The sequence below is a fragment of the Sediminibacterium sp. FW305-C-61 genome (genome assembly GCF_058231065.1).
Genome location: NZ_JBIQXR010000009.1, coordinates 1 through 42,185, shown reverse-complemented (window position 1 = coordinate 42,185; position 42,185 = coordinate 1). Strand labels below are relative to the sequence as shown.

The 42,185-nt window shown below is 40.2% G+C and carries 53 protein-coding genes; 50 read left to right on the top strand and 3 right to left on the bottom strand.

Annotation, left to right across the window (positions count from 1 at the left end; all coding sequences use genetic code 11):
• Positions 1-125: 125 nt before the first annotated feature.
• Complete coding sequence (locus ACH30E_RS16835) at positions 126-572, bottom strand: hypothetical protein (RefSeq protein ID WP_490825700.1); 447 nt, start codon at positions 570-572, stop codon at positions 126-128.
• 160 nt (positions 573-732) lie between these two features.
• Between ACH30E_RS16835 and ACH30E_RS16830 the strand changes: the two genes are divergently transcribed.
• The 33 genes from ACH30E_RS16830 to ACH30E_RS16670 all read left to right on the top strand — a co-directional run bounded on the left by ACH30E_RS16830 (position 733) and on the right by ACH30E_RS16670 (position 26,702).
• Positions 733-963 (top strand): hypothetical protein, encoded by a 231-nt coding sequence (locus ACH30E_RS16830; protein WP_490825701.1) that lies wholly within the window; start codon positions 733-735, stop codon positions 961-963.
• Between the two features lie 55 nt (positions 964-1,018).
• A complete protein-coding gene (locus ACH30E_RS16825; protein WP_490825702.1) occupies positions 1,019-1,189 on the top strand; it encodes a hypothetical protein in 171 nt (56 codons plus the stop codon).
• 19 nt (positions 1,190-1,208) lie between these two features.
• Complete coding sequence (locus ACH30E_RS16820) at positions 1,209-1,427, top strand: hypothetical protein (RefSeq protein WP_490825703.1); 219 nt, start codon at positions 1,209-1,211, stop codon at positions 1,425-1,427.
• A gap of 59 nt (positions 1,428-1,486) precedes the next feature.
• Positions 1,487-1,615: a hypothetical protein gene (locus ACH30E_RS16815; RefSeq protein WP_490825704.1), complete on the top strand. Its 129-nt coding sequence runs from the start codon at positions 1,487-1,489 to the stop codon at positions 1,613-1,615.
• A gap of 73 nt (positions 1,616-1,688) precedes the next feature.
• Positions 1,689-1,970 (top strand): hypothetical protein, encoded by a 282-nt coding sequence (locus tag ACH30E_RS16810; protein ID WP_490825705.1) that lies wholly within the window; start codon positions 1,689-1,691, stop codon positions 1,968-1,970.
• A 392-nt stretch (positions 1,971-2,362) separates the two neighbouring features.
• Positions 2,363-4,876 carry a DUF5906 domain-containing protein gene (locus ACH30E_RS16805; protein WP_490825706.1) on the top strand — a complete coding sequence of 838 codons (2,514 nt, stop codon included), beginning with the start codon at positions 2,363-2,365 and terminating at the stop codon, positions 4,874-4,876.
• Positions 4,877-5,092: 216 nt separating this feature from the next.
• Positions 5,093-5,575: a hypothetical protein gene (locus ACH30E_RS16800; protein ID WP_490825707.1), complete on the top strand. Its 483-nt coding sequence runs from the start codon at positions 5,093-5,095 to the stop codon at positions 5,573-5,575.
• 5 nt (positions 5,576-5,580) lie between these two features.
• A complete protein-coding gene (locus ACH30E_RS16795) occupies positions 5,581-5,982 on the top strand; it encodes a hypothetical protein (RefSeq protein WP_490825708.1) in 402 nt (133 codons plus the stop codon).
• 215 nt (positions 5,983-6,197) lie between these two features.
• A complete protein-coding gene (locus tag ACH30E_RS16790) occupies positions 6,198-7,181 on the top strand; it encodes a reverse transcriptase domain-containing protein (protein ID WP_490825709.1) in 984 nt (327 codons plus the stop codon).
• A complete protein-coding gene (locus ACH30E_RS16785) occupies positions 7,144-7,446 on the top strand; it encodes a DUF8468 domain-containing protein (protein WP_490825710.1) in 303 nt (100 codons plus the stop codon). The genes ACH30E_RS16790 and ACH30E_RS16785 overlap by 38 nt, the downstream gene beginning before the upstream one ends.
• Positions 7,447-7,467: 21 nt before the next feature.
• Positions 7,468-8,097 (top strand): hypothetical protein, encoded by a 630-nt coding sequence (locus tag ACH30E_RS16780; protein ID WP_490825711.1) that lies wholly within the window; start codon positions 7,468-7,470, stop codon positions 8,095-8,097.
• A complete protein-coding gene (locus ACH30E_RS16775; protein ID WP_490825712.1) occupies positions 8,094-9,695 on the top strand; it encodes a DNA cytosine methyltransferase in 1,602 nt (533 codons plus the stop codon). Before ACH30E_RS16780 ends, ACH30E_RS16775 begins: the two co-directional genes overlap by 4 nt.
• Positions 9,696-9,965 carry a hypothetical protein gene (locus tag ACH30E_RS16770; RefSeq protein ID WP_490825713.1) on the top strand — a complete coding sequence of 90 codons (270 nt, stop codon included), beginning with the start codon at positions 9,696-9,698 and terminating at the stop codon, positions 9,963-9,965.
• Positions 9,966-9,983: 18 nt separating this feature from the next.
• A complete protein-coding gene (locus tag ACH30E_RS16765) occupies positions 9,984-10,223 on the top strand; it encodes a hypothetical protein (protein WP_490825714.1) in 240 nt (79 codons plus the stop codon).
• A complete protein-coding gene (locus ACH30E_RS16760) occupies positions 10,192-10,800 on the top strand; it encodes a hypothetical protein (RefSeq protein WP_490825715.1) in 609 nt (202 codons plus the stop codon). The genes ACH30E_RS16765 and ACH30E_RS16760 overlap by 32 nt, the downstream gene beginning before the upstream one ends.
• 402 nt (positions 10,801-11,202) lie before the next feature.
• Positions 11,203-11,526: a hypothetical protein gene (locus tag ACH30E_RS16755; RefSeq protein WP_490825716.1), complete on the top strand. Its 324-nt coding sequence runs from the start codon at positions 11,203-11,205 to the stop codon at positions 11,524-11,526.
• Positions 11,527-11,674: 148 nt separating this feature from the next.
• Complete coding sequence (locus tag ACH30E_RS16750) at positions 11,675-12,100, top strand: hypothetical protein (RefSeq protein WP_490825717.1); 426 nt, start codon at positions 11,675-11,677, stop codon at positions 12,098-12,100.
• A 105-nt stretch (positions 12,101-12,205) separates the two neighbouring features.
• A complete protein-coding gene (locus ACH30E_RS16745) occupies positions 12,206-12,994 on the top strand; it encodes a hypothetical protein (RefSeq protein ID WP_490825718.1) in 789 nt (262 codons plus the stop codon).
• A gap of 1 nt (position 12,995) precedes the next feature.
• Entirely contained in the window at positions 12,996-15,725 is a 2,730-nt protein-coding gene (locus tag ACH30E_RS16740; protein WP_490847358.1) for a hypothetical protein, read from the top strand.
• 4 nt (positions 15,726-15,729) lie between these two features.
• Entirely contained in the window at positions 15,730-16,113 is a 384-nt protein-coding gene (locus ACH30E_RS16735; protein WP_490825721.1) for a hypothetical protein, read from the top strand.
• Between the two features lie 10 nt (positions 16,114-16,123).
• Entirely contained in the window at positions 16,124-16,537 is a 414-nt protein-coding gene (locus ACH30E_RS16730) for a hypothetical protein (protein ID WP_490825722.1), read from the top strand.
• 38 nt (positions 16,538-16,575) lie between these two features.
• Positions 16,576-17,382 carry a DNA adenine methylase gene (locus ACH30E_RS16725; protein WP_490825723.1) on the top strand — a complete coding sequence of 269 codons (807 nt, stop codon included), beginning with the start codon at positions 16,576-16,578 and terminating at the stop codon, positions 17,380-17,382.
• Between the two features lie 206 nt (positions 17,383-17,588).
• Positions 17,589-17,999: a hypothetical protein gene (locus ACH30E_RS16720; protein WP_490825724.1), complete on the top strand. Its 411-nt coding sequence runs from the start codon at positions 17,589-17,591 to the stop codon at positions 17,997-17,999.
• A gap of 53 nt (positions 18,000-18,052) precedes the next feature.
• On the top strand, positions 18,053-19,354 hold the full coding sequence (locus tag ACH30E_RS16715) for a S49 family peptidase (protein WP_490825725.1): 1,302 nt from the start codon (positions 18,053-18,055) through the stop codon (positions 19,352-19,354).
• A 52-nt stretch (positions 19,355-19,406) separates the two neighbouring features.
• Entirely contained in the window at positions 19,407-20,399 is a 993-nt protein-coding gene (locus tag ACH30E_RS16710; RefSeq protein WP_490825726.1) for a hypothetical protein, read from the top strand.
• A gap of 57 nt (positions 20,400-20,456) precedes the next feature.
• A complete protein-coding gene (locus tag ACH30E_RS16705) occupies positions 20,457-20,972 on the top strand; it encodes a hypothetical protein (RefSeq protein ID WP_490825727.1) in 516 nt (171 codons plus the stop codon).
• Between the two features lie 25 nt (positions 20,973-20,997).
• The gene (locus ACH30E_RS16700) at positions 20,998-21,546 is read left to right on the top strand and encodes a hypothetical protein (protein ID WP_490825728.1); all 549 of its coding nucleotides are present in this window, start codon (positions 20,998-21,000) and stop codon (positions 21,544-21,546) included.
• Between the two features lie 3 nt (positions 21,547-21,549).
• Positions 21,550-21,774: a hypothetical protein gene (locus ACH30E_RS16695; RefSeq protein ID WP_490825729.1), complete on the top strand. Its 225-nt coding sequence runs from the start codon at positions 21,550-21,552 to the stop codon at positions 21,772-21,774.
• Between the two features lie 60 nt (positions 21,775-21,834).
• Positions 21,835-22,209, top strand: coding sequence for a hypothetical protein (locus tag ACH30E_RS16690; protein WP_490825730.1), 375 nt, complete (start codon positions 21,835-21,837; stop codon positions 22,207-22,209).
• A 5-nt stretch (positions 22,210-22,214) separates the two neighbouring features.
• Positions 22,215-25,211 carry a hypothetical protein gene (locus ACH30E_RS16685; RefSeq protein ID WP_490825731.1) on the top strand — a complete coding sequence of 999 codons (2,997 nt, stop codon included), beginning with the start codon at positions 22,215-22,217 and terminating at the stop codon, positions 25,209-25,211.
• A 39-nt stretch (positions 25,212-25,250) separates the two neighbouring features.
• Complete coding sequence (locus ACH30E_RS16680) at positions 25,251-25,856, top strand: DUF4468 domain-containing protein (protein WP_490825732.1); 606 nt, start codon at positions 25,251-25,253, stop codon at positions 25,854-25,856.
• Positions 25,857-26,151: 295 nt separating this feature from the next.
• Positions 26,152-26,499 (top strand): hypothetical protein, encoded by a 348-nt coding sequence (locus tag ACH30E_RS16675; RefSeq protein WP_490825733.1) that lies wholly within the window; start codon positions 26,152-26,154, stop codon positions 26,497-26,499.
• 44 nt (positions 26,500-26,543) lie between these two features.
• Entirely contained in the window at positions 26,544-26,702 is a 159-nt protein-coding gene (locus ACH30E_RS16670) for a hypothetical protein (protein ID WP_490825734.1), read from the top strand.
• On the opposite strand, the gene ACH30E_RS16665 is transcribed toward ACH30E_RS16670, so the two are convergent.
• The gene (locus tag ACH30E_RS16665) at positions 26,699-26,998 is read right to left on the bottom strand and encodes a hypothetical protein (RefSeq protein WP_490825735.1); all 300 of its coding nucleotides are present in this window, start codon (positions 26,996-26,998) and stop codon (positions 26,699-26,701) included. The two genes, ACH30E_RS16670 and ACH30E_RS16665, sit on opposite strands and share 4 nt — an antisense overlap.
• 204 nt (positions 26,999-27,202) lie before the next feature.
• Between ACH30E_RS16665 and ACH30E_RS16660 the strand changes: the two genes are divergently transcribed.
• The 17 genes from ACH30E_RS16660 (at position 27,203) to ACH30E_RS16580 (ending at position 40,641) form a co-directional block, all read left to right on the top strand.
• Positions 27,203-27,487 carry a hypothetical protein gene (locus ACH30E_RS16660; protein ID WP_490825736.1) on the top strand — a complete coding sequence of 95 codons (285 nt, stop codon included), beginning with the start codon at positions 27,203-27,205 and terminating at the stop codon, positions 27,485-27,487.
• A gap of 11 nt (positions 27,488-27,498) precedes the next feature.
• Positions 27,499-27,804: an SEC-C metal-binding domain-containing protein gene (locus ACH30E_RS16655; RefSeq protein WP_490825737.1), complete on the top strand. Its 306-nt coding sequence runs from the start codon at positions 27,499-27,501 to the stop codon at positions 27,802-27,804.
• An 80-nt stretch (positions 27,805-27,884) separates the two neighbouring features.
• Positions 27,885-28,196 (top strand): hypothetical protein, encoded by a 312-nt coding sequence (locus ACH30E_RS16650; protein ID WP_490825738.1) that lies wholly within the window; start codon positions 27,885-27,887, stop codon positions 28,194-28,196.
• Positions 28,196-29,647: a hypothetical protein gene (locus ACH30E_RS16645; RefSeq protein WP_490825739.1), complete on the top strand. Its 1,452-nt coding sequence runs from the start codon at positions 28,196-28,198 to the stop codon at positions 29,645-29,647. Before ACH30E_RS16650 ends, ACH30E_RS16645 begins: the two co-directional genes overlap by 1 nt.
• A gap of 1 nt (position 29,648) precedes the next feature.
• Positions 29,649-30,617 (top strand): DUF6712 family protein, encoded by a 969-nt coding sequence (locus ACH30E_RS16640; protein ID WP_490825740.1) that lies wholly within the window; start codon positions 29,649-29,651, stop codon positions 30,615-30,617.
• A gap of 16 nt (positions 30,618-30,633) precedes the next feature.
• On the top strand, positions 30,634-30,825 hold the full coding sequence (locus ACH30E_RS16635; RefSeq protein WP_490825741.1) for a hypothetical protein: 192 nt from the start codon (positions 30,634-30,636) through the stop codon (positions 30,823-30,825).
• A gap of 1 nt (position 30,826) precedes the next feature.
• Entirely contained in the window at positions 30,827-31,450 is a 624-nt protein-coding gene (locus ACH30E_RS16630; protein WP_490825742.1) for a hypothetical protein, read from the top strand.
• Between the two features lie 15 nt (positions 31,451-31,465).
• Positions 31,466-31,783 (top strand): hypothetical protein, encoded by a 318-nt coding sequence (locus tag ACH30E_RS16625; protein ID WP_490825743.1) that lies wholly within the window; start codon positions 31,466-31,468, stop codon positions 31,781-31,783.
• A complete protein-coding gene (locus tag ACH30E_RS16620) occupies positions 31,776-32,483 on the top strand; it encodes a DUF6808 domain-containing protein (protein WP_490825744.1) in 708 nt (235 codons plus the stop codon). The genes ACH30E_RS16625 and ACH30E_RS16620 overlap by 8 nt, the downstream gene beginning before the upstream one ends.
• Entirely contained in the window at positions 32,483-33,274 is a 792-nt protein-coding gene (locus tag ACH30E_RS16615) for a hypothetical protein (protein WP_490825745.1), read from the top strand. The genes ACH30E_RS16620 and ACH30E_RS16615 overlap by 1 nt, the downstream gene beginning before the upstream one ends.
• A 2-nt stretch (positions 33,275-33,276) precedes the next feature.
• Positions 33,277-33,810, top strand: a complete 534-nt coding sequence (locus ACH30E_RS16610) for a hypothetical protein (RefSeq protein ID WP_490825746.1) — start codon at positions 33,277-33,279, stop codon at positions 33,808-33,810.
• On the top strand, positions 33,810-35,372 hold the full coding sequence (locus tag ACH30E_RS16605; RefSeq protein ID WP_490825747.1) for a hypothetical protein: 1,563 nt from the start codon (positions 33,810-33,812) through the stop codon (positions 35,370-35,372). Before ACH30E_RS16610 ends, ACH30E_RS16605 begins: the two co-directional genes overlap by 1 nt.
• A 2-nt stretch (positions 35,373-35,374) precedes the next feature.
• The gene (locus ACH30E_RS16600) at positions 35,375-37,573 is read left to right on the top strand and encodes a hypothetical protein (RefSeq protein ID WP_490825748.1); all 2,199 of its coding nucleotides are present in this window, start codon (positions 35,375-35,377) and stop codon (positions 37,571-37,573) included.
• Positions 37,573-37,812, top strand: coding sequence for a hypothetical protein (locus ACH30E_RS16595; RefSeq protein WP_490825749.1), 240 nt, complete (start codon positions 37,573-37,575; stop codon positions 37,810-37,812). The genes ACH30E_RS16600 and ACH30E_RS16595 overlap by 1 nt, the downstream gene beginning before the upstream one ends.
• 51 nt (positions 37,813-37,863) lie before the next feature.
• Positions 37,864-38,511: a hypothetical protein gene (locus tag ACH30E_RS16590; protein WP_490825750.1), complete on the top strand. Its 648-nt coding sequence runs from the start codon at positions 37,864-37,866 to the stop codon at positions 38,509-38,511.
• Positions 38,511-39,074, top strand: a complete 564-nt coding sequence (locus ACH30E_RS16585; protein ID WP_490825751.1) for a hypothetical protein — start codon at positions 38,511-38,513, stop codon at positions 39,072-39,074. The genes ACH30E_RS16590 and ACH30E_RS16585 overlap by 1 nt, the downstream gene beginning before the upstream one ends.
• Positions 39,075-39,297: 223 nt before the next feature.
• Complete coding sequence (locus ACH30E_RS16580; RefSeq protein ID WP_490825752.1) at positions 39,298-40,641, top strand: hypothetical protein; 1,344 nt, start codon at positions 39,298-39,300, stop codon at positions 40,639-40,641.
• A gap of 229 nt (positions 40,642-40,870) precedes the next feature.
• On the opposite strand, the gene ACH30E_RS16575 is transcribed toward ACH30E_RS16580, so the two are convergent.
• Positions 40,871-42,185, bottom strand: a 1,315-nt coding sequence (locus ACH30E_RS16575) for a tyrosine-type recombinase/integrase (RefSeq protein ID WP_490825753.1), incomplete at its 5' end; no start/stop codon positions are given.

Here is a 42,185-nt window from a genome sequence, read left to right as displayed (position 1 = left end):
TTTGTACCCGGTACGGGAATCGAATCTGCCGGAGGGAGTTTTTTTGCTTTTCCCATAAAAAATGTAATTGATTATCAATAGTACTTTTATCCAAGAAATATGGGTTGCCCACCCACTTGCCCGACTTATTTCCTTTCTCTTAGAGTATCTAATGTGCTTTTCAGCAGGTCAATCATCTTGTCTTTTTGTTCACTTAATTCTTTCTCCTTCCTGAGCTCAAGTCTGAGCATTCTAATTTCTTCTTTAAGAGACATTGTTTGCCGGGATTCATCATCCTGGTAGTTTATTGGGGTCTTTGTAATCTCGCCTTCACGGTACTTTAAATACTTATCATTAATACCATATTTCGTGGTAAGTATTCTTTTAATATGCTCAACCTTAGATTGCGGTACTTTTCTCATACCGCTTCTGATCTCCACAAAATTACCGGGCAGGATATCCAACTCTTTTAACAAATCCTTTTGCGTGGTCACCTTTTGGATATATTTTTTATTTGTAACCAAGAACTGTATTACATCGACAAATGCCCTGTCAAATAGGGATTGGTTGTCCTTCTGAGAGTGGTTATTCATGTTTTTTGGATATTTTGGATATAAAATTTGGATATTTCATATTATTCCTTAGTTTTGAATTGCGGATGAATTGCGGACACATTGCGGACAATTTACGAAAATCACAATAAAACAAAGCACGTGCCAAACGCATTTTCATCCAAGCCCCTAAAAAATGAATATGAATAGTAACAAGTGGCAAAAATTAAAAAAGGATTTACCCAGCAATTGGGCGATTCAAGTTTCTAAAGCCTTATCGGACAAGGGTTTTGTTGTTAACAACCGTCAAGTATCTGATTTGATGAGGGGAAAAGTAAAAGACCCGGATAAAGTGAAAAAAGTATTGTTGGAGATTAAATTGTTAAAGTCACGGCACAAGCGCAAAAAAATGAGTTTAAAGAAAATCCTGTAGAGGGCGGCTTTTTTATGCCCCTACATGGATATAAATATCCATAAAATATCCAAGCATGAAACATCATCAAAATATCAGTAAAGGGAAGTTGAACATAGCTAAATTCGGCACCCCCCATTTCACACCTGTATTTGATAGCGTAAGACGCATATCAAGAGAATCCATTCAATCTAAATACCGGGAGAGTATTGAGTTGCACTTCCGCAGAAAATACAGGCATTCATAACCCCTTATAAAACCTTGGTATGAAAAACAATCATGTTGATGCGGAAGCCGCTTACAAAATCTGGTCGGCTTTCAGGGAGGCTATCGAAAAGAAAGCGTTTACTGATCCCACATTAATTGCCATTTGTGAAGAGGAAGAGGATGCATGGCAAGATGTGTATGTCCGGATGACAGACGGTGAAACGGAAGCAATTTGTAAAGATTTGGGTGTCGTAAGAGCCGACACCACTAACCCGTAATTCTTCAAGTATACACGGCCAGTGTTTCTACACCGGCCTCACTATTAAAACCATTTTTTATGAATACAATCCTATCAATTATCGGAGCCATTGTCTTCTTTTTCTGCTGTTATGCTGCTTATAACATCAGCGTTAATAGAGGCTATTCTTCACCATCAAAACAGAGAGATGATACAGCTAATCATTAGCGTAATTGTATCTACCTCCCTAACAATTATCCTTATTCACCCAGTCAAGAAACAAAAAATCAAGAAAGCAATTATGCGAAAACTTAATCTGGTTGGACAAACATTCCAACTATCTACCCGAAACAAAGAGGAAGGCGGTGTCAATACCGAATCCCGCACTGTGCTATCTGAATTCAAAGAAGGAAGAAAGCGCTTTTATAAAGTCGTGAACCCGGTAACGGGTCAGGAATTCACTGCTGATGCAGATGTCTATGACCAATTATTCATGCACAAACGACAGGCATTCAAGTCCAAATTGACCAAAGGGGATGCTTGCTATAATCCCGGATCAATTCACTACAAATTCAAAAATTAATATGTACTGCTTAGTAACTACAATCTGCTCACAGAGCCGCTATATTTTCAGAACTACCACACGGGCATTTGATAATCGTAAGCTCGTAGAACTTACTCCTGATATTTCTAAGGCTAAAACTTTCGACTCTAAACCAGAGGCCTTGGAGTTCCTTTCAAAGTGTGTAACCAATGATCGTATCTATCGGGTTGAAGAATCCCCTGTTGGTCGTGAAAGGGATAAACCTGTTGTGTTTACTGATCGAGCTAATAAAGCAAGGATATCATGACACAGAAGAATGTAAATAAATCTGAACATGATATCGGCGATAAGGCACTTGTTGCAATTATCATCATCTGCTTAACAATGATGCAGTGTTTAGGAAAATGCTAAAGGAATAACCACAACCCAACATGTCAGAAGAACTAACCTATTTTGAAAGTCGAATGCAGCAGCTCGGAGTTACGGCTGAGCTGAACAGGATAAAAATTCTCCAGTATAGTTCGGAGAAGCAGCAGAATGATCTAGTTGAGCACCCCATTTTTAAGGAATCTGAAAAGGGTATTGAGATATTCGTTTATACGCTTGATAGAGAGCTTATTCCTTATAACAAGGAAGGTAGCAGGTGGAAGAATAAGCATTATTCTATCACTAGATTAAAAGAGCCAATTAAGAAGGATAATGGGGATTCAATTAAGTATCTGATACCTAAAGGTCAGGGATCCTATCCTTTCTTTCCCCCTCACATTGTAGAAAAGTACGAGAAGAAAGAACCTATCCGGGTATTATACCTGGTCGAAGGTTTTTTTAAAGCTTTTAAGGGGGCTATGCACGGGATTGATATTGTGGGTCTTTCCTCAATTACTCACATGAGAGAGAAGGAAAAGGGAGGACTTCATCCGGACATATTGAAATTGATGTCTGCATGTGGGGTAGAAAAAATGGTTTGGCTTACCGATGGGGATTGCCTTGACATTACCAGCAAGGATATTGATGAGAATGTCGATTTGTATAAAAGGCCGAAAGGATTCTATTCATCCATTGAAACCTTTAAAACGCTGCTGGATGATTACCGGGACGTTGAGAAATGGTTTATGCATATCGATATAGATGCTATTCGGGAAAGGGATAATAAAATCACCCGTGATCAGGTGAAAGGTCTTGATGATTTACTGATAACATTCGATAGCAATAAAGAGGAAATTGTAAGTGACATAAAGACCTTTTCTTCCCGCAATACCTATTTCCAAAAGTTCAATGTATCTAATGGCTTAAGTAGGGTTTACCAATACTTCCACCTTGGTGATGTTAAACAGTTTTACCTATTCCATTCCGATCGCAGGCCTGAATTAAAAGATAGGGTATTTAAGTTCCTTGGCACCACATACAAGTATAATACGGAAAAAGGGGACTGCGAGGTGATGATCCCACAGGAGTCCAAAGATTACTTCCGGGTAGGAGATGTTTATCATAAGTATGTCCGTATCCCCAATAAATATGGGCAGTTGGAGCTTTCTTTTAGGGTTCGTCAGAAAGGTACCATAATTGATGACCATGGTAAGAATTTCATTAAGTATATACCTAAGTATGAGGCATTTTGCAACGTTCCAAATCACACCAGTTTTCAGCCAATTATTCACGGGAACTTCAATATTTACAATCCTCTAGAACATGAGCCAGACCAGGCAGTTTGTACCGAAGAGGATTGTCCGACTATCATAAAGTTTGTTGAACACATTTTCGGAACGCACACTATTGAAGTAAGAAAAAAGGTAAAGGGAGCCAATGGTCAGCTTATAGATGATGTAAAGCAAGTTAAGTATAGAGAACTTGGTCTTGATTACATTCAGTTACTATACAAAAACCCTACACAGAAAGGGCCAATTCTTTGTTTGGTATCAAAGGAAAATGAAACCGGTAAGTCAACATTTGCAATGCTGTTAAAGCACATATTCACAGCAAATGTGGCAATAGTAGGTAATGCTGATCTGGCAGACAACTTTAACGCCCATTGGGCTTCTAAACTACTGATCATTTGTGATGAGACAAAGATTGATAAGCAGTCGGTGGTAGAAAAGGTGAAATCCTTAAGTACCGCTGATAAAATCATGATGAACTCAAAGGGGAAGGATCACGTAGAGCTTGATTTCTTCGGAAAGTTCATGTTCCTGACTAACAATGAAGACAATTTTATCTATGCCTCCGAAGAAGATCTTCGCTACTGGGTAATCAAGGTGCCACGCATTAAAGAAAAGAACCCCAATCTAATGGAGCAGATGCTAGAGGAAATTCCTGCATTCCTCAGCTTCCTTAACAATCGAAAAATGGTTACAGATAAAGTAACCAGGATGTGGTTTGATCCTGTACTTCTTAAGACAGAAGCGTTGAAAAAGGTTATTGAACACAGCAAACCAACCATAGAGAAAGAAATCAGGAACTATTTCAGGGAGGCATTCCTTGACCATGGAGTTGAGAAAATTCTTATGTCAAGAAAGGATGTGCATAAAGAGGTATTCAATGGTCGATTTGAGGCCAATTATCTGGAAGCTGTCCTAAAAGAGAAAATTGGAGCCGATACCCATCATATATGGATGGCCGGAGAAAAGGAGTTTGCTACCATGGAAGAAGCTCAGGACTTTATTGATAAGCATCTTTCATCAACTGGAACTATCAATACACCCGAAAGAAAAAACAAGGTTATCAGGTACTCATATCCACGTAATGAGGAAAGGATAAATGACGGTAAGAAGGAATGGGTAAGGGTTTACGTGAGCTGCATCGGACGTCCATACATATTCAATAGAAAGGATTTTATCAGTGATCAGGAATGGGAAAGTGTAAAACATGATCCCGAAAGCGAGTACATGAATTCTATGACGGCTGATCCAACTGAAAAGCTCAAAGAAAGAGACGAATTACCATTCTGATATGTGTGATAAAAACAGGATAGAAATAAAATCAGAGGCGCATCAGATGGCGCATGGTATTACTAAACAGCGGAAGAGAAAAACTGCAGTTTACTGGTGCGAAATCTGTGATTGTTATCATCTGACAACTGTTAAGAAAAAGACTTTGAAAGCTAAAAAAGAAAAGTATCCATTCAAATACAAAAAGTTTAATTAATCACCATTAAAAACCTGAAAATGGAAACAGTATCAATCAAGAAAAAGGATGCAGTTAAAGCGTATAACAATGCTGATGCTTCCGGTAAGAAACTTTTGATGGATCTGATCGGGGAAGATCAGTTGCCATTAAATATTATAGATCGTATCAAAACAGTTGAAGATGCCTGCTTTGAAGTAGGTGTAAATGAGGCAGATATAGACCTCAACATCTCTACTGAAACATTTGGGGATAGAGCGGAAGCTCTCAGGGCCATTGCAAAACTGATGGTTATTGCTAAGGCTTTAAACGAAGGATGGGTTCCTGATTGGAATAATCCAAATCAGTATAAATGGTTCCCATGGTTTGAATCAAACGGCTCTGGCTTCCGGTTCGACGGCTCGTTCTTCGTTGGCACGTGCACGGATTCGGCTGGCGGCTCCCGGCTTTGCTTCAAGGATAAGAAGCTCGCAGAATATGCCGGTAAACAATTCATAGATCTCTATAATCAATCATTAAAATAAACCTCATGAAAGTAACAAGCTATGAGCATGCATGTGAGCTGCTCAACCTTAACCCCGCTGAAATCAAACCTAATTTCTCAATGGTTCCTGAAAGGCATCGTCTGGCCATGGAGAAACATTTTGAAATGGTCATCATTGCCCAGGCTATAAACCGAGACGAAGAAACGGGCGAAGACTGGAACCCTAATTGGGATGATTATAGCGAAAGAAAATGGAGGCCTTGGTTTGATCTCGAAAAAGATGAAGACAACAATCCCTCTGGCTTCCGGTTCTTCGTCTCGAGCTACGATGGCGCGAGCACGGATTCGGCTGGCGGCTCCCGGCTTTGCTTCAAAACAGAAAAGGACTCAAACTATGCCGGTGAAACATTTATCGACCATTATAGGGCAATGATGGTGATAGAATAAAGAATGAGGCTGTATGCTGTTGTGAGCGGTCGGCTCTGGCTTCCGGTTCAACGACTCGAACTACGATAACACGAACACGAATTCGACTGGCAGCTCCCAGCTATGCAAAATAAATATGCAGCATAGGCCTTGCCTCTTGGCAAAAAATTACTTGAAAACCGAAGGGCTTTAGTATCCCACTCTGGTAGAGAAAGAGACCTTTTGAAAAGCAAAGAATGAAACGGATCAACAATCTATACCACCGTATTTGTTCGTTAGAAAACCTGCAACTGGCCGATCAGATCGCAAGGAAGGGTAAGTCTAAGCAACGAGGCGTAAAAGCACATATCCGGAGGGAAAATGAAAATTTGAATAGGCTAAGGGAGCTACTCATCAATAAGGAATTCACTACCTCACCATATAAGACCTTTATAATTAAGGATCCCAAAGAGCGTGAAATCTTTTGCCTTCCCTATTTTCCTGATCGGATCGTTCACCATGCCATTATGAACGTGCTGGAGCCGGTATTTGTATCCTCTTTTACTGCAGATACCTATAGCTGCATTAAAGGCAGAGGAATAAAGAAGGCGGCTGATAATCTCAAAAGAGCGCTTACTGATGTAGATGGTACCACCTTTTGTCTTAAGCTCGATATACGTAAGTTTTACCCCAGTATTGATCATGAAATTCTGAAACAACTTCTGAGAAGGAAAATAAAGGATAGAGACCTTCTTTGGTTGATAGACGATATTATTGACAGTGCTGCAGGTGTACCTATCGGTAATTATCTGAGCCAATACCTGGCTAATTACTACCTGAATCCTTTTGATCACTGGTTGAAAGAGCAAAAGAGAGTAAAGTATTATTTCAGGTATGCCGATGATATAGTAATACTCCATCACCAAAAGGATTATCTACATAGTCTTTTACAAGAAATCAGAATATTCCTTAATACTCGCCTAAAATTACAGGTTAAGGATAATTACCAGGTTTTCCCGGTTCAAGTCAGAGGGATAGATTTTGTTGGATACGTATTCCGCCACTCGCACACACTTCTCAGGAAATCGATTAAGAAAAATTTCGCCCGGATGGTTGCAAGGAGGAAATCCCCCGCCTCAATTGCAGCATACAACGGATGGGCAAAACATTGTAATAGTAAACACCTTTTAAAAAAACTACTAAATGAATCAGTTCAAGGACCTGAATATAACGCCAATTGAAAAGGGGTTCAGTGGCGAAAAAATTAAGATGGACAAGATCATCAATAAATCAGTTACAGTATTAGACTATAAGATCGTTCCATCAAAGTTTGAAAAAGGCAATGGGAAATGCCTGCACTTACAAATAATGTATAACAATGAAAGGAGGGTTGTCTTCAGTGGTTCTACAAATCTGATGGATACAATTGAAATGATCCCGGAAGACAAGTTCCCATTCCAAACAACTATCGTAAGAACGGATTCGGACAGATTACAATTTACCTAACAAACTAAAAGAATTTATAACATGAAAGACATACCGATACTATATAGCACTGAAATGGTTAAAGCCATTTATGAAAACAGAAAGAGTAAGACCAGACGAACAAAAGGGCTTGATTTTATAAACAAGAGCTTTAGTGAATGGGAATATCTGGGTATTGATGAAGAAGGCAGGCACCTAATGAGAAATGAATATGGTGCCACTAATGCTATAAAATGCCCTTACGGTCAACCAGGTGATATCCATTGGGTAAGAGAGACATTTTCAGAAGAGGGATTTGTGGGTAACTACGTTTATAAAGCTGATGGTCTTTGTCTATTGACTGATAACGATAAGTGGAAACCTTCCATCCACATGCCAAAGAAAGCAGCCCGCTTTTTCCTGCAGGTAAAGGAGGTGAGAGTCGAAAGGCTGCAGGATATTAGCCAACAGGATGCCATTGCAGAAGGCATTCATGGTTATGATGATGGTAGTTGGAAAAATTACATGGCCAAAAAAGGTAAGAAGTATGAGGGTGTTGAATGCTGGCTACCTGGTGCATCCTTCTGTACGCTTTGGTGTTCAATAAACGGAACTAAATCATGGGATGCAAATCCATGGGTATGGGTGATCAGCTTTGAGCGTATCGAAAAACCTCAAAACTGGCCTCTATGAAAGATCCACTCTTTTTAATAGTTGACCTCTTTTGTGGAGCTGGCGGCACGACAACAGGTTTTGCAAAAGCCCGGATAAATGGATCTTCCATTGCGAAAGTAATTGCATGCGTAAACCATGATGCAAAAGCAATAAAGAGCCACTGGATGAATCATCCTGATGTTAAGCATTTTGAAGAGGATATCAGAACGCTTGACCTTACTCCGTTAATTGCACATGTTAACTGGTGGAAAGAACGGTATCCAGATGCATACCTAATACTCTGGGCAAGTCTTGAGTGTACCAACTTTTCAAAGGCTAAGGGTGGCTTACCTCGTGATGCAGACAGCAGAACACTGGCCGACCACTTGCATAGATATAAGGAAGCTTTAAACCCTGATTACATACAAATCGAAAATGTAGTTGAGTTCATGAGTTGGGGGCCATTAGATAGTAACGGAAAACCCCTTAGCAGAAAGAACGGATTAGACTATCTAAAGTGGTGTAATGAAATGAAGGGAAATGGATACTATGACCAATGGAAGGAGCTGAATAGTGCCAACTTTGGAGCATATACTAGCCGAAACCGTCTCTTTGGGTGCTTTGCAAAACATGGTTTACCAATCGTATGGCCGGAAGCCACTCACGCCAAGAATCCACAACCAGGGAATATGTTTTCAGAACCCTTAAAAAAATGGAAAGCTGTAAAGGATGTATTGGATTTCACAGATCAAGGGAAGAGTATTTTCAACCGTAAAAAGGATTTGTCCGATAAAACGCTGGAACGGATATACGCTGGATTGATAAAGTATGTAGCTAATGGTGACAAATCTTTTATTAGCAAGTACTATTCAGGAAAGCCTGCCAGTAAAAATACATCTATTGATAAGCCAGCTGGTGCAATATTCTGCAATGATCATCATTCAATTATAAGTACTCATTTTTTATGTCATTACTATTCTCATGGTGGAAATTTAAGCTCTGTAGAAACCAGTTGCCCAGCAATACCAACAAAAGACCGCTTTCAACTTTTAAGTCCTGAATTCTTTATCGACAAGCATTATGGCCATGCTCAGAATCAATCTATTGATAAGCCAGCTGGCGCAATACTTCCTAACGATAAACACAGACTTATAGAAGTAGATCCATTCATCATGGATACTCAATACAGTAACCGGCCTAAATCAATATATAATCCATGTCCAACTCTTACAGGATCCAGAAGACATCATTATTTGATTAATCCTTCATGGGGAGGTAATACTGGTAGCGTAGATGAGCCTTGCTGTGTGATCGTTGCAAGTCAGCATAAGGCACCACTCTATTTTGTTCAGGTTGAATATGGAAATGTAGCCATAGCGATTTATGACACTGATTCTGAAATCATGATCAAGATCAAACAATTCATGGCTGCATTCGGATTGGTTGATATAAAAATGAGGATGCTGAGAGTATCTGAACTTAAAAGAATTCAGGGATTCCCAGAGGATTACCACTTATGTGGTAATGAATCAGACCAGAAAAAGTTTATCGGGAACAGTGTGGTACCTGATGTGGTAGAAGCCTGGTGTGTGGCCATGGCCGGAGAAATTATTACTAAAACTAAAAAAGTAGCATAAATGAGAGTTATTAAATTTTATTCAGAAGGTTACTACTATGCCTTTTCAGCAGAAACATTTGAGCTAGCACAAAAAGAGTTTCATTCTCAAATTGGCGATACAATTGATCGATGGGAAGAGGTTCCTGAATCAGAGTGGGACAAAGAAGAAATCAACCTATGGGTTGATAATGATTTCACATCTAAACCATCTCAGGTCTCAATCAGGCAATTAATTATGGGAAAAGATCCACAATTAATATTTACTGATGACCTGGATATTATTTCATAACCATTATAACAAACCACAATGACATTAACTACCGAATGGCAGCCTTATGACGGTAACTACCAGAAAGAGCTGCAGGATATAAAACTGAAGAACGGTGATGTTGTAACTCACTGCTGGCCGAATGCCGGTTACTGGCATCCTTCTCAAAGAAGGGGCAATGCGAAATACTATGGTAAAGACATTCCTCATCAAGAAGCCGCATTTGTAAAACTTTCAAATGATCCTCATGAAACTACAGCAAGCCTTAAATCTATCTAGTAGGATAGTTGAAATACTCAGGCCGCATACTTCAGTTATTCATATAGCTGGGAGTATTCGCCGGCAGAAGCCTGAAGTAAAGGATATTGAAATCATCTGTATTCCTAATAAGATTCCAGTACAGCAGCATCTATTCGGCGGGCCACCCAAGGAAACAGTTACTGGAGGCTTTGTAATGGCCTTGGAGCAAATGACTAAAGAAGTGGTAAAAGGGCAACCTAATGGACGTTCTATGCAGATCATTTTAAAAGGGGGAGCTACAATGGATCTATTCATGCCAGATCCGGATGATTACTATCGGATGCTGGCGATTAGGACTGGCAGCTCCAGATATAGTCATGATGTAATTGCTACAGCTTGGCGTAAGAATGGTTGGGTTGGTACTGATCATGGACTACGCCGTATTCAAGATTGTGAGGCTAAAATTTCAGGGGATAAGACTACCTGGAAGTGTATAAACATGGACGGAGAAAAACCGCCTGTATGGGCCTCAGAGGAGCATTTCTTTGAATGGTTAGGTATTAAGTGGACTCATCCTGTGAACAGGGATATCTATATCCCCAATCTATCAAAATAGGCCTGTTACAAAGCTGTTACATCTATGAAAATCAACAAATTAAGTTTCGAGTGCTTAGGAATTAGGGGGAGTAGTAGCAGTCTTCGGCTCGAAAATCGGTTCTACAGGGGTTATTCTGGCAATATTTCAATGAAATCGCAGTGGATGAAAATAGTGTTACAACTGTTACAAGTATTAAGGAAGGGGCTTGAAATCCTTTACTGTATTATGTTTCCTTTTGTAACACTAAAAAATAAAATACTGTTAGTGTTACATCTATGTTACAAAATGTTACAAACTGTTACAACTGGTGTTACACTTACTGTTACAAAATAAAATATTGATTATTAATTAGTTAGTAAAAAATGTAACAGCAAGTACTAAAAAATGGCAAGTCACTCAGAATTTTTCAAAATCATAATTATGAAGACAATCTACATTCAAACCAACTATAACAATAAACTCGGCTGTAAAGACTTCATTCATATTGATCGGGCTCCAAGAAATCCAATTCCATCTAAGGAATTGGGATCAATAATTGAGTTGCGAACATCAGATAATTCTCACCCACCGGTGAAGAAAAAAATTTACAGCCTGACCAGGTTTAAGCTTGGTCAGACTTTTGACACACAAAGTATTCCTTCCCATGGCATGGATGCATGTGAGTTTATTGAATGGTGGAAGGGTCAGTATGGAGAAGGTGAAGGAACAGAGCTGGCCGTTTATTACTACCGTGATGCTGAATAATTATAGTATCTTCGTAAAACCTCGTTTGATGAGTTCTCTGAACAAATCCTATTTCACCATTTCCATCTTTACAAAGCCTTACCTAAAAAAATACCTGGAGACCAGGTACGGTTCACCCATCACATTTACTACAGACAATTACTTTGGCATGTCGGTCGCCTCACTTCTTGAGAGGCCTTTGAAATTTCATAAAAAAAAGGAGTTCATAAGACTTCGAACTGATCGCTTCGATGAAAAGTTAGTTATTCAATGTCCTATTTCATTCTTATCAAAATACCGTTACGGTGTTGATATTACGGATGAGAAAATAATCAGCCTGAATAAACTGTTCGAAGAAAAATTTGAAGAAGAACTCGTCTTCTTCTGCCAGATACTATCCATCTGCGGCGTTGAAATAAAGGAGGCCTTGGAGGAATTCTGCAAAAACTTCAACATTGAGATTGGAACAGACATCAGTTATGATGCTTTGAAAAAGAAAGAATATAGATTCAGAAAAAAAGAAACTTTTTCTCCCCCCCAAGTGTCCCCTAAAAACCGCACAATTATTCAGCATACACTCATGTTTGGAGAATAAATTTATACCCCCCAAGTGTCCTCTGCATTTTATCGGTTTGAAAAAATAAATACCTGCTTTTTCATTGTCCTTTCCAAGCAGGCATAATGCCCTCAAATTAGCGGCATGTTTAGTACATCTTACAAGAGTATGCAATCAATGGGTAAAAGCTATGGCCCATACCTTGGAGGCATTTGTAAATGGTGGTACACATTCACTCAAAATCTTGATGGGTTCCCTCATATAAATCCATTAACTCAACAGTTATCTGAGGAACCTGTACTTAAAGCTGGTAAAACATGGTATGGTCCAGTGAATATGCCAGATAAACAACTCGGATGGGAAGAACAATCACTTAGGTCAGCAGCAGGAAGATTTTACCGTCAGAAGTTGAGTGCATTTTCACCTGGTATCGATATCATCAATCATATCAATCAACAAAATGTTGCAAAGAATCAGTTGGTTATCGTAGCCAAATTGAGGGCTGGAGGTTTTTTCATTGTGCTTGGTAACGATAGAATCGGGATGGATTTGGATGAAACGACAGGATCCGGGATTGGTTCATCGGAAACGCCTGGTACTAAACTTCAATTTTTGATTGACACAAGAGACAAAGCTCTTGTTCTTTCTTCATTTCAGGGAGAAGATAGTATCCCTCCGCCAATATTCGGAATCAACATAAACAGATCAGACATGGAGTTCTATGATTTTAACCCTGCCGGCGACACTGTAATTGATTGGACTCCAGAAATGGTTGGTCGTTTTGGAGCTTATCCAACTATTGAGGTGTGGCCGCTTGATCCAGATACAGGAAACTATTACCGTGGTAATATACCTATTGACGCACAAGGAGATCCACCGGTTTCATTTACAATCCGAAACAATGGCGGATTAGGAAAAATAAAAATCATGTAAGATGAAAAAATTACTTTTCTTTTTTATTGGATTAGCTATCCATTTTGCTGCATTCTCACAGGCAGAAATAAAGCAGCAGGGAGATACAGTGAAGATTGTAAAACGAGGTGGAGGTATTGCTTACTTTGATGTTACAGGTTACTTTAGAAATCTTAATCCCGGTACAGGATCAAGTAATGATTCAATTGTTACTTGGGATCCGGTTTCAAAGCTGTTCAAAAAGATATCAAGAACTTCATTACTTACTCATACACACCCACAGTTTCAGGTAATTGACTTGAATGATAGTTTGACTGCCCTTCAAAATAGGATACAAACAAAGCTTTCAATTGCAGACGCAGCATCAAATTATACAACCATTTCCCGGACGCTTGATTCTTTGTCGGCTGTTCAGGGAAGGATAAACACAAAGCTGAATATTACAGATGCTGCGAGTACCTACATCACAATAACAAGGATAATAGACTCGCTGGCTGCATTACAGGCCCGGATACAGACAAAGGAGCCATTGTTAGGATTTACCCCGGTGCCAAACACCCGGACGATTAACGGCTATGCATTAACTGGTAATATCTCACTAACAAAATCTGATGTTGGATTGTCTAATGTGCCCAATACGGATGCCACCAATGCGAGCAATATTTCATCCGGTACACTTGCAGATGCCAGGCTTAGCTCTAATGTCACGCTTCAAGGTAATAGCTTTAATAGTGCTGGCCAGCTCGTTCAATTGGATGGATCAGGAAAGCTACCGACTTCTACAATTCCCTCTCTAGCTCTCGTTGAAACTTTTGTGGTAGGTAGTCAATCGGCCATGCTTGCACTCACTGCACAGATGGGAGACGTGGCAGTAAGGACTGATAATAATAAGTCATATATCCTACAGGCAGAACCGGCCAGTACATTATCAAATTGGGTAGAGCTGCTGGTACCGGATAGCGAGACAGACCCGATTTATACAGCAAGTTCATGGTACAGCACAACGAATAATGCGAGTAACTGGAACACCGCCTATTCATGGGGCAACCATGCAAGTGCTGGTTACGCTTCAACCGGTGGATCATACTCAAACCCTGCGTGGATAACATCATTGGCTTGGTCAAAAATTACGGGTGCTCCCTCGTTCCTGACCACAGAAACAGACCCGATTTATACAGCAAGTTCATGGTACAGCACAACGAATAATGCGAGTAACTGGAACACCGCCTATTCATGGGGCAACCATGCAAGTGCTGGTTACGCTTCAACCGGTGGATCATACTCAAACCCTGCGTGGATAACATCATTGGCTTGGTCAAAAATTACGGGTGCTCCCTCGTTCCTGACCACAGAAACAGACCCGATTTATACAGCAAGTTCATGGTACAGCACAACGAATAATGCCGCCAATTGGAACACTGCCTACGGATGGGGAAATCATGCAGGTTTATACCTTCTATTAACAGGCGGAAATCTTTCTGGGAACTTGAATACATCACAAAACATTGCTTTAACTGGTGATGCCAAAACAGTAAGTACAACATACGGAGGCGTAACAACATCCCATTTTTACACTGATGGGACAGGTGGTAATATTTCAGTTGATGGAACAAATGATTTCAGTTTCAGAACTGGGGGCGTAAGCGGAACAAGGAATTTTGTTATTAAAGGTAACGGAAACTCAGGCTTAGGTACTGCTTCGCCGAATGATTACGGTGCGGGGTGGCGAACTTTAGCTATTAATGGTTCATCTGACGGGGCGCAATTGGATTTAATGGTAGGCGGGGTAAAACAAGGGTTCGTAGCAGGCGGGGTAACAGCATTTGAAATAGGTTCATCCGTAAATACCCCTATTAGGTTCTATACAAATGGTGTGCAAAGCGCGAATATTTCAACATCTCGTGAATTTCTTTTAAAAGGTACAGCAGGTACTAATTCAACTAATTTTCAAAGAAAATCTTTTATTCAGGATGGGGGGTTTGGTACTGGTTACATAGGGGGTACTATTTATTCTTTATTAGCAGGTTATGACGGGGCGTCTATTTACGCTACTGATATAGGTTACTATTATGATGGCGTAAGTGGTTACGGATTGAAATTTTCTACAAACGACAATTCATCAGGCGATCCTATTGTAAGGTTAGATATATCATCAACAGGAGCGGCTACATTTAGTAGTACGGTCGCCATCGGTGCTGTAACAGCTCAATCTAATTTGCATATAGAGTCAAACAACACATTTACAAGCGGGATTTTATTAAGCCCTACAAGTAATACCACAGTTGGTTTAAATATGTGGTATAGCAATGGCGGGTTTACAGATTCGTATATTGATTCAAGGTATGACAACGCAGGAGCAGCAATGCACTTTAGAATGCGCGCAGACGGTACGCCAGTTGATGCGTTAGTTTTATCAGGTTCAGGCGCGGCTACGTTTGCTAGTACAATACAATCAAACAGACACTACTTTTATTCCACATCAAACTACATTGATTTTGACAGTGAATTAGGTTGGTATTTATCTGGATATGGTTATATTAAATCAGCGGCTTTATACGATGCTAATCAGGATTTACTAACCAGTTCAAACGTAACCTTCAACCAGGTTACGGCAACAATCCTCGGATCGGTTGGGACAAACATGGGTAGTGGAGGAGTTACATCAGGGTCGCCTGTGATAATAAGATTGAATATAGGAGGCACATACTATTATTTCTCCGCCGTTCCTAATTATTCACCACCTCAACCATAATAGCATGAAAGCAATATTGAAAGCATTGATCTGCTTAATGATCACACTTACATCCTGCGAGAAAGGATACGTAGATCCTATTGGTACGGAAGACTTACCAGAGGCAACTATAGTTCAGCAAATAAATGGTGTCGAGTACCGTGGATATGAGCTATCCTATGTTCAACGGGAGTTTACTGCCAACGGCAATTTTAGAATAGTAGCCCTCACAAATACCAATACATATACAGTGTGGTTTGGTGTTAATCCTTCCCGGGTTACGGTTACTGGTATAAGCAATAGCCTGAATGTACCTGCAGTTTTTCTCGAGTATTCAAACGGTGTCTGGACAGGAAACTTTATCCTACAACTACCTGCCAATTATCAATACACGATTTATACAAACTAAAAAAACGAAAATGAAAAAAACAATCTTACTGGCCATAGCAGCCACACTCGCCTTGACAACTATTGCTCAGAAATCAGACACCACTATCTTGGAAGGATCTCGTCTAATTTATACTGATGTAACCAACAACGAAAAGAAGATAATAATGGAGGTTACAAAGGGAGGAGATACTTTGACTATCGAAAAAGTGAAGGTTATAAAAATTGGGAATAAGGTCTTCAGTTTTGCAGAGCTTTCTAATCCTGGTACCGTAACACTGAATGTACCAATGCAATGGATCATTGCCAACTTTCAGTACCTCGATAACTCGAGTGGAGGCCTCAGTAAAAAACAGGTAGAAGATCTACAGGCCCCGCTAAAAGGATACTATGATTACTACCAGTACCTGGTCCAGCAACAGAGGCAATCACAACAGAAACAATAATTTTTTTTACCCATCAGGGAAATAGGCACCCTGATAAGATGAAAAAACAAATCTCGCTCAGAACACCAATTAGCTATTATGGTGGCAAACAAAAATTAGCAAGCACAGTAATCGGATTTTTACCGAAGCATAATCTTTATTGCGAACCATTTTTAGGAGGAGCTGCTGTATTCTTTGCCAAAGAGCCCAGTAATGTTGAAGTTATTAATGACACGAATAAAGAGTTAATAAACTTCTATAGGGTTTGCCGAAACAGATTCCATGAACTTACCGCTCTCGTAAGGACGACACTGCATAGTAGACAAGAGCATGATGATGCATGGGTTATTTATAATAAGCCACACATTTTTGATGAGGTCAGAAGAGCATGGGCAGTATGGGTATTAAGTACCCAGAGTTTCAGTGCTATGTTGGATGGATCATGGGGCTATGATAAAACAAATGACACCACAACTCAAAAAATCAGTAATAAGAGGGAGGAATTTACTGAAGCATTGGCTTTAAGGCTGCAACACGCACAAATAGAATGTGCCGATGCGCTTTATATAATTCAGAGCAGGGATACACCGGAAAGCTTCTTTTACTGTGATCCGCCATACTACAATAGTAATTGTGGCCATTATGACGGATATACCGAAGAAGATTTTAAAGGCCTGCTGGATGTACTTTCTAAAATCAAAGGGAAGTTTATGCTCAGTAGCTATCCGAGCCCTCTTTTGCAATCTTATGTAAAGAAGTATAAATGGAATATGTGGAGTGTGGAACAGAATGTAAGTGTAAATGCTAAAGGAGGTTACTTGAAAAGGAAGGTGGAAGTTATCACCGCTAATTTTCCTCTGAAATAAAATATAGAGGCCGGGAGCCTACAAAAAACGCCAATTCAATGTAGTAGTTCAAAAAGAACTTCCCGGCCCCTTTAGGGAAATAGGCCGATTTGGTGGTACTACATTGAATTGGCAGTACAAATATATGGCTCATTTCATTGTCCTTTCAATCTTAGCTCACTTGTTCCAGATTTGTTACCTAATCATTTCTAAGTAAACAAAAAGTTATGAAAAAATTATTCGCTCTCCTTTTGCTCGGAAGCCTTTTATCATTGTCATTTGAGTCAACTGCTCAAATCGTAACACAGAAAAGTGGCGTAAGTACCGCTGGTGCTGCAAAAACGACACTTACCAACGTAGATACCGCATACGTGGATTTCAAGGTAGATCCTTCCACCCAGAGCATTGAAGCTATTGATCTTAAAACATCCGGAACGGTTGCAGGTAAGGTATACCTGATAGCTACTGTTAGTGGCTTAAAATGGTACAAGCTCGATTCATTAGATAGATCGGATGGCGATAATTCTAAAGTATTTGATATACCGGCAAAGAAGAATCATGCCCGATATCGGCTTCAATGGATTCAATCAGGAACGGCAGTTTCAACATTTAAGGCTTACCTGCAGACACGAAACTGATAGGTAATTCCATTGTCCTTTCTGCTTTTATCGAATAAAAACATTTTTACATCGTGAGTTTTCAAACAGCATCAGCAATACTTCGGGGCAAGTGGTTCATTCAAAAAGAATGGGCACATGCAAATATGGGTTTAGTGATCCGCATGCTTAAGGGCGAGTCGGTTGATTTTGGGATGAAGCGTGACGAAGCAGTTGATGCAAAAGTTCTTTCAATACGATCAAAAGCCTCTTATGGCTCTATTTATCGGGTAGGTTATTACACGGATCTATCCAAGCTTCCTGAGAATTCTATTGCCATGGTTGACATTGTCGGCCCGGTAACCAAGTTCGGGGATATGTGTTCCTGGGGAAGCGTGGATCATGCAGAAACCATTCGAAGACTTTCTAAAGCTCAGAATGTTTCTGGCATCATCATTAACGTGGATAGCCCAGGGGGCGAAGCTTCTGGTACTTCCATGCTTGCAGATACCATTAAAGATGCCGCCAGTGTTAAACCTGTTATTGGTCTTATTGATGATGGCATTGCCGCCAGTGCAGGATACTGGATCGTAAGTGCATGCACAGAGGTATATGTTACCAAAAGAACCGATATGGTAGGGTCAGTTGGTGTTTACTGTGCAATCGCAGACTGGTACGGATACTTTGAAAGTCAAGGTTTAAAAGTGCATGATGTATATGCGCCTCAGAGTACTGACAAGAATAAAATCTTTCAGGATGCCATTGACGGTAATGACAAACCATTGCAGACTGAATTAAAGGTGCTGGCTTCCGAGTTCATAGAAACCGTTAAGACAAACCGTGGCACAAGGCTTACATCTGATGAATGGGATACCGGTAAAATGTTCTATACAAAAGATGCCGTTAAAATTGGTTTGATCGACGGTCAAATGACTTTAAGCGAAGTGTATGTGCGTATGGGTCAAATGATTGATTCTTCTCAACAACAACAACAATCAAGCAATAAAAATACCAACATGAGTTATCCAAAAACACAGAAAGCCGCCAAAACAGAAGGCTTTCAGGCATTGGTTCCCGGAGTGGCAACTGAAGTAGAATCTTCAGGAGTTTTCATTACCGATGAGGCCATGGGCAATATTGAAGCAGCCATCAGTGAGAATGAAAATGCCGCTACCGAATTAGCGCAAGTAAACGCATCACTTACTCAGGCACAAACTGATTTAAGTGCAGCTAATACCACTATTGCCGGTTTGCTCGCTGAAATCAAAACCCTCAAAGGAGAGGATGGAAGTACAACCGCAGATCCGGCTGATACTGGTAAAGACGACTTTCCTAAAACGGACACCAGTGCAATGGATTTCGCATTCCAGAAGGAACTGTTGGATAAGGTGAACTAAGGTTCTTATCCATAATCATAAAACCGAATCGCTAACCTAAAAATTAATAAAAATGGCTATAGAAGTAGCTGACGTAGTCGCCCAGTTTGGCGCATATTATAAACCTGGTTCTGACAACCAGAAGAACCTCAGAGATATGCTGTATAAGCCATCTGAGACAGCGGCTCTTTTCCAACCCCGTCCATCGGATGATACTATCTGGCGTGGCACATTCGCTTCTATGGACCGAATTGTTCAGCCTTTCCAGAAAGCGTTTACCCCACTGGGAACGATCACTTTCAAACCCGCTGAATTTTCGCTTCATCAGTTGAAAATTGACATGAAGGAAACTCCGGATGACCTGGAAGCAACCTATGTTGGTTTCCTGACCTCTGTTCCGGAGATCGAGCGTGCAAACTGGCCTTTTGTAAAATGGCTGATGGAAAAGCACGTAATGCCTAAGAAGGAAGAAGACCTGGAGGTGTATGAATATTTCAAAGGGGTGTATGCGGCTCCTGCACCAGGTGTAGCAGGCGCAGCCGGTACAGCCATGAATGGTATCAGGAAATTCATCCGCACCTATAATACTGCAGGTCGTACCAATCTGGGTAACGGTGCTATTGCAACTGGTGCTGCTGCGGACAGCGACGTAGATTATTGCGAGCAGGTAGAAGAGTTTGTTGAGTCAATCCCTAGCGTTTTCCGTAGTAAGATTGATTCTGTGGTGATGAGTAAAGAGAATCGCACCAAGTATCGCCGTGGTAAACGCAAAAAATATGGCTTACAGGTAAACTTCCTGACAGGAGTTGGTGCGAGTGACCTGGATACCATTGAAGACTATCCGAATATTTCGGTAATGGGTCTTGAAAGCCATAATGGTTCTGACCTGATGTGGGCTACTCTTGCCGCAAACAGGATCCGTCCACAGAAAAAAGCTGCGCTCGCCAAGACCATGGCAGTAAAAGAGTTCAGCGCTCGTGAAGTGAGTCTCTACACTGACTGGTGGGAAGTACTGGGCTTCGAAGTTCCTGAGTTCATCTTCCACAACGACCAGGATCTGGCGTAAACCAAATTATTCATCTAAGGCCCGGAGATATTTCCGGGCCTTACAACAATACCTGAAATGGGAAAAACTAAAATCATTTTAACTGAGGATGCTCTATCAACAGTGGAAGCATTAAAGGCTGCACTGGCAGAGAATCCGGAAGCTGCTGCAGTAGAAATCATTGACCTGGTTACTTTCAAAAACGAGCAGGCTCAACAGTTGGAATCATTGCAGGCTGAAAACAAAGGCCATATCGAAAAAATAGCCGCTCTGGAAGCTGATCTGTCGAAAGTTAATGATGAACTGGTTGAAGTGAAAGCTGAAGCGGCTGTTTACGAACAAACCAATTCTGAGCTTTCAAAGCAATTGGCTGAGCGAGCAGATCTGCAACTGGTTAAGGATGGTAAAGAAAAAACTACACCAAAGTTTGAAGACAAAACCTTCACGCTGGATGGTGTTGTTTATGGCTTTAACTATCCAAAAACAACCATTAACCGTGTGCCGGTTGATGTTGATCATGTGGTAGCTGATGCCAAACTCCAGGAGCAACTGGTGGAGATGAAAAGCGGCATGATCAAAGTGATCGAAAAATAATTTTCAAACCTGTTAATCATAAAACATGGCTTCACAGAACCTGTATAAAAAGTTCACCAAAACGGAGACTTCCAAGAACCGTAATGGTGGCTATAAAAATGTACTTTACTATGCGCCAACAAGTACATTCTTATCAATCAAGCAGCCAACTGATGCACCGGCTGCATTAGGCGACACCAAAAAAATTACGACTGCACATACATTCCCGGCTGACGAGGGATGGATGAGTCTGCTTTGTAAACTCCATAGTGTTACCTCAAAGGCTACCACTGTAGGTGATGAAGGTGCACAGCGTATGCAGTACGATTTTGAAGGTATCATCCTTGGCGATAGTGCCATCCACCAGGAGCAGTTGGAAGCTATGCTTAATGACAACTGCCTGTTCCTGATCAAAGACCAGGATTGTATCAACACAACTGACTATGTACAGTTTGGTGATGAATGCCTGACTCCAAATATCAAACTGGAGTTTACTGGTAACACCACAAAAGAGGGTTTGAAAGAGTACAAGATCCTCGGTACTGTGCTGGATAAGAAATTCTGGTACTCTGCAGCCGTAACAGAAAAACCATAAGAGATGGCAGAGAAAGCACCATTCTTTACAAATCCCGATACAGAGGCTAAATACGAGCCCTGTTTCGGCATGGATAAGGTAATTACCCTTCCGGGTGAATATGCTGGCAAACTGAGCGGGATTTCGCCCGAGCAGGCCCAGAAATTAATCGACATGGGAGATAACCAGGTTAAAGCCCGGAAGAAGCCTCTTTTGTCAACCGGTGGCGGAGCAAGTACCGAAAAATAGTTTTCATGCAGGTAAAAGGTAAATCCTCGTCCGCCCAGGGCGGGGATTTTTTATATCACGATGAGTTATGAAATAATAAACGATAAGGTGCGTGCCAAAGCTGCTGACCTGCGTAAAAGGCTTCAGAATAGCATCAGTAGGCTCGGGATGAAGCACGTGGACAGCAAGAGTAACTACGAACCACTCACGAAAATAACAACCCGTATAAGCAAGCAGAAAGGCCTTGCAAACCGGATCCGGATCAGATTTAAGAAATCAGGTGTGTTTGTTCATAAGGGAGTTGGTAGAGGCACTACAGCTTCTCAGGTAGGCAGTACCAACAGAAAGGCAAAAGAATGGTTTAACCCCATAATTGACCAGGTAGCTGATGAACTGGTGGAAGAGCTGGCTGATGAAATGGTGGATGTGGTATTTAATTCAATCAGGATCAAATAAGTCAAATGGCAAAAGATCAAACAAAAGGAACATCAAGATCGATATACATCGACAGTCAGGCAGCAGAGTTTGCCATGAAACGTTTGCAGGCTGAAGCTGATAAGCTGCGTCAGAAAATTGATGCCGGTGAAGCTTCTGGTAAAACCATGAATAAGGAGCTTGCAAAGCTCGACCAGGTAAATGCAAAGATTAAAGGTGTACAGCAGCAGCTTGATGCCGGATTAAAGCCTTCTTTGATTCAACAGCAGAACCTGGTGAGGCAGCTCAATAATGAATTGTCTCGCATGAGTTCAAGCGATAAGGCCTTCAAAGAAAAACTGAAGAACTACCGGGAGGCGAATGCTCTTTTGGAACAAATGCGGAATAAAATTAATGGTGTGAAAGATGCTCAGGATGGGATGTCAAAGTCTGGCGTTTTTTCTGGAGTATTCTGGGCTAATCAGTTATCGAAAGTTGTAGACAAATTAAAGGAGGTCGCTTCTGTTGCTTTTAAATCAGCATTAGAGGCTGAAGGTGTAAGTAGAGCATTTAATAAATTAGATCGACCTGGTTTATTGGATCAGTTGCGTAAAGCAACCAGAGGGACTGTAAGTGATTTGGAGTTAATGAAGAGAGCCGTAGCTGCAAATAACTTCCAGATACCATTGGATAATATGGGCAACCTGTTAGACTTTGCGTCAAGAAGAGCAAGGGAAACCGGTGAAAGCGTAGACTATCTCGTGAACTCAATTATTACTGGTATCGCCCGTAAATCACTACCTATTCTCGATAACCTTGGAATTAGTTCTACAAGGCTGAATTCGGAAATGTCAAAGACTGGAGACTTTGCCAAAGCTGCATTTTCCATCGTTAATCAAGAGCTGGAAAAAATGGGGCCAGCTATTGATACAGCCGCAGATAAGATTGACCGTTTTAGGGCTACGTTTAATAATATGATGACAGAGTCAGCATCTGGGTTAATCTCCATCGCTGAAAACATACTAGAGGAATTTGAGAAGAATATAAACCCAGCCGGTCTTATGGCTAGAAAGGCTCTGGAACAGGTAGCCATTGATCGTGAAAATGAAAAACAAAGAGAGCTGGCAGTGATCAATGATTACAATGAAAAATTTGCAAAAGCAGATCAGGCAGGTAGGGATAAGATCATTGAACAGGTAAAAGGTGAAATTGAGATCACAAAAAACATGAATGCCGTTGCCATATTAAATGGCAATAAAGTACTTGAGAATTCTCTTAACAGGCGACTTGATTTATGGAATAATTTTCTTGAAAACCTCAAAAAAGGACTTCCTAAAGCAACCGATACAATAGCCGGAATAGAAGGCGAAATATCAATCCTTACAACTCAGTTGAAGGGATTGAAAATAGGAAGTAAGGAGTTTGTAGATACCCAAAAAAGAATTAATGATCTTAATAAACAACTTGATGCTGCTAATGGCAATAACTTAAAAAAACAAGCAGGAGATATCAAACGTTTACGTGACGAGGCTTTGGCTCTTATTGCGAGTGTTAATAATAAAGTAAAAGAGAAAACACTTTCGCCATTAGATTTTAAGTATGATCAGATTCAAGAAGAGGCTGCAAGTAATATAGAAAAACTATTGAAAAGTGCGTCAACACTTACCACCGAAAAATTAGTCGAGGGAATAAAAATAATACAAAAGAATGCCATTCTTGAAATTGACAAAGCCTTCAATGAGGAATCTGAAAAGATTAAAAAGAAAAGGGGAGATGCGCAAGTAATCCCTATTGCAAAAGGGAAAAGTAAGGAGTTATTTGATTTAAACAAATTAATAGATGAAGCTACAAAAAACACCGCTATATATGATAAGGTACTTGCAAATTTTGAACGTAATAGACAAGCAGCTTTGCAGGTTAATATAGCTTTAAATCCACAAGGTAGAAAACGATTAGATGCAGAGCTTGCCTTATTGATGGAGGAGAGACGTCAAAAGATATCAGTTGCAGATTTAACGGGGAATGAAATACTTCTTATTGAATTGGAGTATCAAGAAAAAAGGGAGCAGCTTATAAAAAATTTCTACATTGAAAAAATCAATTCAATAATTAATCTAGCTCAACAAGCAGTAGGTATTTTAGATCAAATTAACCAAGCCGCATCAGCAAAAGAGAACGCAGAACTCCAACAAACAATTAGGAATAATGATCGACGTAAGAAAGAAATCGAAAGACTATCCAGAACTAAAGTTATAAGTGAGATTGAGGCAAGGAAGCAGATTGCAGACATTGAGCGTGATGAGCAAAAGAAAAAGGATGAACTCGAAAAGAAACAGTTAGAGAGGGGTAAGAGGATTGCATTAGCTCAGGCATTAATTAATGGAGCAATGGGTATTACTTCGGTTCTAGCCGCAAAACCAGGCGTTGCTGATATTCTAAGTTTAGCTGCATTTAGAGCTATCAATATAGCGTTTACAGTTGCAACTACTGCAGCTCAGGTTGCAGCTATATCTGGACAAAAGTTTGAAAAAGGAGGTATTGCTTCTGGTGCTAGTCATGCGCAGGGTGGTATTAAATTATATGATACAAAATCAAAGAGAGTAGTTGGTGAAATGGAAGGTGGTGAGCCATATATGATTTTAAGTAAAAACTTTAGGAAGAATAACCCGGAACTAATTGCGGCTGCTCTTGATAGTAGTATGAATCGTAATGGTGCCAGAATCCGCCCATTTTGGCAATCACGACCTTATTCAAAATTAGATTACAGTGGTCTTCTAAATAGCCAGTCCATAATTCGAAAGTTTGAAAATGGCGGCATAGTATCCTCTGATAATTCTTCATTAAAACAATCTTCGGAATCTGAAATAACAGCCAAAGTTCTTTCAATGCTTGAGTATAATTACCAGGTTATTTCCTCACTAAATCAGTCTGTTACTAGATTAAATATCTTGATTGAAAATGGGATACCTGCTAATATATCGCTTCGGCAAATAGATGATGCTTATGATCAAAGGGACAGAATCATTAAAGAAGCAATAGGGTAATCTTTAAAATATTTGTAATATTGGGATAAAATGTAATCTATGAAACAGCTTCTTTTGTTGTTACTTTTACCTATTGCTTCGATTTGTCAATCCTCTGACCCGGAAACTATTGTCAGGGAAAGAGAAGCACGAGAAAAAGAAAGGCAAGAAAAAGTAGACGCCAAGAACACATTTCAATTTCCAAAGGATTCGATAACAGGGAATATTAAATATTCTGCGGTTATTCCAGTGGAGAATGCTACAGCACAAGATTTATATAGTAGGGCGAGGTTGTTCATAGCCGATGTTTATAAAAGTGGAAAAGATGTTATGCAATTGAACGATGATGCGGCAAAAATTGTAGTTGGAAATGGTGCTGCGGAAATAATTTATCAAGAATCTTTAGGACCAAAGAGATCGGGTTTTGCTAGATACCAGATAAAAATTGAGTGTAAGGATAATAGATATAGATATACTATTGATGGCCTGACTTTTAAGTTTGTAGTTAGCACCGGCTATGATGAATGGCCTTTTATTATACCTAAAAAGCCTGGTTATGTTTCAAAAAAGTCTTGGTATAATATCCAGGAATCAACTGATATCCAGATTAAGAGGGTAATTGGATTGTTAAAAAAAGCAATGAACACATCAAATTCTGATTTTTAAACAACCATGGATATTTTTTTTGGATATCAATTCTTCCCGTAAACATTGAAAAGTTGGCATATTTCTTGGATATTAATATCCAAGAACGCCAATTCCCCCACTTGCACGTTTCAAATTTCTTTCTTACTGTTGTAGTGCAGAACCAATTTTATTCAAATGGAGTACTCCACTACAAACAAGTTAGAGTATTTAAAATACGGGCATCCGAGCCGCTTGGAACGGCAACTCTTTCCTTTTGCTCCGCTTAAGGTTGGTTCTGCAGCGGATGCCTATTTTTCATTTAAATCTTTTAAAAATGCAGAACCACAAAAGAGCAACACTCAACCCCCGAACCATTAGGTTCACCAAGAAAGAACAGGCAGAAATGTTTGCCACCGTTCTATTAGGCAAAGAAGATCTGTTGGTCATCCCATCAGAGACACAGGCCCAGTACATCACCACCATGCTTTTTTATTTAGATCAATCGGTCAATCTGAAGGAGTCGCTGCCATTACTGGAGCAGATGAGGGATCACTTCAAGAAGCTCAGTAAGGACAAGTCGAACCGCAAGTTTGCCATGTACCATTACTATGCGTCTCATCTAGACGTTTATATCAGCTTTTTTGAAGACATCGTTAAAAAACGTTGTGGGTTGTATAGGTAAAGAAAGAGCCGCCTGTAGTGGGGCGGCTTCTTTATTTTTAGGCCATGGTTAGAGAAACAGAGATCATCATTACTCATCGGGATATCTTAGATTGGCGAAGGTTCCGCCGTGCAGCCGCTACTGGTAAAACTGTAAAAGACTGGAAGTTCTGTTTCTTTATGCTCAGACTTTTAAAGAAGAAGGGATATATCGATGAGGATTAAAGCTTATAAGGTTTAACGGATCTGGGTGCTTTTTTGCTTTTCCGGTTGACGTATTCAAGCGCTTCAATTATTTTCTCCAGCAGATACACATTATTCATTTGCCCGTCGATCAGCTTCCAATTAGGTCTTCTGCTTTTCAGATTCCTTTTTTCCAGTAGTGGCCGGTTATTCTGTAATATGATAGAACGATTTTTTCCCCTTACTTCAATACGTTCTATCTGATCTGTAGCATGAATTATTTCAGCAATCAGGTGCAGGGATGTGCGGTCATATTCAACTACAATGCTAAACTTCATAGCGTGAAAATACTACTCAAATTAGCTTTGCTAAACAAATTATCATTTAGGCTATTAATTGTAGTAATATCACTACACGAGTATTAAAATTTGTAAAAAATTCGATATGTTTTACTATAAATCGCAACATTCCCCCATATATTGCGTATATATACAAAAGCATTTCACATTCAAACTCACAGTTAACAATTAAAAATTAATGTTATGCTAATCAAGTTAGATGCACATCTACAAAATTTTGGAGAAGCAGGCTACCTTGCATGGATCGATGGTTCAAGAGGCATGAAGATGGCCGTTCAAGCAAATTCTCCAGAAGAAGCTACAAAAGAACTCTTAATCTCATTGAGGGTTAAGCTGGCTTACATGTTTGGTATTGATGCTGATTCAATCGAACAAAAGCAATTTGCTAATGAAGACGAACTTCAGGCTGAATTATCTAAGGCTTTAATTGAAACCGGTAAAAAGGAACTTAAGTTCCAACTGGCTTAAAATTTTAATGGATGACGGTTGTATGTTTTACTTCTGAACAGTTTTTCGAGTATTTGAGAAATCATGGCTGTAATGTAGTGGATGAATCATTTTATGATACATACAATAGAGTCATCGTTGAAGTGAATGGGGAAACATTTCCAATGCAGTGTTTGCCTAAATACTTTTACCCTGTAGTAGTTCAAACCTGTGAACTGATGGGTATACCAGCACCCGAAGATCATTTACATGCATACTGGCAACATTTTAAAAGAGACCATCCTTGTCATTGCGGGAGCGGTACAGCTTTTAAAGATTGTCATGGTAATAAAAGCTAAAAAAGGGGATCATTTGATCCCCTTTTTTATTGCATTTCATTGTCCTTTCCCCTCCCGAAGTATAGCTCCATATTTGATTCGTGGAAACGATCACCCTCAAGGAAGTTATACAGATTATGGATGGCGGACAAACGTTCAGCCTACTTGCCATTACCTGTAATAAAAGGGAGCGGACAGGTGGCGAAGAACTGTTTTTCCCTCGTGCCCAAAAGCATGATCCGGTTAAAGAAACGGATAAAAGAGCCATTGCCTCCGCCCAGCCCAAGTCTTCCTTAAGGAAAAATCCCAACCACTTTAAAAACAGCACCCGTAACGTGATCCTGCCTAATGGCCAGATCCGGCAGGTGCATATTCGCCTTATCAGGCAATTCAACGGTAAAACGGTTCTGTAATGGATTATTCAAAAGGTGGGTTTGCATTCAGCTCAAAATCTGGTGCCCTGTATATGAAAAATGGGGTAGCCACTTATGGTAATGAGGTGGACGGACAGTTGTTTTCTGCCCCGCCAGATGTATGTCAGGATTTTTCATCCTCGTTATGGAGCCCTTGGGGTGAAAACAATCTATTACCCCTTGAAATGGCCGATCATATTGAGAATTGCGGGGTATTACAGGCAGCTTTAGACTCTAAGGCAAGGATCAGCGCAGGAAAAGGATTTCAGCCCTTTCTTTTGACCAATGTTAAACCAGATGGAACAGAGGAATTGGAATGGGTTTCTGATTCAGAAATTCACGACTGGTTGGAGTCTAATAATTTCTTCGATGTATCACTTGAGCGCTCCTTTGATAAGAACGGGTATGGATGGTCACCAGGTAGCTTTATCCTCAATAAAGGCCGTGATTATATTAACCGTGTCCGCAGGATTGACGTTGTTTCTGCCCGTTTACAAAAGAGAGAAAAGATAAACAAGGGTAATCAGATCAAAAGCCTGATCCTTTGTAACGACTGGAAGCAGATTGGATCTTCCTCTTTTGACAAAGAAAAGATGGCGCAAATTCCCTTACTCAGGGAGCATTATGAACTGGAAGACCTAGCCGAAAGAGCGGCTGGTAATGGCGGCTTTGAATTCGGATTCATGAGCAGAACCCTTCGTAATGGTCGCAATTACTATTCTCTTCCATTATGGTATGCAGTAAGAGCCTGGGTAAAGGTTGCCAGAAGTGTGCCTGCTTTCAAAAACGCCATGTTTGCTAACCAGATCACCATTAAGTACCTGATCAGTATTTCTGAAAAATATTTTGAGGATGCTTATGACGCATGGGATGATGATGAAACTTATGATGAAGAGAAACGCAACCAGATCCGGGAAGAGAAGTATAATGAAATTGATGAGTGGTTGACTGGTGAGGATAAGACTTACAAGACGTGGATTACAGGTAGGTATTGGGATGACGTAGCCCAGAAAGAAATTTCATACGTTCAAATCGAGGTGATCGATGATAAAGTGAAGGACGGGAAGCTTCTGCCTGAATCTTCTGCAGCGAACAGTGAAATACTGTTTGCAATAGCTATGAACCCGGCTCTGATCGGAGCGGGTCAACCAGGTGGACCTTATAGCAATAATGCCGGCGGTAGTAATATCAGGGAGAGTTACCTAATACAGTTAATGCTTTTGGAAGCTGAACGCCGTGAGAACGCCCAGATATTAAATGTGGTTAAGAAGTTCAATGGCTGGAGTGAGAGGCTTGAAGTGGAAAGAACTGTATACCCGGTAACCTCTACTGGCAATACAGCAGTCATGTCTTCAGGTATAAAAATGAAACCACGGTTGGTTTTTCGTTGCATGAGTGGTTTGCTTACAACTCTGGATACTGGTAAATCTACAAAAGCTGAACCCCTTTAATATGTTATTCAAAGCCAACGATATTAGCACTTTCAAGAAGTATGTCAACGTAAGTTTTACGTTTGATACCAATAATAATTTCCCTGGTCTTGACGAGGCCGAGCAGGAATTCTTAAAGCCGATTTTGGGTGAAGATCTATTTGACATACTACAGGCACAGGCAGATGCTGAAAATGTTGAAGAGCAGTATGAAGAGTTATTGGGGAAGGCTCGTCGATATGTGGCTCCGCTTTCTATTCTTCTTGGTATTTCAACCCGTCATATACAAATAGGTGATACTGGCCTTAAAAAAACTGTATCAGAAAATAAGGAGAATGTCTTTGGATGGGAATACAGGGAAGTCAAAGAAGAGCTCAGAGACAAATGCGCCAAAGCACTGGATCGTCTTTGGGAGTATCTTTTTGAAGAGGGAGATACTTTGGATTGGGCTGATCCTTCACCGATAAAATTGTTGTTTAAAAATGGGGCTGATTTCAATCGCAGCTATGCATTGCATCAACCTCACAGAGTATATCCTCAATTAAAGCCAACGATTAAAAAGGTTGAGGAGTTGTTTATATGGGATTCCCTTGGAGAGGAATTTCTTAATGAGTTAAAAGAAGTAGCTGTTCCATCTGACCATCAGAAAAAGGTAATCGATCTGCTTAAAAGTGCAATAGCTCATTTTACTATTCATAAGATAGTGGGAACACTTTCAATAAAGGTTACTGAAAACGGGCTGACAGTGCTTTTAAATGATGCCGGTGATCAACCATACAAAGGAGAGCGGATTGCTCCAGATAACCTGCTTACGATGACAAGGGATGAAGCATTGAGAGATGGTAATAAGTATATGAAAAAGGTCAGGTCATACCTGCGGGATAATAAAGGAGAAGCAGTGTTCAATACTTATATCCAAAGCAAATATTTCACAGAAAGATCAACTGAAAAGGTAGACTACAATGCGACTCGAAAAGGAATTTTTAAATAGAAACGCCAATAGTTCAATGGAGAATCATCAAAACAACCCAAATGCAATAAGCCTGTTTGGATTCCTGATTACAAACATATTTGGATGGCTATCACATGTAACAAAAGATGACGTCATTTTTGTTATGGCCATTGTATCATTTTTAATCACCAGCGGCTACACCATTGAAAAGTGGTGGAGAATGCGTAAAGGGCAAAAGGTAGATTAGTATGGCATCGGCATCCTCGGTTAATATTATTAAGCCAGTTCTTTCCGCTTCCGACAGATCGAGAGCGAAATATCAGGACTTATGGAATACCATGGTAATCCATCCAGGTAAGGTGCAGGAAGTTATTCGGGAAGCACAGCGGATAATTAAGTACCGCAAACGCTTTGAGATCGTTGTTAATCACTGTGCTGGAAATATACCATGGTTTTTTATTGGTATGATTTACTACAGAGAAGATGGGCTCACATTTAAAGGTCATGTACATAACGGTGATTCTCTTCGAGCCAGGACATACCGGGTGCCAAAAGGAAGACCACTTACAGTACCGCTAAATAAGGCAGGATACAGTTTTGAAGAATCAGCCTTTGACCTGATCAAACTAAAGGGGTATGATAAGGTAAAGTCCTGGTCGCTCGAAACACTTCTTTACTACATGGAGTCAATGAATGGCTTTGGATATGTAAGGAAAGGGATTAATAGCCCATACTTATGGAGTTACACGAACCATTATTCCAAAGGGCTTTATGTGGCTGACCATAAGTATGATGCTAATGCCGTAAGTAAACAAATTGGTTGCGCCCCCCTGCTTCGTTACCTGACCGATAAGACACTGGGATTATTATAAACTCAAAACAATAACATGGAAAACATTTTAAAATTTCTTACTTGGGACAGCCTTCATTTAGATGGGGTAATCGTATTGCTGGTTATCTGCTCCGGGCTTTGGCAAAAAAAGTACCTGGAAACAGTTAACATCATTCCTGCTTGGAAAACCTTATTGGTAAGTCTTGTAGGATGTCTATTTTATTTAGGTCTATTACTCATATCTGGTGAGTTGAAAAATGAAAAGCTGGTAGACTATTTTATCAGTTTTGCAGTAGCTACCAGTATGTATGATTTGATAATGAAGCCCATCATGGCGAAGTTTTTCCCTCCAAAATCAAAGACAGATGAATAAAAAACAAATCCTCTGGAATGTCCTTGCTGCTATTTTAGGAGGCATAATAGTATGGTTATTATTAAAGCCTTCTTCACCCATGGCTACGCCCGAAAAGGGTAATGCTGCCATTGCAGCACCAATAAGCAAGCAGTATACAGATGCTGCCGGCACCGTACATACGGAAGTTAAAGTGGCCGGGGTGGAGAAGGGTTCTGAAATCCCATTGTTTTATAAACGGCAGATTGATTCAATGGCTGCAGTGCTGAAGACTAAGGAAAAATATATTGAAGAATTGGTGCAGGCTAATTTGGAAAACAGCGGCACATTTATTCCTATCTATATTGATACTTCCGGCAAGCAATCGCTAAGCCCATCAGATTCAACTGGCACCATTGCCCCGAATTTGGGTGTTTATTTTAATGACCAGTATTTAACACTTAAGGGAAACCTTCATAAGGATAGCCTTTGGAAGTATTCTATTCGTGAAATACTCAACATAACGACCCATTATAAAAAGAAGGGTTGGTTTACAAGAGAGCTGACAGTAGATGTATCGAGTACAAATCCGAATACCAGGATAGTTGGATTAAGCGGTATAAGTATTCGACCTAAACCAACTAAATGGGGCATCGGTTTTTTTGCTGGAACAGCTTTCGATGGGAAAAAATGGTCACCGTCCATAGGTATTGGTATTCAAAGAAGCTTTATCCGTTTTTAATGATAGATGTAACATATTCAAGCTCAAAGGGAGTAACCACGCATATTCTACCTGAAAATTATAATGAACTTTCAGGAAAGCAGGTGCTTGCGATATGTAGACTTTTTTTCTCTTCAGTTCCTATTGCTATTGCAAGATTAGAAGCGCTCAGGATACTCCTATCTAAAAGCCGGTACTCATTTTACAGAATGAGCCTGGAGGCGAAAAGTGGGTTGTTAGAATATGTTGAATGGGTATTTGAAAAGAATGGATTGACAAATCAATTCTTACCGGTATACCGGCCAAAGTTTGGGTTGCATGGTTCATTTTATGGACCAGCTTCGGACTGGGATAATTTAACAATGTCAGAATGGAGTGCTTGTGAGGTATATTATGAGTGGATGATCAGCGGAGAGAAGGAAGATGCGCTGGACCATCTTATTGCTGTATTGTATCGGAAAGGAAAGAAGGGATATGATAAGGCAAAAGATACCGATGGTGATATCAGAGTAAAGTACAATCATAATGAAACCGGGTATTGGGCTAAAAAGGTCGCTAAATGGCCAATGCCTGTTAAGCTGGCAATTCTGATGTGGTATGATGGGTGTCGTGAAATGATGATTAGCACATACGATGTATTCGATGATGGAGCAGCTCCTGCAGATGTTAAAGCACCGGGAATGTTCGAATTGATACGTGGATTGTGTGGAACCAGGTACGGCAGCTTTGATGCCGTAGAGCAAATGAATGTTCACAAGGCCCTTCGGGAAATGGAAATTTTAAAAGTCGAAGCTGCAAAAATTCCTAAATGAGCATGAATAACTATACCGATAAAAAAGAGTACCTCGAGAGCCTTGCTTCTTTAAATAAGCTGGTTGCTCATAATCGTCCGCTGTCTGAAGGTTCAACCACCAACCGGGTGAGTTTTATTCCAGTTGAAGATGAAGATGGACTGAGTACAGCGATAACCACAGGCATTCATTTTCCATGTGTAGTAATGATGGACCTGAGCGGAAGGTTTCGTGATCTGTCAGGAAGCATAAGGAAAGAATGGTCAAATACAATATGGTTTTTACATAAGGGCCAAGCTGACAGTGAGCATGAAAAGAAGCGAATCGCCTATGAAATGGCTGAGACTGTTATGAATCAGTTTATTTCTAAAATGCTCAATGATTTTGAAGAAGAAGGGAGCTGTGGACCATTTAAGGACCTGAACATTAATGACTTCTTTTTCCAAATGACAGGTGATGTTGAGGATGGTGTATTTGGTTGGAGGCTTAGTTTCCCTGATCAAATTAATGCGGATGACATAACCCAATTTGATAATACAAAATGGCATGATGAATAATGGCACATCAGGTATTTGAACGACCCAACGCCTACTGTTTTTCAAAAAATGAAATTCGTTATGGCTATAATGTTACTGACTTAGATAGACCCGGTCTTTATCTTGAAGCGAAGCTATATTATAAGATACTAGACGGTCTGGCAAAGTTGAATTGGGTAATGAATGAAGAAACGTATGACTGTAATTTATTCATTAAAGTAAATGGGGTAACAATCCGGGAAGCGGCTTTTACGGCACAGGGATTCGATTTTGTCAAAGCTGGCGATACCGTTACGCTGATAGTTCCCATTTTTGTAGCATGGCCTGCAATAGGAACGCCTTATGCCAAACTAAGGGTTCTGAAAGATGGAGAGGAAATTTTCAACCAGTTCACTTATGATCAGGATGAACCAAATTGGCTCACTTACACTTTTGTGGCAGAAGCTGATGCTATTTATACAATCAAAGCATATACAAAAAACGAGGAAACTTTCCCGCCTTCTAATGAGATACTGATTATTACAGAATCTCCATACACTTATCTTACTTCTTGGAAGTTAAAACCAACGAGTGATGGGAAGGTTTATTTGCCTATTAACCAGTATATTGACAGCTTATTGAATTACAAGCTTCCTACAGCTTCAATCTCAAAAGACCAGGGTCAAACCTGTAAGTTCTATCTGATTTCAAGAGAGGTTACTGATGCGGATCCCGATTCAAATTTTACAAATACTGAGGCTTCAAAGCCAAGGCTTGCAATAAAGGGAGGTATTGAGCATCATCGTTATGCTAGGAATAATTTCTTTATTAATTATTTTGATGTTGTAAAGCCATTTTTTACATGGCAACCATCTTTCAGAATGGTTTGGGTTGATCAACCATTATACCTGTCTGTCTTCTCTAAAACAGGCACGCTGAATGGCTGTGTATTAAGAATTACTTACCGGAGTACTGCAAATGTGGAGACTATTGCAAACATCGATCTTACGCAGGAGGGTTATATAGTTCACATAAAGACGGATCCGCATAGCCTGGGTATTCCAACTGCGGAGCTATATTGGTGGGAAGTGAGCATATTGAAAGATGGTGATGTGATTGTATCAGGCTATCGTTACTATAAGAATTACGATCCAGTTTATAATCCAACGGATCTCATTTCATTCAATAGTTTGGGTGGCCTTGATTCAATTAGGCTTACAGGTGAAATTACCAGTGGAATTGAAAGAAATAATCAGGACGCAGAGGGGGGCTTTAAAAGTGATGAATGGAGCGCAATTGTTAAATCGCATCAATCAAGCCATATTGGTATTACCTACCGTAGAACATTTAAGGGTGATGTTGGATATCAAAGAACTATTGAAGAGCAGGAGTCACTTATCGGCATTTTGCTTTCACCATTGATTTATAGAATAATTGATTCGAGGTTTGTACCGGTTATCATTAATCAAAAAAGCCTGCAGCTCAGAAAGAATACCGATAAGCTAATAAGCTTCCCTGTTGAGGGTGCTAATAGTGGGGAAGATGAAGTATTTACCCCTGAACATATTGATTTGGGATTAGGTAACGACACAGAAGTCTATTAATTATGTTTTCGATACGATATAAAAATGAGATTGTTGATATTCAGCCCGGTCAGAAGATCGAGCATACCAGGAACAATCCTATGTTTCTGATAGAGTCTCTTGTTGGGGAATACAGTACCCCATTAACTATCGTAGCTACGGAAAAAAATGTCCGTTTGTTTGGCGAATACTTTTTTGATTTATCAATAAAGAAGAAAGGCAAATTTGAAGTAGAAATATTGGACCAAGGGAGCTTTGCCTTTAATGCCACTTTAGTGATTGAAAGCGCAAATGTCAACAGGAGGGTATTTGGTAAAGGGAATGCTTCTGGCTTTATTCTTAATGGCATCAGCAGCTTTCTATCAAAAATAAAAGACAAGAAAGCTAGCAAGCTGGAATGTGATGGAGAAAGGGTGTTTGAGTATACAACCAATGATCCAACGGATAATTCAGGAGGTTATGTTCAGCATTTTCAACAGACATGGGATAACACATTTGATTATATCGTCGCCCCTATCAGGAATGATTTATGGACTGGCGATCCGGATGACCAGTTAGCAAATGGTTGGATGAATATTTTAGACCTGAATGCTAATCTAATGCCTATTCAGGCCTATGTTTTGCAGCCAAGGGTAAAATACCTGTTTGAGTGTTTGTTTAAAGAACACGGATGGCTATTGGATAGTTCAGCCATGGCAGGTACCGGTTGGGAAAACATTTTCCTTTTCTCCGTTAAGCCATTATTTACGACCAATGTTACATGGGAGCAAACCTGGGTGGGTGATCAGTATGAAAATCTCCCTACAGCTACCAATATTGCAGAGCTGAGGTTCAAGCTGGCAGAATGGATAAGCCCTGAAGTAACCTGTACGGATCTATTACTCGAAATATGTAAAAAGTATGGTTGGGTTCCGTTATGCAGTAGTTATTCGAATGTATGCCGGTTAATCCCTCTTAATAAAGCCAGATCCGGAAGGCTTAAGGATTGGACGAAATATGCATCCTCTACCGTTTCAGCAGATTTCTCCGGAGAACCTAAGGTTTTCGAGTTTAAAAATGAGATGCCGTCCAATGATGAATTGCCATCTAAACCGAGCTTTGAAAGTCTGAAAATTGAACCGCCAGTTTTAAGTAAAGCTGATTTACCTAGCCCATTAGGTAATTATGATAATTCGGTGATTTATGCTTTTAAGGAAAATCAATATTTCAGGATAGAACTCGATGAGACTACTAACCAGCGGGTGTGGGCTGTTTTTGCTGATAATATCTATGATGAAGAAGTTGAAGGCGCTACTGATACATTTGAAACAAAAGTATCAACGTTACCCGTCTACAGAACCAAATACCGTACATCCGCTGGAGTTGATTATTACGGTCTTTTCGCTTATTGCAAGCAGAGCCGCAATAAAGAATGGGGTCTTCGGACGCTCTATTACCATGGATTAGTAGATGAAGTAAAAAACGATGGTTCCCCCGGCCCAAAAAAATACCCATACTTAAGTAGCATTAATATTCTGCCCAACGGCACTCAATCCGGAGATTGGAGTAATGTTTTGAGGCATCAGAACGGGGATGATGATTTCGGGATCATAAAATACTGGTTTCAGCCATGGATTGATTTGATTGGTCAGGTTGAAACGGACGAGCAGAAGATTTATTTGCCCATTCATGAGTTGTATAAGTATGAATGGGATGATATCATTCTCTTTTTTAACATAGCTTACCTGGTACGTAGCTTCATTGAGCCTCGTGGTTATCCTGGTTTCATCCAGGCTACTTTACAAAAGCTGAGTCTTGATAAGTTTGATGCAGAAGGGGCGCCAGCTCCGGATGTTTATTTGAAAATGGTTTTTGAGAACCCTGTATTCATTCCTCTGATCACGCTAACCGGCTACACAGAAGGTATCACTTATACAGATGTTACTGAAGGGGACTGGGTCATTTATGTCTATGCTGATCCTGCCGGTACTATACCTACAAACCCAACCGTTCCATTGAAAGTATATATTGAGAATGTAACGCAGGCGGACAGTAATCCTGATCCATCAATTTTGGGCGGATTATATGATATGGACACCAATGGAGATTTGATAGTTCTGGGCAATCCTATTGTATTACATGATATGCAGGAGGCAACCTTGAACGTTCCTCCATCTTACTCCAGCCATTTTACCAGGTACTTTAGATTAAGGCCGGGAACCGGATATAAAATCATTGAATAATGTGGCAAGAAGCACTAACCATCTTTTTAGAAACCTATTCTCCTACTGATAGCCTGCAGGAGTCAACGCACCAGTTTACTACCAATGAAATTTGTACCATGCTTGAAAAACATGCCGGCGGTATCATTGAAAAGCCAGAATTGGTTAAAACACTGTCCGATAAGGGGTTTAAATATATCAGAACAGGAGATCTTACTTTAGAATGGCTAATGGTTCAAGTTCCTATTCCTTCCTACTAGTGTCCGTTCATTGTCCTTTCCATAGCGGACATAGCTTCTCATATTAGCGTCATGAAAATTATTCATGACTGGATTAAAAGAGGCAAGAACTACCATGTCGGTACTGCCATCTTCAATGTAATCAGCAAAAACGAGGACCTTAAATCCTTGTTCAGAAGGGGTGCTAACCCTCAATCTCAGGTAATACTGGAGAAAGAACTTTTGAGCTTTCTCGAGAAGTCACCGGTTTCAATTATTAAGACAGAGCTGGTTAGCGAAGAAATCCCCGATTCTGATGATAAAGTATTGTCCTCCATCAGGAATAAATGGCTTCCTCTCTATCAAAGAATGAATTACCTAAGGCATGAGCTGGATAAATATTCGGGTAATGAGAAAGAGATGATTGATATCCGCAAGCCCATGGCTTTTGAAATACTAGAGCTTGAGCAATCTTGTCAGGACTTATGGGATAAGGCAGATGAGTATAAAAAGACAGGTAAAATACCTGATTTAGAGCCTTCAGAAGAAGACGCTCAGTTTACTGTTCCTGAGTGTCCGCTCGATAAAGCCAAGGCAATTGAAAATGCAAAGCGTAATATCCGCCGTAACCGAAAGAAAATAGATGAAGACGCTAAAAATGTGACGGCAGCCATGCTCTATCGCAAATACCGGGATTTCTACTTCAGATTAACAGGCGAACAATATAAAGAGAAGAAATAATGTCGAAAGGGATAAAATTATTCAAGCCAACGGAAGAGCAGTTTGATACCAATCGTGATATCATCATTTCGCATCTGGAATCAGGGGGTGAGGTTCCTTTGACTCCATTTCAACAAGAGTTATTGGAAAGGTGGGAAAGAGCCGATGAGTTAATTAAACGCAATATCGGGAAGAAAAACAGGGAAGAGATCGCCAATATGTTGCGATCAATTTACAAGTACCACCGGGCTACTGCATACCGTGATATGATGGATGCAGAATTTGTTTTTGCCTCATCAAAACCATTTAACAAAAAGTATCTGTTCGGTATTCGGATCGAGTATTGTATGAAACGGATAAGGGAGTCTCAGGAGATAGGTGATTCAAAAACAGAGGTTTCTTTTGAGCAGTTATTGCAGAAATACATCGAGATGTATCCGGATGATATTGTTGATCCTGGTAGTCAGACCGTGATATTCAACATAGATAACCGAACCATACAGGGGCAGGTTTTGCAAACCGAGGAAGCAACGGCCATTATTGAAGATGCTCTTTTAAAGTTACCTGATGGAAAAAAAGACTGAGATTAATTTAAATAAGAGTCAGGCAAAGATTCATTTAATCAATGCCAATGTCACCCATTTTCTTGGGCCAAGGGCTACAGGTAAAACGCAAGGGGGAATTGGACCCAGACTATTGCACTTAAGCAGGGTAATGCCTAGGAGTCAGTGCGTTCTTTATTCTGATACATTTGAAAGGCTGGAAAGCGTTATCGTCCCAGCCATAACGAGTTTCCTAAGTAATGAGATGGGCATCATTGAGGATAAAGACTTCGTGGTATTTAAGAAGCCACCAGTAAACTGGAAAAAGCCCATTGTTGAACCAAGGAAGTACGATCGAGCCATCACCTTTAATTCGGGATTTGTAGTGATCTGTGGATCCTCACACAAGGACGGATCTGTCAACGGTATCAATGCTCAGTCTGCAATAATTGATGAGACAAAGTACGTAAGTAGAGACAGGATCACTACCCAGTTATATAAGGCTTTACGTGGCCAGTTTAAAAGATGGGGGCATCTTCCTGAATATAGGAGTGTTTGGTCTTTCTCTGATAAATATGAAGGGGATATCGACTGGATTCTAGCGCTCAGAGATCAGCAGGATAATAAGCTGATTCAGGCCATACTTACCAAATCAATTGAGGTAATGGAATGGAAGAATCAGTTGGCACTAATGAAGAAGTCTGGAGCTTCTGAGTCGAGTCTTTATCGACATGCCTTAAAGATTCATGAGGTGGAATTCAAATTGAATCAGTTGCGTAAAGAATTAGTCTATGTATGTGATGCAGAACCCTTTGAGAATATTGATATCCTTGGTGAGAAATACTATCGGGACCAGAAGAGAGACTGTAAAACAGAAGAGGAATACAATGTGGCCATATTGAATAAGGATCCCGGTAAGGTAGAGCACCCTTATTACCCTGACTTCAATGAGGATAATCAGTATGAATCCATGGATGATATTGAGCAGGATAAGCCGCTTATTATATCAATGGATTATAACTGGAGGATTATTAGCCTTGAAGTATCTCAGATAGCTAAGCTACCAGGTAAGTCTACTGTTTCTTTAAATACTGTAGCATCTATTCACGCTGTAGAACCTAAGGCAGGAATACCTGAAGCAATCAGGCTCTTTGATGATATGTTCCTAATGCATCGGAGGAAGTATCTCTACTATGTATTCGATTCAACAGCTATTGCTAAGGATGCAGGTAGGAAGTCTTTAAAGGATCTGGTTATTAAAGAGCTTAAGCTGCGTAAGTGGAATGTGAAGCCAGTCTATATCAAGGACCTGCCTGATCAGTCTATACGTTTCCATCATACTGCTGACTGGTTGAATGGCAAAGGCATTATGCCGGTTATGGTTAATAAGTACAGAGCAGATCCTCTTATTAATAGTATCAACAGGACCGGGGCGATCACATCCAGTGGTAAGACAAAGAAGAACAAAAAGCCTGAGACAGACATGAAGATACCGGCAGAGAATGCTCCACACCATACAGAGGCATGGGATCAGGTCTTGTGTGCCGTACTGGAAAAGAAAGTAATCAAGCCTATGGGAGGCAGAGGGGCATTGATGAGAGGCAAGTAGTGTCCGCTTGCGTCATAGTAATGCCATTGATGACAACTTATTGATAAACAAAGGCCTGCGGGGTGTCCGCAGGCCTTTCATATTTCTACTCATCGAAGGTGTCCGCCCCCCCGGCTGATAGGACAAGCCGTGGTGCGTAATAAATGATTAAACGTTTTTTTCGATGGTTTGGCCTGAAAGCCTTGTAAACACTGGGTTTTATATAAAATTTTTGCGACTTATTTTTTCATCAGAAAATTCGGAAGTTCATATCCTTCAGCTCGATAAAGTAGGCTCCAAGTTTTCGAATGTATCGTTCTGTCATAACCGAAGAGGAATGCCTGTTTTGGCTTTGCTGCCATTTGAGGTCAACCTTCCCTTTATTTCTTAACAGGTATTCAATGTTACCGGTATGTTTAAGAGCGTACATATCCTTTTTAATACCGAGGTCGTCTTTCACTTTGCTTCTCCAGTGTTCTGATGGTATATTCTTTCGAAGTTTTTTCAATCCGGGAGTAAAGCCCATCCCAAAAAGATAATGGTTGCCATCATAATTCTGCAGCTCCATTTCCAACAGCATAGTTTTTAAAGGAGGTACAATCTGTACGTAAGCTGCATTACCATTCTTTGTTTCAGTTTTTCTAAACCTGATCACATCCCTTTCAAAGTCAATATCATTGACTCTTAATCTAGCTATCTCGCTAGGCCGTGCCCAGGCATAATAGATCATACTGAGGTATCGGATGAAGTTTCTTTCTCCCATAGCAGAAAGACCTTCAAAAACAGCGGTCATTTCCTTGCTATTTAGCGGTTCAAAGCGTGTGTCTTTTTCGGTATCAAGAACCTGGTGTTTTTTTATTCTTGGTACAGAAATAAATGGATTGATTGGAGTCCAATTCTTGTCAACTCCGATCGCCCAGAATTTAGCCATGTAGGATAGGGATGCATTTATTGTTTTTCTGCTCAACCCTTCTTTTCTCATGTAGGCCCTGTATTCTTTGGCATGATCAATAGTGATGTGTTCCATCAATAAACTCACCCATTCTTTAATCTGAATGAATTTGCAAAACCTGTTGTAATGCTCTCTGAATGCAGCACGGGATGTGATCGTTCCTTCCTCACATAATTCTACAGCTATTTTGTAGAGCTGTGCTTGTACGTGGTACTGATCTCCAAATTTTGCTTTGGCTCGATCGATGAAAGGGTTAAATCCATTTTTTAATTTCTCATTGAGAAATTGAACAATAGCCCTACCGTAATCTGTTCTGGCTCCTTTGGTAGGCATTCGATTGATTTCAAATCTTTCTTTGAATCGATGAAACTTACCTGTCTCAGGATTGATAACATAAAACTCAACATACCATTCCTTGGTGATGTCTCCTTTAGCGTTGTAAAGCTTTGCTGGTTTGTAATGTGTAGGTGTATGCATAATAAAGAATTTGCTATTGCGAAATTCTTCAAGCATACTTTTATGATCCGCCCGGCTGGTCGCCCGACTTTTCTTTTTGGAAGAATGAAACCCTTGCTGTGCAAGGATTTCATTTGTACCCGGTACGGGAATCGAA

Excerpts from the sequence above, each read along its gene's own strand:
- ACH30E_RS16835 (WP_490825700.1), bottom strand. The coding sequence starts at position 572 with ATGAATAACCACTCTCAGAAGGACAACCAATCCCTATTTGACAGGGCA.
- ACH30E_RS16830 (WP_490825701.1), top strand. The coding sequence starts at position 733 with ATGAATAGTAACAAGTGGCAAAAATTAAAAAAGGATTTACCCAGCAAT.
- ACH30E_RS16825 (WP_490825702.1), top strand. The coding sequence starts at position 1,019 with ATGAAACATCATCAAAATATCAGTAAAGGGAAGTTGAACATAGCTAAA.
- ACH30E_RS16820 (WP_490825703.1), top strand. The coding sequence starts at position 1,209 with ATGAAAAACAATCATGTTGATGCGGAAGCCGCTTACAAAATCTGGTCG.
- ACH30E_RS16815 (WP_490825704.1), top strand. The coding sequence starts at position 1,487 with ATGAATACAATCCTATCAATTATCGGAGCCATTGTCTTCTTTTTCTGC.
- ACH30E_RS16810 (WP_490825705.1), top strand. The coding sequence starts at position 1,689 with ATGCGAAAACTTAATCTGGTTGGACAAACATTCCAACTATCTACCCGA.
- ACH30E_RS16805 (WP_490825706.1), top strand. The coding sequence starts at position 2,363 with ATGTCAGAAGAACTAACCTATTTTGAAAGTCGAATGCAGCAGCTCGGA.
- ACH30E_RS16800 (WP_490825707.1), top strand. The coding sequence starts at position 5,093 with ATGGAAACAGTATCAATCAAGAAAAAGGATGCAGTTAAAGCGTATAAC.
- ACH30E_RS16795 (WP_490825708.1), top strand. The coding sequence starts at position 5,581 with ATGAAAGTAACAAGCTATGAGCATGCATGTGAGCTGCTCAACCTTAAC.
- ACH30E_RS16790 (WP_490825709.1), top strand. The coding sequence starts at position 6,198 with ATGAAACGGATCAACAATCTATACCACCGTATTTGTTCGTTAGAAAAC.
- ACH30E_RS16785 (WP_490825710.1), top strand. The coding sequence starts at position 7,144 with ATGAATCAGTTCAAGGACCTGAATATAACGCCAATTGAAAAGGGGTTC.
- ACH30E_RS16780 (WP_490825711.1), top strand. The coding sequence starts at position 7,468 with ATGAAAGACATACCGATACTATATAGCACTGAAATGGTTAAAGCCATT.
- ACH30E_RS16775 (WP_490825712.1), top strand. The coding sequence starts at position 8,094 with ATGAAAGATCCACTCTTTTTAATAGTTGACCTCTTTTGTGGAGCTGGC.
- ACH30E_RS16770 (WP_490825713.1), top strand. The coding sequence starts at position 9,696 with ATGAGAGTTATTAAATTTTATTCAGAAGGTTACTACTATGCCTTTTCA.
- ACH30E_RS16765 (WP_490825714.1), top strand. The coding sequence starts at position 9,984 with ATGACATTAACTACCGAATGGCAGCCTTATGACGGTAACTACCAGAAA.
- ACH30E_RS16760 (WP_490825715.1), top strand. The coding sequence starts at position 10,192 with ATGAAACTACAGCAAGCCTTAAATCTATCTAGTAGGATAGTTGAAATA.
- ACH30E_RS16755 (WP_490825716.1), top strand. The coding sequence starts at position 11,203 with ATGAAGACAATCTACATTCAAACCAACTATAACAATAAACTCGGCTGT.
- ACH30E_RS16750 (WP_490825717.1), top strand. The coding sequence starts at position 11,675 with ATGTCGGTCGCCTCACTTCTTGAGAGGCCTTTGAAATTTCATAAAAAA.
- ACH30E_RS16745 (WP_490825718.1), top strand. The coding sequence starts at position 12,206 with ATGTTTAGTACATCTTACAAGAGTATGCAATCAATGGGTAAAAGCTAT.
- ACH30E_RS16740 (WP_490847358.1), top strand. The coding sequence starts at position 12,996 with ATGAAAAAATTACTTTTCTTTTTTATTGGATTAGCTATCCATTTTGCT.
- ACH30E_RS16735 (WP_490825721.1), top strand. The coding sequence starts at position 15,730 with ATGAAAGCAATATTGAAAGCATTGATCTGCTTAATGATCACACTTACA.
- ACH30E_RS16730 (WP_490825722.1), top strand. The coding sequence starts at position 16,124 with ATGAAAAAAACAATCTTACTGGCCATAGCAGCCACACTCGCCTTGACA.
- ACH30E_RS16725 (WP_490825723.1), top strand. The coding sequence starts at position 16,576 with ATGAAAAAACAAATCTCGCTCAGAACACCAATTAGCTATTATGGTGGC.
- ACH30E_RS16720 (WP_490825724.1), top strand. The coding sequence starts at position 17,589 with ATGAAAAAATTATTCGCTCTCCTTTTGCTCGGAAGCCTTTTATCATTG.
- ACH30E_RS16710 (WP_490825726.1), top strand. The coding sequence starts at position 19,407 with ATGGCTATAGAAGTAGCTGACGTAGTCGCCCAGTTTGGCGCATATTAT.
- ACH30E_RS16705 (WP_490825727.1), top strand. The coding sequence starts at position 20,457 with ATGGGAAAAACTAAAATCATTTTAACTGAGGATGCTCTATCAACAGTG.
- ACH30E_RS16700 (WP_490825728.1), top strand. The coding sequence starts at position 20,998 with ATGGCTTCACAGAACCTGTATAAAAAGTTCACCAAAACGGAGACTTCC.
- ACH30E_RS16695 (WP_490825729.1), top strand. The coding sequence starts at position 21,550 with ATGGCAGAGAAAGCACCATTCTTTACAAATCCCGATACAGAGGCTAAA.
- ACH30E_RS16690 (WP_490825730.1), top strand. The coding sequence starts at position 21,835 with ATGAGTTATGAAATAATAAACGATAAGGTGCGTGCCAAAGCTGCTGAC.
- ACH30E_RS16685 (WP_490825731.1), top strand. The coding sequence starts at position 22,215 with ATGGCAAAAGATCAAACAAAAGGAACATCAAGATCGATATACATCGAC.
- ACH30E_RS16680 (WP_490825732.1), top strand. The coding sequence starts at position 25,251 with ATGAAACAGCTTCTTTTGTTGTTACTTTTACCTATTGCTTCGATTTGT.
- ACH30E_RS16675 (WP_490825733.1), top strand. The coding sequence starts at position 26,152 with ATGCAGAACCACAAAAGAGCAACACTCAACCCCCGAACCATTAGGTTC.
- ACH30E_RS16670 (WP_490825734.1), top strand. The coding sequence starts at position 26,544 with ATGGTTAGAGAAACAGAGATCATCATTACTCATCGGGATATCTTAGAT.
- ACH30E_RS16665 (WP_490825735.1), bottom strand. The coding sequence starts at position 26,998 with ATGAAGTTTAGCATTGTAGTTGAATATGACCGCACATCCCTGCACCTG.
- ACH30E_RS16660 (WP_490825736.1), top strand. The coding sequence starts at position 27,203 with ATGCTAATCAAGTTAGATGCACATCTACAAAATTTTGGAGAAGCAGGC.
- ACH30E_RS16655 (WP_490825737.1), top strand. The coding sequence starts at position 27,499 with ATGACGGTTGTATGTTTTACTTCTGAACAGTTTTTCGAGTATTTGAGA.
- ACH30E_RS16645 (WP_490825739.1), top strand. The coding sequence starts at position 28,196 with ATGGATTATTCAAAAGGTGGGTTTGCATTCAGCTCAAAATCTGGTGCC.
- ACH30E_RS16640 (WP_490825740.1), top strand. The coding sequence starts at position 29,649 with ATGTTATTCAAAGCCAACGATATTAGCACTTTCAAGAAGTATGTCAAC.
- ACH30E_RS16635 (WP_490825741.1), top strand. The coding sequence starts at position 30,634 with ATGGAGAATCATCAAAACAACCCAAATGCAATAAGCCTGTTTGGATTC.
- ACH30E_RS16630 (WP_490825742.1), top strand. The coding sequence starts at position 30,827 with ATGGCATCGGCATCCTCGGTTAATATTATTAAGCCAGTTCTTTCCGCT.
- ACH30E_RS16625 (WP_490825743.1), top strand. The coding sequence starts at position 31,466 with ATGGAAAACATTTTAAAATTTCTTACTTGGGACAGCCTTCATTTAGAT.
- ACH30E_RS16620 (WP_490825744.1), top strand. The coding sequence starts at position 31,776 with ATGAATAAAAAACAAATCCTCTGGAATGTCCTTGCTGCTATTTTAGGA.
- ACH30E_RS16615 (WP_490825745.1), top strand. The coding sequence starts at position 32,483 with ATGATAGATGTAACATATTCAAGCTCAAAGGGAGTAACCACGCATATT.
- ACH30E_RS16610 (WP_490825746.1), top strand. The coding sequence starts at position 33,277 with ATGAATAACTATACCGATAAAAAAGAGTACCTCGAGAGCCTTGCTTCT.
- ACH30E_RS16605 (WP_490825747.1), top strand. The coding sequence starts at position 33,810 with ATGGCACATCAGGTATTTGAACGACCCAACGCCTACTGTTTTTCAAAA.
- ACH30E_RS16600 (WP_490825748.1), top strand. The coding sequence starts at position 35,375 with ATGTTTTCGATACGATATAAAAATGAGATTGTTGATATTCAGCCCGGT.
- ACH30E_RS16595 (WP_490825749.1), top strand. The coding sequence starts at position 37,573 with ATGTGGCAAGAAGCACTAACCATCTTTTTAGAAACCTATTCTCCTACT.
- ACH30E_RS16590 (WP_490825750.1), top strand. The coding sequence starts at position 37,864 with ATGAAAATTATTCATGACTGGATTAAAAGAGGCAAGAACTACCATGTC.
- ACH30E_RS16585 (WP_490825751.1), top strand. The coding sequence starts at position 38,511 with ATGTCGAAAGGGATAAAATTATTCAAGCCAACGGAAGAGCAGTTTGAT.
- ACH30E_RS16580 (WP_490825752.1), top strand. The coding sequence starts at position 39,298 with ATGGGCATCATTGAGGATAAAGACTTCGTGGTATTTAAGAAGCCACCA.